Origin of the sequence: Hahella sp. CR1, from assembly GCF_029813005.1 — a bacterium.
GTDB lineage: Bacteria > Pseudomonadota > Gammaproteobacteria > Pseudomonadales > Oleiphilaceae > Hahella.
The window spans coordinates 1-57,671 of record NZ_JAPELK010000016.1; the positions used below are offsets into that span (position 1 = coordinate 1).

At 53.8% G+C, this 57,671-nt stretch carries 45 protein-coding genes (1 of these 45 running past the window's edge); 23 read left to right on the forward strand and 22 right to left on the reverse strand.

Translation table 11 applies throughout. The features are described from left to right. Positions 1-88 precede the first annotated feature (88 nt). The 3 genes from eno to ONV78_RS27385 all read right to left on the reverse strand — a co-directional run bounded on the left by eno (position 89) and on the right by ONV78_RS27385 (position 4,133). Positions 89-1,384, reverse strand: coding sequence for a phosphopyruvate hydratase (eno, locus tag ONV78_RS27375; protein ID WP_279507737.1), 1,296 nt, complete (start codon positions 1,382-1,384; stop codon positions 89-91). 132 nt (positions 1,385-1,516) lie between these two features. Next, positions 1,517-2,362: a 3-deoxy-8-phosphooctulonate synthase gene (gene kdsA, locus ONV78_RS27380; protein ID WP_279507738.1), complete on the reverse strand. Its 846-nt coding sequence runs from the start codon at positions 2,360-2,362 to the stop codon at positions 1,517-1,519. 142 nt (positions 2,363-2,504) lie between these two features. Next, positions 2,505-4,133: a CTP synthase gene (locus ONV78_RS27385; protein ID WP_279507739.1), complete on the reverse strand. Its 1,629-nt coding sequence runs from the start codon at positions 4,131-4,133 to the stop codon at positions 2,505-2,507. A 169-nt stretch (positions 4,134-4,302) separates the two neighbouring features. Here ONV78_RS27385 and ONV78_RS27390 point away from each other — a divergent pair, with 169 nt between their 5' ends. After that, on the forward strand, positions 4,303-5,301 hold the full coding sequence (locus ONV78_RS27390) for a hypothetical protein (RefSeq protein WP_279507740.1): 999 nt from the start codon (positions 4,303-4,305) through the stop codon (positions 5,299-5,301). 9 nt (positions 5,302-5,310) lie between these two features. Here ONV78_RS27390 and tilS read toward each other — a convergent pair whose 3' ends face one another. The 4 genes from tilS to ONV78_RS27410 form a co-directional block, all read right to left on the reverse strand. Beyond that, positions 5,311-6,648 carry a tRNA lysidine(34) synthetase TilS gene (tilS, locus tag ONV78_RS27395; protein WP_279507741.1) on the reverse strand — a complete coding sequence of 446 codons (1,338 nt, stop codon included), beginning with the start codon at positions 6,646-6,648 and terminating at the stop codon, positions 5,311-5,313. Further along, positions 6,632-7,585 carry an acetyl-CoA carboxylase carboxyl transferase subunit alpha gene (gene accA, locus ONV78_RS27400; protein ID WP_216738516.1) on the reverse strand — a complete coding sequence of 318 codons (954 nt, stop codon included), beginning with the start codon at positions 7,583-7,585 and terminating at the stop codon, positions 6,632-6,634. The genes tilS and accA overlap by 17 nt, the downstream gene beginning before the upstream one ends. A gap of 102 nt (positions 7,586-7,687) precedes the next feature. After that, complete coding sequence (gene dnaE / locus ONV78_RS27405; protein ID WP_279507799.1) at positions 7,688-11,164, reverse strand: DNA polymerase III subunit alpha; 3,477 nt, start codon at positions 11,162-11,164, stop codon at positions 7,688-7,690. A gap of 109 nt (positions 11,165-11,273) precedes the next feature. Next, positions 11,274-11,801, reverse strand: a complete 528-nt coding sequence (locus ONV78_RS27410) for a TlpA disulfide reductase family protein (RefSeq protein WP_279507742.1) — start codon at positions 11,799-11,801, stop codon at positions 11,274-11,276. Between the two features lie 149 nt (positions 11,802-11,950). On the opposite strand from ONV78_RS27410, the gene arsC reads away from it, so the two are divergent. The 4 genes from arsC (at position 11,951) to ONV78_RS27430 (ending at position 15,232) form a co-directional block, all read left to right on the forward strand. Beyond that, positions 11,951-12,307, forward strand: coding sequence for an arsenate reductase (glutaredoxin) (gene arsC / locus ONV78_RS27415; RefSeq protein WP_279507743.1), 357 nt, complete (start codon positions 11,951-11,953; stop codon positions 12,305-12,307). A gap of 33 nt (positions 12,308-12,340) precedes the next feature. Next, positions 12,341-12,961, forward strand: coding sequence for an NAD(P)H:quinone oxidoreductase (gene wrbA, locus ONV78_RS27420; RefSeq protein ID WP_279507744.1), 621 nt, complete (start codon positions 12,341-12,343; stop codon positions 12,959-12,961). A gap of 28 nt (positions 12,962-12,989) precedes the next feature. Further along, positions 12,990-13,358 carry a DUF2069 domain-containing protein gene (locus tag ONV78_RS27425; RefSeq protein ID WP_164887343.1) on the forward strand — a complete coding sequence of 123 codons (369 nt, stop codon included), beginning with the start codon at positions 12,990-12,992 and terminating at the stop codon, positions 13,356-13,358. Positions 13,359-13,447: 89 nt separating this feature from the next. Continuing rightward, complete coding sequence (locus ONV78_RS27430) at positions 13,448-15,232, forward strand: GspE/PulE family protein (protein ID WP_279507745.1); 1,785 nt, start codon at positions 13,448-13,450, stop codon at positions 15,230-15,232. A gap of 9 nt (positions 15,233-15,241) precedes the next feature. On the opposite strand, the gene ONV78_RS27435 is transcribed toward ONV78_RS27430, so the two are convergent. Together ONV78_RS27435 and ONV78_RS27440 are read right to left on the reverse strand one after the other, a co-directional pair. After that, positions 15,242-16,318, reverse strand: a complete 1,077-nt coding sequence (locus ONV78_RS27435) for a DUF3080 domain-containing protein (RefSeq protein WP_279507746.1) — start codon at positions 16,316-16,318, stop codon at positions 15,242-15,244. Between the two features lie 130 nt (positions 16,319-16,448). Beyond that, positions 16,449-17,969, reverse strand: coding sequence for an aldehyde dehydrogenase (locus tag ONV78_RS27440; protein ID WP_279507747.1), 1,521 nt, complete (start codon positions 17,967-17,969; stop codon positions 16,449-16,451). 204 nt (positions 17,970-18,173) lie between these two features. Between ONV78_RS27440 and ONV78_RS27445 the strand changes: the two genes are divergently transcribed. The 4 genes from ONV78_RS27445 (at position 18,174) to ONV78_RS27460 (ending at position 23,564) form a co-directional block, all read left to right on the forward strand. After that, a complete protein-coding gene (locus ONV78_RS27445; protein ID WP_216738444.1) occupies positions 18,174-19,082 on the forward strand; it encodes a helix-turn-helix domain-containing protein in 909 nt (302 codons plus the stop codon). Between the two features lie 153 nt (positions 19,083-19,235). Next, positions 19,236-21,251 carry an endo alpha-1,4 polygalactosaminidase gene (locus tag ONV78_RS27450; RefSeq protein WP_279507748.1) on the forward strand — a complete coding sequence of 672 codons (2,016 nt, stop codon included), beginning with the start codon at positions 19,236-19,238 and terminating at the stop codon, positions 21,249-21,251. Between the two features lie 171 nt (positions 21,252-21,422). Beyond that, positions 21,423-22,094, forward strand: a complete 672-nt coding sequence (locus ONV78_RS27455; RefSeq protein WP_279507749.1) for a response regulator transcription factor — start codon at positions 21,423-21,425, stop codon at positions 22,092-22,094. Positions 22,095-22,127: 33 nt separating this feature from the next. Continuing rightward, positions 22,128-23,564, forward strand: coding sequence for an ATP-binding protein (locus tag ONV78_RS27460; RefSeq protein ID WP_279507750.1), 1,437 nt, complete (start codon positions 22,128-22,130; stop codon positions 23,562-23,564). Positions 23,565-23,722: 158 nt separating this feature from the next. On the opposite strand, the gene mtnC is transcribed toward ONV78_RS27460, so the two are convergent. Genes mtnC through ONV78_RS27475 form a run of 3 tightly spaced genes read right to left on the reverse strand, consistent with a single transcriptional unit; the run spans position 23,723 to position 25,604 of the window. Then, a complete protein-coding gene (gene mtnC, locus ONV78_RS27465; RefSeq protein ID WP_279507751.1) occupies positions 23,723-24,424 on the reverse strand; it encodes an acireductone synthase in 702 nt (233 codons plus the stop codon). Continuing rightward, positions 24,424-24,981, reverse strand: coding sequence for a cupin (locus tag ONV78_RS27470; protein ID WP_279507752.1), 558 nt, complete (start codon positions 24,979-24,981; stop codon positions 24,424-24,426). Before ONV78_RS27470 ends, mtnC begins: the two co-directional genes overlap by 1 nt. Next, positions 24,978-25,604 carry a methylthioribulose 1-phosphate dehydratase gene (locus tag ONV78_RS27475; protein WP_216738449.1) on the reverse strand — a complete coding sequence of 209 codons (627 nt, stop codon included), beginning with the start codon at positions 25,602-25,604 and terminating at the stop codon, positions 24,978-24,980. The genes ONV78_RS27470 and ONV78_RS27475 overlap by 4 nt, the downstream gene beginning before the upstream one ends. 177 nt (positions 25,605-25,781) lie before the next feature. On the opposite strand from ONV78_RS27475, the gene ONV78_RS27480 reads away from it, so the two are divergent. The 3 genes from ONV78_RS27480 (at position 25,782) to aspA (ending at position 29,727) form a co-directional block, all read left to right on the forward strand. Beyond that, positions 25,782-26,036, forward strand: coding sequence for a hypothetical protein (locus ONV78_RS27480; RefSeq protein WP_216738450.1), 255 nt, complete (start codon positions 25,782-25,784; stop codon positions 26,034-26,036). A gap of 22 nt (positions 26,037-26,058) precedes the next feature. Continuing rightward, positions 26,059-28,236, forward strand: a complete 2,178-nt coding sequence (locus ONV78_RS27485) for a GNAT family N-acetyltransferase (RefSeq protein ID WP_279507755.1) — start codon at positions 26,059-26,061, stop codon at positions 28,234-28,236. Positions 28,237-28,314: 78 nt separating this feature from the next. After that, entirely contained in the window at positions 28,315-29,727 is a 1,413-nt protein-coding gene (gene aspA / locus ONV78_RS27490) for an aspartate ammonia-lyase (protein ID WP_253938507.1), read from the forward strand. Positions 29,728-29,798: 71 nt separating this feature from the next. Here aspA and ONV78_RS27495 read toward each other — a convergent pair whose 3' ends face one another. Then, entirely contained in the window at positions 29,799-30,392 is a 594-nt protein-coding gene (locus tag ONV78_RS27495; RefSeq protein ID WP_216738453.1) for an SIS domain-containing protein, read from the reverse strand. 519 nt (positions 30,393-30,911) lie between these two features. On the opposite strand from ONV78_RS27495, the gene ONV78_RS27500 reads away from it, so the two are divergent. Next, complete coding sequence (locus tag ONV78_RS27500) at positions 30,912-33,317, forward strand: M64 family metallopeptidase (RefSeq protein WP_279507756.1); 2,406 nt, start codon at positions 30,912-30,914, stop codon at positions 33,315-33,317. Between the two features lie 68 nt (positions 33,318-33,385). Here ONV78_RS27500 and ONV78_RS27505 read toward each other — a convergent pair whose 3' ends face one another. Beyond that, a complete protein-coding gene (locus tag ONV78_RS27505) occupies positions 33,386-35,719 on the reverse strand; it encodes a M48 family metallopeptidase (RefSeq protein ID WP_279507757.1) in 2,334 nt (777 codons plus the stop codon). Between the two features lie 592 nt (positions 35,720-36,311). On the opposite strand from ONV78_RS27505, the gene ONV78_RS27510 reads away from it, so the two are divergent. The 6 genes from ONV78_RS27510 (at position 36,312) to ONV78_RS27535 (ending at position 42,963) form a co-directional block, all read left to right on the forward strand. Further along, complete coding sequence (locus tag ONV78_RS27510) at positions 36,312-37,862, forward strand: ABC transporter substrate-binding protein (protein ID WP_216738456.1); 1,551 nt, start codon at positions 36,312-36,314, stop codon at positions 37,860-37,862. A 138-nt stretch (positions 37,863-38,000) separates the two neighbouring features. After that, a complete protein-coding gene (locus tag ONV78_RS27515; RefSeq protein ID WP_216738457.1) occupies positions 38,001-38,978 on the forward strand; it encodes an ABC transporter permease in 978 nt (325 codons plus the stop codon). A gap of 23 nt (positions 38,979-39,001) precedes the next feature. Then, positions 39,002-39,943 (forward strand): ABC transporter permease, encoded by a 942-nt coding sequence (locus ONV78_RS27520; protein WP_216738458.1) that lies wholly within the window; start codon positions 39,002-39,004, stop codon positions 39,941-39,943. A 3-nt stretch (positions 39,944-39,946) separates the two neighbouring features. After that, positions 39,947-40,945 (forward strand): ABC transporter ATP-binding protein, encoded by a 999-nt coding sequence (locus ONV78_RS27525; protein ID WP_216738459.1) that lies wholly within the window; start codon positions 39,947-39,949, stop codon positions 40,943-40,945. Between the two features lie 20 nt (positions 40,946-40,965). Beyond that, positions 40,966-41,973 carry an oligopeptide/dipeptide ABC transporter ATP-binding protein gene (locus ONV78_RS27530; protein WP_216738460.1) on the forward strand — a complete coding sequence of 336 codons (1,008 nt, stop codon included), beginning with the start codon at positions 40,966-40,968 and terminating at the stop codon, positions 41,971-41,973. A 51-nt stretch (positions 41,974-42,024) separates the two neighbouring features. Then, positions 42,025-42,963, forward strand: a complete 939-nt coding sequence (locus tag ONV78_RS27535; protein WP_216738461.1) for a LysR family transcriptional regulator — start codon at positions 42,025-42,027, stop codon at positions 42,961-42,963. A 29-nt stretch (positions 42,964-42,992) separates the two neighbouring features. On the opposite strand, the gene ONV78_RS27540 is transcribed toward ONV78_RS27535, so the two are convergent. Both ONV78_RS27540 and ONV78_RS27545 read right to left on the reverse strand, forming a co-directional pair. Beyond that, the gene (locus tag ONV78_RS27540) at positions 42,993-43,874 is read right to left on the reverse strand and encodes a TraB/GumN family protein (RefSeq protein ID WP_279507759.1); all 882 of its coding nucleotides are present in this window, start codon (positions 43,872-43,874) and stop codon (positions 42,993-42,995) included. A 210-nt stretch (positions 43,875-44,084) separates the two neighbouring features. After that, on the reverse strand, positions 44,085-45,863 hold the full coding sequence (locus ONV78_RS27545; protein ID WP_279507760.1) for an immunoglobulin domain-containing protein: 1,779 nt from the start codon (positions 45,861-45,863) through the stop codon (positions 44,085-44,087). A 311-nt stretch (positions 45,864-46,174) separates the two neighbouring features. On the opposite strand from ONV78_RS27545, the gene ONV78_RS27550 reads away from it, so the two are divergent. The 4 genes from ONV78_RS27550 to ONV78_RS27565 all read left to right on the forward strand — a co-directional run bounded on the left by ONV78_RS27550 (position 46,175) and on the right by ONV78_RS27565 (position 53,446). Next, positions 46,175-46,960, forward strand: a complete 786-nt coding sequence (locus tag ONV78_RS27550) for an AraC family transcriptional regulator (protein WP_127972733.1) — start codon at positions 46,175-46,177, stop codon at positions 46,958-46,960. A gap of 244 nt (positions 46,961-47,204) precedes the next feature. After that, the gene (putA, locus tag ONV78_RS27555; protein ID WP_279507761.1) at positions 47,205-50,378 is read left to right on the forward strand and encodes a bifunctional proline dehydrogenase/L-glutamate gamma-semialdehyde dehydrogenase PutA; all 3,174 of its coding nucleotides are present in this window, start codon (positions 47,205-47,207) and stop codon (positions 50,376-50,378) included. Between the two features lie 86 nt (positions 50,379-50,464). After that, entirely contained in the window at positions 50,465-51,937 is a 1,473-nt protein-coding gene (gene putP, locus ONV78_RS27560) for a sodium/proline symporter PutP (RefSeq protein WP_279507762.1), read from the forward strand. 327 nt (positions 51,938-52,264) lie between these two features. Next, positions 52,265-53,446, forward strand: coding sequence for a C13 family peptidase (locus ONV78_RS27565; protein WP_279507763.1), 1,182 nt, complete (start codon positions 52,265-52,267; stop codon positions 53,444-53,446). Between the two features lie 60 nt (positions 53,447-53,506). Here ONV78_RS27565 and ONV78_RS27570 read toward each other — a convergent pair whose 3' ends face one another. The 6 genes from ONV78_RS27570 to ONV78_RS27595 all read right to left on the reverse strand — a co-directional run. Continuing rightward, positions 53,507-54,082, reverse strand: coding sequence for a YceI family protein (locus ONV78_RS27570; protein WP_127972737.1), 576 nt, complete (start codon positions 54,080-54,082; stop codon positions 53,507-53,509). 66 nt (positions 54,083-54,148) lie between these two features. Continuing rightward, a complete protein-coding gene (locus ONV78_RS27575; protein ID WP_216738466.1) occupies positions 54,149-54,694 on the reverse strand; it encodes a cytochrome b in 546 nt (181 codons plus the stop codon). Positions 54,695-54,792: 98 nt separating this feature from the next. Beyond that, on the reverse strand, positions 54,793-55,692 hold the full coding sequence (locus tag ONV78_RS27580; RefSeq protein WP_279507764.1) for an EamA family transporter: 900 nt from the start codon (positions 55,690-55,692) through the stop codon (positions 54,793-54,795). A 419-nt stretch (positions 55,693-56,111) separates the two neighbouring features. Further along, positions 56,112-56,903, reverse strand: a complete 792-nt coding sequence (locus ONV78_RS27585) for a class I SAM-dependent methyltransferase (RefSeq protein WP_279507765.1) — start codon at positions 56,901-56,903, stop codon at positions 56,112-56,114. Between the two features lie 43 nt (positions 56,904-56,946). Then, positions 56,947-57,294 (reverse strand): hypothetical protein, encoded by a 348-nt coding sequence (locus ONV78_RS27590; protein WP_279507766.1) that lies wholly within the window; start codon positions 57,292-57,294, stop codon positions 56,947-56,949. Between the two features lie 154 nt (positions 57,295-57,448). After that, a protein-coding gene (locus tag ONV78_RS27595; RefSeq protein WP_279507767.1) for an undecaprenyl-diphosphate phosphatase crosses the window boundary here: on the reverse strand, positions 57,449-57,671 show its 3' portion. 578 nt of this gene lie beyond the right edge of the window; only the last 223 of its 801 coding nucleotides appear in the window; the start codon falls outside the window, past its right edge; the stop codon is at positions 57,449-57,451.

Below are 57,671 nucleotides of genomic sequence, written 5' to 3' on the forward strand. Positions count from 1 at the left end.
CTTTTTTAAGAAAAGTTTTTACCATCCCCATCAGCCGATCCCTAACAATAAAAAAGGAGGGCATTCGCCCTCCTTTTTTGAACAGCTTTTATCCCTGCCCCTTGATCTCTTTCAGGCCACGATAAGGCGCGCTGCCAGCCAACTCTTCTTCAATCCGCAGCAAGCGGTTGTACTTCGCTACGCGATCTGAACGACACAATGAGCCAGTTTTGATTTGCCCTGCACTAGTAGCAACAGCCAAGTCTGCAATAGTCGTATCTTCCGTTTCACCTGAACGATGAGAAATTACGGCTGTAAAGCCCGCGTCCTTCGCCATTTTAATAGCATCCAGCGTTTCAGACAGACTGCCGATCTGGTTGAACTTGATCAGGATGGAGTTGGCGATGCCTTTATCAATTCCCTGCTTCAAGATCTTGGTGTTAGTCACAAACAAGTCGTCGCCCACTAACTGCACTTTGTCTCCCAGCTTTCTGGTCAAAGCCGCCCAGCCATCCCAGTCACTCTCATCCATCCCATCTTCGATAGAGACGATGGGATAACGTTGAGACAAGTCACCCAGGTAGTCAGCAAACTCTTCAGACGAGAAAACTTTACCTTCACCGGAGAGGTTATACTGCCCTTCTTTGTAAAACTCAGAGGACGCGCAGTCCAACGCCAAGGTCACATCAGAGCCAAGTTTATAGCCAGCCTTAGTGACAGCCTCTTCAATCGCAGCCAGCGCCGCTTCATTAGATGGCAAATTGGGGGCGAAGCCACCCTCATCTCCGACAGCCGTATTCAGACCTTTGTCGTGCAGGACTTTCTTCAGGTTATGAAAAATTTCGGCGCCAACACGCAGCGCTTCACTGAAGCTGGCCACTCCCACTGGCTGAACCATGAACTCCTGAATATCGACATTATTGTCTGCATGCTCACCGCCATTGAGAATATTCATCATTGGCACAGGCATAGAGTACTGCCCAGACGTACCATTGACGTCGGCAATGTGCGCATAAAGAGGCACGCCTTTTTCTTGCGCAGCCGCTTTCGCCGCAGCCAAAGAGACAGCCAGAATCGCATTTGCGCCCAGATTGGCTTTATTTTCAGTGCCATCCAGCTCAATCATAATACGATCCAGTTCACGCTGCTCCCTCGCATCCTTCCCTATCAAAGCGGAACGAATGGAAGTATTAACTGCATCGACCGCCTTCAACACGCCTTTACCCATGTAACGCGCAGGATCTTTATCGCGCAACTCCAAAGCTTCGCGAGAACCCGTGGAGGCCCCTGACGGCGCGCATGCGGAACCAACAACGCCAGACTTCAGCACCACATCCGCTTCAACGGTGGGATTACCGCGAGAGTCAAGCACCTCTCGGGCGCGCACATCTACTATTTCCGCCATATCTCAATTTCTCCTGTAACAGTTGGTAATGTTTCGGAATCAATAATTATTGTGGTTATTACAGTCATCGGAAGCGCCTTACGACCCGCCACGAGAGGCAATCGTTTCAGCGCCACGACAACTCACCCTTCCTCACGCAGTATCAATATTGGGAAATTGTTTGACCATATCGTCCAGCGCTTTCATTTGCGCCAAAAACGGTTCGAGCTGGGACAAGCGCAACGCACAGGGGCCATCGCATTTGGCCACATCAGGATCAGGATGCGCCTCCAGGAACAACCCCGCCAAGCCAACAGCCATTCCTGAACGAGCTAACTGCACAACTTGCTCTCTACGACCGCCAGCCGAACTAGATAGCCCACCAGGCATTTGCAAAGAGTGCGTCACGTCAAAAAATACCGGGTAGCCAAATTGCTTCATAATGCCAAAGCCAAGCATGTCGACCACTAAATTGTTATATCCAAACGAGGAGCCACGCTCACAAAGAATCAACTGATCATTCCCTGCTTCCTCACACTTGCTCAGAATGTGCTTCATTTCTTGTGGAGCCAAAAACTGAGCCTTCTTGATATTGACTGGGCGCCCTGTCCTCGCCATTGCAGCCACAAGATCAGTCTGACGGGACAAGAAAGCTGGCAACTGAATAATATCAGCCACTTCCGCTACAGGCTGCGCCTGATGCGGCTCATGCACATCCGTAATGACAGGAACATTAAATGTGCGTTTGATTTCTTCGAAGATTTTTAGGCCGTCATCCAGACCCGGACCACGGTAGGAATTGATTGATGAACGGTTGGCTTTGTCGAAAGAGGCTTTGAAAACGTATGGGATGCCCAGCTTCTGGGTAACTTTTACATAGGATTCTGCGACTTGAAGAGCCAGATCACGCGATTCCAGCACATTCATACCGCCGAACAGAACAAAGGGACGATCGTTTGCGATATCAATACCGCCCACTTTCACAGTTCTAGTTGACATGTATTCAACCTTATTGTTGAGCATCCCCATCTAACGCCCGGGGTTGCATTGGGCCATAAAATGAAAAGGCCGCTATTTTAGCAAAAGCGGCCTCTCAAATAACCCTCAACTTTTGTTCATGGAACAAAATGCATGGAACCGCCTATTTTTCGACAGCATTCTCCAAAGCTGCGCGAACAAAGCCTTCAAACAGTGGATGTCCATCACGGGGCGTCGACTTGAACTCAGGATGGAACTGACAGGCCACGAACCATGGGTGATCTTTTACTTCAACCACTTCCACCAAAGAACCGTCCTGAGACCAACCCGCTACCTGCAGGCCAGCTTCCTCCAACCTTGGAACAAGATTACCGTTCACCTCATAGCGGTGACGATGGCGCTCTTGAATTATGGACTTACCATAACATTCGCGCACTGTGGAGCCTTCAACCAACTTACATTCCTGTGCGCCCAGGCGCATGGTTCCGCCGAGATCGGAAGCTTCATTACGCTGCTCGGTTTTGCCGCTCGCATCCTGCCATTCAGTGATCAAGCCTACAACCGGGTGAGCGGATTTGGGATTAAACTCAGTACTGTGGGCGTCTTCCATACCCGCCATATGGCGAGCATATTCAATTACCGCAACCTGTAATCCCAAGCAGATACCTAAATATGGGATTTTATTCTCACGAGCATAACGGACTGTTTGGATCTTGCCTTCCACGCCCCGCTCACCAAAACCGCCTGGCACCAAAATCGCGTCTACGCCTTTGAGCAAATCAACGCCTTGCTGGTAAACCTGTTCGGAGTCGATGTAACGAATATTCACCTTCGTCTTATTACGAATACCCGCATGCTTCAACGCCTCAATCAAGGATTTATAGGCGTCCAGCAGCTCCATGTACTTGCCAACCATGGCGATGGTGACTTCATGTTCAGGGTTGGCTTCATTGTCGACGACATTCTGCCACTCACTAAGGTCAGCCGCGCCGCATTCCAGCCCGAAACGCTCCACAATAATCTCATCCAGTCCCTGGGCATGTAGCATCATGGGAATAGAGTAGATGGATTTGGCGTCTTCCAGAGCGATAACCGCACGCTCTTCAACGTTAGTGAACAGCGCGATCTTGCGACGGGAAGACTGATCAATACTGTGCTCAGAACGGCATACCAGAATATCCGGCTGCAAACCAATCGAGCGCATCTCTTTAACAGAGTGCTGGGTCGGCTTGGTTTTCACCTCGCCGGCGGTGGCGATATAGGGCACCAGTGTCAAATGCATAAATAGCGCACGCTTGGAGCCTACTTCCACTTTCAGCTGACGAGTGGCCTCAAGGAACGGCAACGATTCGATGTCTCCCACTGTGCCGCCGATTTCAACCAGCGCCACATCCGCATCGCCAGCGCCTTCAACGATCCGGCGCTTAATTTCGTCAGTAATATGCGGAATGACCTGTACGGTGCCGCCCAAATAATCGCCGCGACGCTCTTTGCGCAACACGGTTTCATATACGCGACCAGTGGTGAAGTTATTACGCTTGGTCATGGTCGTGCGGATAAACCGCTCGTAGTGGCCAAGGTCGAGATCCGTTTCCGCGCCGTCTTCGGTGACGAAGACTTCTCCGTGCTGGAAGGGGCTCATGGTGCCCGGGTCCACGTTGATGTAAGGATCCAGTTTCAGGATGGTGACTTTTAGTCCGCGTGCTTCAAGGATAGCGGCCAATGATGCGGATGCGATGCCCTTCCCCAAGGAAGAAACAACCCCACCTGTGACGAATATATAGCGCGTCATGCAAAACCCGTTGGTGTAACAGATGTTAATCGGAAAGGAGGGAGATATTCATCTCAAAGATGGGACGCCAGAATAACAGAAACAGGGGGGTATCTCAACGAATGATGCGATGAATTCCCCGGATTGACAACGACGCATCCTGCCGCCGCGACCAGCTAAAAAGCGCGTTATGGGCAAACGCCCCGGCTGTTTCCAGTCCAATGGCTATACTTCAACTATGGCTGGCTCGAACTCAAAAAATCAATCCGCGACAAAATGCGTCACTGCGACGTCACGACCTTTTCGTTTCACATTGCAAGCGACTGGGGCGATTCTCTTGCTGTCACTTTCACTTTTTGCAGAGGCGTTAGAAGTAACTAAAGTAAGATATCCAGTTCCTGAATCCGAAATGGACCTTCGATATGAGTATCCGAGGCAGCTGCTAAAGCTGGCCCTGGAGGAGACGCTCAGCTCTCACGGAACCTATACAATAGAAGACGCAAAAATCAGGGCATCCCAGACTCGCAACGAGATATTCCTGCGCCAGGGATTCAACATCGATATCATTTGGAGACCTGAGAACGGCTCATTAGATGACAACTTCCTCCCCGTTCGCATTCCCATACTAAAAGGCGCTCTGGGATATCGTGTATTTTTGATTCGCCAATCCGATCAAGGTCGCTTTCACGCCATCAAGTCCCTAAATGAGTTAAAAACCCTGACCGCCGGCTTTGGCCATGACTGGCCCGATGTTCATGTACTCAAGGCGAACAGCATCCCACTTGAACTCTCCTCAGATTACGAGACGCTGTTCAAGATGCTCATTACCGAAAGGTTCGATTATTTTCCTCGGGGTATAAATGAAGCATGGGATGAATACGAGCAACGCCATCCGTTTCTTCCAGAATTAAAAGTGGAAGACTCCATTCTCATGTATTACCCCCTGCCCGTTTATTTTGTTGTGAACAAGTCAAACAAGGATCTCGCGCAGCGCGTGGAAACCGGTCTACAGAAGGCGATTGCAGACGGCAGCTTTGATCAGCTTTTCTTTTCTCATCATCAGAGCATGCTGGAGAGAGCCAATCTTAGCGGCAGAAAACTATTCGTTTTGGACAACCCTTATCTGCCGGATTCCACGCCGAAAGGGAGCCAATATTGGCTTAAAGTGGGCTTCAATCAGACACAGTAGAATTACGAGCTAGAGGATTGGATGGAGCGCCGGCAGCCATGCATTTTCCGAAGCGACGAATTGCTCCGCTATGCCGTAACTCCCCACCGCAGCCAGCTCATCATTGAAATAAATCAACGGAATGCTGTCCCGTCGCCACGGAGGAATGCCCTGCTCCTGCAACCATTTTTTTAAAGGACAGGAACCACCGCGCCCCTTGGGTCGAAAACGCTCCCCTCCACGACGAAATCGAACAATTACCGTTTCATCGGTTGTAGGTTGACGCAGCCCCTCGGTAGCGGGCTCAGCCATCAGCCTCCCAACAGGGGTCAACAATGCCTCAGCCAGAGGCCAGACCACTTCGTACTCCGATGGAGGCGCATCAATCCTTTCCGTGATATATAGCTTCCCATCGTGCCGACGCAAAACGCTTTCGCCTAATGGATAGCATGGCTGACGGGAGCCTTCTGCATGAAGCATCTGCGCCAGAATTTCGACCAGATCGCCTTCAGATGGCGTAAAGCCGGCGGTTTGCAGCCAGTATCGCAGCGCATTTTTTCTGCGATGAGGCGACAAACCTGATAACACAGCAAGCTCCAACTCGTCCGCACTTATTGATTCGCCCTGTAAATCCATCTCCGCCAACTCATCCAACAGATTCGCGGCTTCCGACATACGCCGGCCGGTCTCGGCGATCATCGCCACAGCATTTCGCCATCGCGCGCTCATTGGCCGAAGTATGTCATTACGAAGAAAATTTCTATCAAACACGGCGGCGACGTTACTTTCATCCTCCACCCAACTCAATCCCCAGCGTTGCGCCAGCGCTTCCAGCTCCGAGCGAGTGAAGCCAAGCAAAGGCCGTCTCAGCATGCCTTTGCCCAAAGAGCGCTGACCAGGGATGCCAGCCAGCCCTTTCACACCATGTCCTTTTAGCAGCCGAAACAGGATAGTTTCAGCCTGATCATTCTGATGATGGCCCTGCAACAACACCGCTCCCGCACACTCATTCAGATAATGCTCGAATACGATATAACGGGCCTCTCTCGCAGCCGCCTCAAGACCATCGCCATTCATCGCCACGCTCACGGGATGCGCATGGCATCTTATGTCCACACTCCGACATTCCTTCTGACAATGCTCCATCCAGGCGTCGGCATTCGGGCTGAGTCCATGATGCACATGAATCGCTTCAATATGCGCCTCTGCAGGCCAAACGCGCCGCGCAGCATGCAGCAGCACGCTGGAATCCAGGCCGCCGCTATAGGCGATATACAAACGGGAAAAGTCAGGCAGGCCGCGCAGGGCCGAGAGAAGACGCCGCTCGATTTCAGCGGCGTCATGGGGAGTCTTAGAGGAAGCGCTCATAGGAGGTCAGGCGTTTATACCGCTCTGCGACCAGCTCCTCGGTATCCATTTCCAGCAACTGGCTTAGAGAATCTTTCAGAGCCGCTTTGATATGACCAGCCATCAGTTCAGGGTTGCGATGCGCACCGCCCAGAGGCTCATCCAGCACCTTGTCCGCAAAGCCCAGCTCTGCAAGACGCTTGGCCGTAATGCCCATCGCTTCCGCTGCGTTGGCGGCGTACTCAGCATTTTTCCACAGAATGGAGGCGCAGCCTTCTGGAGAGATAACGGAATAAGTGGAATATTGCAGCATGATCAAGCGGTCGCAAACGCCAACCGCCAGAGCGCCGCCGGAACCGCCCTCACCGATGACCGTTGAGATGATCGGCGTCTTCAAGCGGGACATGACCGCCAAGTTAAATGCAATCGCCTCGCTTTGACCACGCTCTTCCGCCCCGATGCCCGGATAGGCGCCCGGGGTATCAATGAAAGTCAGAATCGGCATTTTGAAGCGCTCGGCCATTTCCATCATGCGTAACGCCTTGCGATAACCTTCTGGGCGCGGCATGCCGAAGTTACGCTTCACTTTCTCTTTGATTTCGCGACCTTTCTGATGTCCGATGATCATAACGGGCTCATCATCCAGTCTGGCGATACCACCAACGATAGCCTGATCGTCAGCGTATTTACGGTCGCCATGCAATTCGTCGAAATCTTCGAAAATCATCCGCACGTAGTCCAGCGTATAAGGACGCTTGGGGTGACGGGACAGGCGGGAAATATCCCAAGAGGACAGATCCGCAAAAATATTTTCCGTGAGCGACACGCTCTTGGACTTCAGACGGTTGATCTCGTCAGTGATATTCAACTCACTGTCGTTACCAACCAGACGCAACTCCTCTATCTTTTCCTCCAGCTCAGCGATCGGCTGTTCGAAGTCGAGATAGTAAGGGTTCATCTGCTTTTCATGCTTACTCATAGTTTTTCTTGCTCGGCTATGTCTCTTGAGCTTGAGCTGGCGCGCATGTCATTCCATGCCTTGCCGGATACAAGCGAGGGATCAACTGTAGCGCAGTTGCACCCGCTCCTTGCCCAACAAATATCGCAGCCCCTGAATCAATTCATCGCTTGGATTAACCCGCCAATCTTCCGCCAGACGCAGTCTGGTGCGGGCGGTTTCCGTTTCATAATTGATCAAAACCGGGCAGCCCTCGGCGCGATGTTCTCCCAAAACGCCGCCCAGTTCGTCAATAAAGCCGTTATTAAAGTCTTTTTCGTGTACAAAGAGAATAAGCTCTTTGGCGAACTTCAATCGTGCTTGACCAATGTCCGAAGTCAATTTCGCCCGGACAGAAAGCCCACCAGAGTAGTCATCTTCGCCAACAACGCCCTCCACAACCAGAATGCGGTCGTTGTGCAGCATTTCTTTGGCTTGCTCGTAGGCGTCGGAGAAAAAAGTCACTTCAATACGGCCGCTACGATCATCCAACGTAGCAAAACCGATATATCCGCCGCGTTTGCTCTTCATCGTGCGCACCGCCACCACCAGACCCGCCACATTTTGCGGGCTCTTGCCGGGACGCAACTCCGAAATGGGCGTACGCACGAATCGGCGCACTTCCTGCTCATATTCATCAAACGGGTGGCCAGTCAGATACAGGCCCAGAGTCTCCTTCTCTAATTTCAGACGCTCCTTATCGCTCCACTCCTGCATGCCTTCCGTCGCGCTGTAGGGATTCGGATCGGTTTCCGGCACCACCTCGCCGAACAAGTCCAGCATACCGGCGTCTTCATTACGGGAATGTTGATCCGCGCGACGGACTGCTTCATTGATGGAGGCCATCATACGGGCGCGGTTTGGCCCCAGCTTGTCCATCGCGCCTGAGCGGACCAGCGCTTCCAAAGCGCGCTTGTTGACCCGGCGTAAATCCACTCGCTGACAGAAATCGAACAGGTCGCGGAAGGGGCCACCTTCTTTGCGGGCGTCCAGAATGCTCTGCACAGGGCCTTCACCCAGCCCTTTTACGGCGCCCAAGCCATAGACAATGCGATGCTTATCGTCGACGGTGAAGGTATAACTACTGTTGTTAACGTCCGGCAACACCAAATCCAGTTTCATACGCCGGCACTCTTCCACCAGCGTCACCACTTTATCGGTGTTCTGCATATCCGCAGTGAGCACCGCCGCCATGAACGGCGCTGGAAAGTGACACTTCAGCCAGGCGGTCTGGTAGGACACCAAAGCGTAGGCGGCGGAGTGGGATTTGTTAAAGCCGTAACCCGCAAACTTTTCCACCAGGTCGAAGATCTTTTCCGCCAGATCCTGCCCAATCCCCTGATTAATGCTCCCCTCTACGAAAATCGCCTTTTGCTTGGCCATCTCCTCGGGTTTCTTTTTACCCATGGCTCGACGCAGCAAGTCCGCGCCGCCAAGCGTATATCCCGCCATCACCTGAGCGATCTGCATGACCTGCTCCTGATACAGGATGATGCCGTAGGTGGGCTGCAGGACGGGTTTCAATGATTCCAGCTGATAATCCGGATGCGGATAGGCCAGTTCGGCGCGTCCGTGTTTACGGTTGATAAAGTCGTCAACCATGCCTGACTGCAGCGGCCCCGGGCGGAACAGGGCCACAAGAGCGATGATGTCTTCAAAACAGTCCGGCATCAGACGCCGGATAAGTTCTTTCATACCGCGGGATTCAAGCTGGAACACCGCAGTGGTTTCACCATGCTTGAGCAGATTGAAGGTCGGCGCGTCATCCAGCGGGATAAAGTTGATATCCAGCGGCGGCTCGCCTTTTTCCGCCTGCTGGCGGTTAATGATATCCACCGCCCAATCAACGATGGTCAAGGTACGCAGCCCCAGGAAGTCGAACTTGACCAGACCTGCCGACTCTACGTCGTCCTTATCGAACTGAGTCACCAGACCCGAGCCGGTTTCATCACAGTACAAAGGCGCAAAGTCCGTCAACTTGGTGGGCGCAATCACCACCCCACCGGCGTGCTTACCGACGTTACGGGTGACCCCTTCCAGCTTGCGCGCCATTTCCCAGATTTCCGCCGCTTCTTCATCCGTGGACAGATATTCCCGCAGCGGCTCTTCCTGCTCATAGGCCTTGGCCAGAGTCATGCCTACTTCGAAGGGGATCAGCTTGGACAGGCGATCGCCCATGGAGTACGGCCGCCCCTGCACCCGCGCCACGTCCCTCACTACCGCCTTCGCCGCCATGGTTCCGAAGGTGATGATCTGGGACACCGCATTACGCCCATAGGCTTCGGCCACATAGGCGATAACCCGGTCGCGGCCTTCCATGCAGAAGTCGACGTCAAAGTCCGGCATCGACACCCGCTCTGGGTTCAGGAATCGCTCGAACAGCAAGTCGTAGGCGAGAGGATCCAAATCGGTGATTTTTAGCGCATAGGCCACCAGAGAGCCGGCGCCGGACCCCCGTCCCGGTCCTACCGGCACGCCGTTGTTCTTGGCCCACTTGATGAAGTCCATAACGATGAGGAAGTAGCCGGGGAACCCCATCTGGGTGATGATATCCAGCTCAAACTTCAGCCGATCATAATAGCTTTGACGTTTACTCTCGTACTGAGGGTCGTCTTGTTTGAAAAGCGTAGCCAGTCGCTCCTCGAGTCCATCTTCCGAGACCTTGATGAAAAACTCATCAATGGTCATGCCTTCTGGAATGGGATAGTTCGGCAGGAAGTATTTACCCAAGCGCAAGCTGACGTTACAGCGCTTGGCGATTTCCACCGTATTCTCAATCGCCTCGGGAATATCCGAGAACAGCTCGCACATTTCCTCCGCCGACTTCAGGTATTGCTCTTCACTGAAGCGGCGCTCACGACGCGGGTCGTCCAAAGTGCGGCTTTCGTGGATACAGACCCGCGCCTCATGGGCTTCAAAGTCGTCGCGCTCAAGGAAATGCACATCGTTAGTGGCGACAACCGGGCAGCCGGTTTCCATCGCCAATTCGACAGAGGCATGCACGCACTCTTCGTCATTAATCCGACCCGTGCGTTGCAGTTCCAGATAAAACGCATCCGGGAACATTTCCATCCAAAAGGCCAGCCGCTCGCGCGCCAGCTCCGGTTTGCCCGCCAACAACGCCTGACCGACTTCGCCGTATTTGGCGCCGGACATCGCCAACATGCCTTCCGCCTGGGCGGCGATCCAGTCTTTCTTCAGAATGGCGCGACCATGGGACTGGCCTTCAGTGAAGCCGCGGGATATGAGCTCCGTCAGGTTGCGGTAGCCGGTTTCATTGCGGGCGAATAACGTGAGTCGAGATGGAGCCAAGGGGTCGTCCAGGTTTTCAACCCAGACATCAGCGCCGACAACCGGCTTCACGCCTGCGCCCGACGCCGCTTTGTAGTACTTGACCAGACAGCACATGTTGGACTGATCGGTCACCGCCACCGCTGGCATCCCCATTTCGGCCAGCTTTTTAACTAAAGGTTTGACCTTTACCAGTCCGTCAACCAGAGAAAATTCTGTGTGAATGCGTAAATGAATAAAATCGCCCATCGGGCCTTTATCTCCAGTTTCTTCGTGCAACACGGCTTTCAGATCCGCGCTAGCCAACAATTCTCAGTAAAGTCACAAATTCTTAAATATAGACGCCAATTGGCGGCGATTATTGTGGAATAGCCGACAAAATCGCATTTTTCGTCTGTGCGCCGATCATCTCGCGCTGCACCTTGCCGTCATGAATCAACAGCGTGGTCGGCAACACCTTGGGGATTTCCACTTTCCAATGACGAGTCGGTTCGCCTTGCAAAACCGGGAAGTTAATGCCCATTTTGTCGATGGTTTTGGTCAGCGCCTCCCCGTTGTGGCCATCATAATCCACCCCCAGAACAATGACGCCGGGATGTCTATTTAGCTCATTCAACTCAGGAATTTCAACCTTACAGGGGCCACACCACTCCGCCCAAAAATTCAGAATGATCCACTGCCCGCCCAGATGATCCAGATTGATTTCTCCACCATCCGCCAGCTTCACCACAGTCGTCAGCGGCGCATCGCCTTTGTCTTCCGAACAGCCCGCCAGTAACGCCAGCAGGGCTCCTGCGATCAGCGCTTTGAATATGACCTGACGTATGGTCGAGACGCCACTTGCGATGACTTGAAACAGTCCGAGGGTAATTTGACGGGCGATCAAAATGGTTCTCCAAGTAATACGCTGACCGGCATTCTACACGAAAAAAGCGGGGGAAATGGGAGTCTGGCCTTTCCGTCATTGAAAGTGTTAGAAATGCGTTCCACAGATGCTTAAACTTGCCCCCTTACTGCAACAACAGGAAACCGACGATGAGTAAAAGCGCCCTCACTATCTGGCATAACCCACGCTGCTCAAAATCCCGGCAGACACTGCAAATTATTGAAGACAGCGGCGTGGAGCCCACCGTAGTGAAGTACCTGGAAACGCCCCCCAATGCTGCAGAGCTGAAAGCGGCCTTGGCCAAGCTCGGCATTTCCGCCAGAGACCTGTTGCGTAAAGGTGAAGAAGAATACAAAACTCTTAACTTGGCTAACGCCGACTTGAGCGAAGACGCCTTGATCGATGCAATGGCGGCCCATCCCAAACTGATCGAACGCCCGATCGTCATCAAAGGCGATCGCGCAGTCCTGGGCCGCCCGCCGGAAAACGTCAACGAACTGCTGTAATTAGTCCATCTATCTATATAGAAGAAGGAAACCATGAAGTCAGCGACCGACTCCCCTTATCTACTGGTGCTCTATTACAGTCGTAACGGCGCCACCCGCGTGCTGGCGCAACATATCGCCCGCGGCGCGGCGCAAGTATCAGGCATGGACGTGCGCGTACGCACGGTGCCTCCTGTGTCCGCGGTCAGTGAAGCGACAGCCCCTGCAATTCCCGAAGAAGGCGATGTTTACTGCACCCTGGAAGACCTGGAAGGTTGTAGCGGCCTGGTCATCGGATCGCCGACCCGCTTCGGCAACATGGCGGCCCCTTTGAAACACTTTCTCGACCAGACTGGCTCTCTATGGCAAGCGGGAGCTCTCATCGATAAACCCGCCGCTGCTTTCACCTCCACCAGCAGCCTTCATGGCGGCCAGGAAACGACCCTGCAGACCATGCTGACGCCTCTGCTACACCACGGCATGCTATTAGTTGGCCTGCCTTATACCGAGTCCGGCCTCAGCGAAACACGAGGGGGCGGCTCACCCTATGGCGCAGGCCACTGGTCTGGCTCCGATGGCGCCCGTCGTCCGGACGAGACGGAACTGCAATTGTGTCGGGCTTTGGGCCGCCGGGTGGCGGAACTGGCGCACAGACTGGCTATCACCAAGGCTTGAAACCTACCGCGAAAACTGGAGATTAACGTTGTCCCTATCGCAAAAAGTTAAAATCGCCCGTTCCACAGTGACGGCGAGCTATCTGATCCTGACCCTTTTGGTGCTGTTCAGCACCTGGCAGAGCATTTCTCAAAATACCGAAACCTCATGGCTGTTGATTGTCAGCGTCAAGTGTCTGCCGCTGCTGGCGTTTTTTCCTGCGGTGTATCTGGGCCATGTGCGCGGCCTGATCTGGTTATGCTTTGTGCTCTGCCTATACTTTATAAGGGCCGTCGGCGATTACGCAGCGGGACAGAATTTAATGATCAGTGGCGCTCTCGCCGTAATGAGCGTTATCCTGTTCAGCACCATACTGTGTTTTATTAAATGGAACGCACAAGCGCGCCGCGCCGCCTGAATCGGGCGTCCAGGCCGCATTGACAGCGATGTCGGCGGCTTGGGGCGGGCAACTCACTTTTTCGGAATAGACAACAGTAAAATAAGCCAATGAGCATCGCCGCCTCCGCACAACCCCAATGGCTGACCACCGTCGACATCATTAAGCGTCTGGTGCGTCTGAAACGGATCACTCAGGAAGAAGGAGAAAAGTTCCTGAGTTCTCCCCGCAGTAAAAGCGAACTGGCCCTTCACCCTATCGAGCAGGTCGTCAACTCCGGCCTGATTGATCACAATTCCGGCAAAGCCTTTGACCTGGAGGAGTTATCTTCCTGGCTGGCGAAGGAAGCGGGGCAACCCTATTTCCACATCGACCCTCTGAAAATAGACGCCCGCGGCGTGGCCTCCCTGATGTCCTTCGCCTATGCGCAACGTCATCGCATCCTGGGCGTGGAAATTCACAAAGATCACGTGGTGATCGCCAGCGCCGAGCCCTTTGTCACAGGCTGGGAAGACAACCTGCGCCATGTCGTCCGTAAAGACATCAAACGGGTCGTCGCCAACCCTGCGGATATCCGCCGTTTCACGGTTGAATTCTATCGGCTCGCCACGTCAGTGGACAAAGCCGTAGGAGGACGCGGTGAGACCTCCGCCGCTATCGGCAATTTCGAGCAGCTGCTAGAGCTGGGCAATGTCGCCAATCCTGACGCCAACGACCAGCACATCGTCAATATCGTGGATTGGCTGTTGCAGTACGCCTTCGATCAGCGCGCCAGTGATATTCATATTGAGCCCCGACGCGAGATTGGTCAGGTGAGGTTCCGTATCGACGGCGTGCTGCACAACGTTTATGAGCTACCCATGCAGGTGTCCATGGCTGTGGTGAGCCGGCTGAAAATACTGGGACGCCTGAATGTAGCGGAAAAACGCAAACCCCAGGACGGCCGCATCAAGACCAAGAATCCGGATGGCCTGGAAATCGAATTGCGTCTTTCCACGCTACCCACCGCCTTCGGCGAAAAGCTGGTCATGCGGGTATTTGACCCGGACGTATTACTACGCTCCTTCACCGACCTGGGTTTCGGCCAGGACGACAGCCGTCGCTGGAACTCCATGACCTGCCAGCCCAATGGCATCATTCTGGTGACGGGGCCTACCGGCTCGGGCAAAACCACCACCCTTTATTCCACGCTGAAGAGTCTGGCCACATCGGAGGTCAACGTCTGTACGATTGAAGACCCCATCGAAATGGTGGAGCCCGCCTTCAACCAGATGCAGGTGCAAAGCGGCATTGGCGTGACTTTCGCCAGCGGCGTCAGAGCGTTGCTGCGACAAGACCCCGACATCATCATGGTGGGCGAGATTCGCGACCTGGAAACGGCGGAAATGGCGATCCAGGCGGCGTTGACCGGTCACTTGGTGCTCTCCACGCTGCACACCAACGACGCCCCCAGCGCCATCACCCGTCTGCTTGAGCTGGGCGTACCCGGCTACTTGGTGAAAGCCACGGTATTGGGAGTCATGGCGCAGCGTTTGGTGCGAGTGCTGTGTCCTAACTGCAAAGAGCCCACCACGATTGACGATAAGGACTGGCAGAATCTGATCCAGCCCTGGAAAGCCTCTAAACCAGATCACGCCTGCGCTCCGGTAGGATGTCTGGAGTGCCGCAACACCGGCTATCGCGGACGGGCGGGCGTTTACGAAGTCATGCTGCTCAGCGAAAGCGTGAAAGAGTCTATCAATGAGCAATGTGACCTGGAGCGCATCCGTAAAGTGGCGGTGAAGGAAGGCATGCGCACGCTGCGCCTGAGCGGCGCGCAAAAAGTGGCCAATGGCATGACCACGATTGATGAAGTGTTACGGGTCACGCCGTCATCCAGTCTGGCGATACTCTGACGCCATTATTTACCGGCTTCCGGGCGCCAACCCGCATTGCGCCAACATCTCCGTCCATATCGCCGCATGCGCCGCGGCGTTGTGGCGGAATTCCCACCACAGACTGAACTCCCCTTCCTGCAAGTAGCGCCGTGCGAAATCCCGCAACGCCGCTGACCGATCTCCTTGCAATTGTTTATAAGAGCGCTGCAAGGGCGGCAGCCAGTCACGACGCGCCTTTTCCAGCTGCGCCAGATACGGCTGCACCCGGGCGCTGTAGATATTGACCAGCACATTTTGCAGGATGCGGCTACGTTCTGTAGGAGCCCCGTTCACACAGAGCGGCCGCTCCGCCAGTCGGCGGCGCAACCCTTGGACTATCGCGCCCATTTCCGCAGAAGCTTCTTCCGCAGAGAAAAGCAGCCGTCCCACCATCGGATACGTCAGCAAGCGACGATTCAGCGCCTCCAGACTATCGGCGTCCAAACCGGGCGACTCCGGCCGCGCCGACCACTCGGCCAATGCGGATAACGCCAGACTCAGTTCCGCCCAGTCGCCAGCCTGAAAGTCCAGGTCGAAGCCACCTTCTTTCTGCGACATTAGGGCTTGCCATTCCGGCCCGGCCCAGGTTGCGTTCCAAGCCACATCGCCAATCTCATCGCGTTTACTCGCCAGCGCGCCACGCAGCTCTAGGGCGAGATCCGCCTCTTCGTCTTGCGCCTCAAGCGTCGTCAGACAGGCATCGCCCAAGCTCAAAAACTGCTGCTCATATAGCCACTTCTGACTGGCGGGCATCATCTTGCCTAGCGAACTATTACGAAAGCCCACCAGCCGGTTCAACTCACAGCCGGTAAGTCCCAGGAAATCCAGTAAATTGATCTTCAGCTCGGCGACGTCCCTCAGCAGCACTTTGCTGCGAGGATAAACCGCAACGGGAAGCGTACGATCAGCGGTAGGAAAGTCAGTGTCTAACACCCGCTCCAAGCGATCACGGTAATCCTGAAATAATTCAGCGCTGGTGTCAGGGGGACCTAGGCAGGCGGTCAGCGATAGCATTGCAAGCAGCGTCAGCGTAGCCGCCCATAATCGATGAGAAAAAACGAACATGAAAAAAAGCGGCCACTCCGATTGCCCTGTCAGTATCGAAATTGTCGGCCGCAAGCAGTCTGAAAGTCCAGCCCTCAGGTCAAGGGCTTAGGGGAGTTCGCGCATCCTGCCGCAAATCCCCTGTCTGTATTTAGAAAAAGCCTAAGGGGTTGATGTCATAACTCACCAGCAGATTCTTGGTTTGCTGGTAGTGCTCCAACGCCACCTTGTGCGTTTCCCGGCCAACGCCGGATTTCTTGTAGCCGCCAAAGGCCGCATGCGCCGGATAGTGGTGATAACAATTAGTCCACACCCTGCCCGCCTTGATTTGCCGCCCCATCCTGAACGCCAGATTGATATCCCGCGTCCACACGCCCGCGCCCAGCCCATACTCAGTGTCATTGCCGATGGTCAGAGCTTCCTCCTCTGTTTTGAAAGTCGTGACGCCGACCACCGGGCCAAAGATCTCCTCCTGAAACACTCTCATGTCATTGCCGCCTTTCAACAGGGTCGGCTGGATGTATAAACCGTCCTGCAAGTCGCCGCTCAGTTTTTCAACCCCGCCGCCCAACAGCACTTGCGCACCTTCTTTGCGGCCAATTTCGATGTAACTCAGAATTTTATCGAACTGCTCCTGAGAGGCCTGCGCCCCCACCTGGGTGTCGGTATCCAGAGGGTTGCCGCGCTTAATGGTTTTGGTGCGGTCAATGACTCTGCCGATAAAGTCGTCATAGATTGACTCATGAATCAGCGCCCGAGAGGGACAGGTGCACACTTCTCCCTGATTGAAAAACGCCAGCACCATGCCTTCCACGCATTTGCTGATAAAAGCCTCTTCCTGACGCATGATGTCCGCAAAATAGATGTTAGGAGACTTTCCACCCAGCTCCACGGTGGAAGGAATAATGTTTTCCGCCGCGCACTTCAGGATATGCGAACCAACCGGGGTTGAGCCGGTGAAGGCGATCTTGGCGATACGCTTGCTGGTGGCCAGTGCCTGACCCGCTTCCGCTCCCCAGCCATTGACGATATTCACCACGCCCGGCGGCAACAGATCACCGATCAACTCCATCAACACCAGAATTGAAGCAGGCGTCTGCTCCGCAGGTTTCAGCACCACGCAGTTGCCCGCCGCCAGGGCTGGCGCCAGCTTCCAGGCCGCCATCAGGATGGGAAAGTTCCAGGGAATAATCTGCCCCACTACGCCCAGCGGTTCATGGATGTGATAGGACAACGTATTGGCGTCGATTTCCGCCAGCCCGCCCTCCTGAGCGCGAATACAGCCGGCGAAGTAGCGGAAGTGATCCACCGAGAGGGGGATATCCGCCGCCAGAGTTTCCCGCACCGGCTTACCGTTATCCCAGGTTTCCGCCACCGCCAGGATCTCCAGATTTTGTTCCATGCGGTCAGCAATTTTAAGCAGTAGATTGGAGCGCTCCGCCGCCGACGTCCGCCCCCAGGCGTCTTTGGCCTTATGCGCCGCATCCAGAGCCAGATCAATATCCTCCGCACTGGAACGGGGAATTTCGCAGAACTTCTTACCATTAACCGGAGAGATGTTGTCGAAGTAGCGACCTTGTACAGGCGCCGTCCACTCGCCGCCAATAAAGTTCTGGTAGCGGGCTTTAAAGTTAACCAAGGCTTTATCGTGACCGGGCTGTTCGTAAATCATGCCGTTATCCTCTCTGTTTTTGTTATGGCTACTTGTCGTTATGGACAGCGCCTGCCAGGCGCGGCGGTACTACCGCCATGGAACCACTTTAAACCTCTGGACAGCGGCTCTGCTTATCTGTTAGTACATATCTGTTGCCTGTGAGTCCACGGGCGATGAAGTCTGCTGGTTACTCCAAAAATAAAAACATGACGGGTGACAGAGGTGACAAGAGCAATAGCCATTGCAGCCCGCGAGCCACGCGAGCTGATAGAAAACAGGGTATCTTTCGCCGGCCCCAACTCGGAGTTGAGCGTCTACGACACCTACCTGCCCGCGCAAAGCGTCGGCCTGTCGGCGGACGAACTGCTTTATTGCGGCATGATCAGCGGCCGTAAAATTCTGCACGGTCGCGACGACTACACGGCGGAGTTTCTGCCGCAGGAATCCTTCGTGATGGCCCCCGGCGAAACCATCAGCATAGATTTTCCCGACGCTGAGCTGGACCGCCCGACGTCCTGCCTGACGGTAGAGATCTCGCGCACACGGGTGGACAGCATCTGTTCGCATATGAACAAAGTGGCGCCGCTGCATAAAGACTTTGAAGAATGGCGCTACCGCACAGAGACGTTAATCCATACTCCCCATACTCAGGCCACCCAGGCGCTGCTTGAGAGAATGATCGCCACGTTCAGCGAAAACGGACCAGACCGGGATATCCTGATCGACTTGGGCGTCAGCGAATTAGTGGTGAGGATGCTGCGCCAGCAGACCCGCGCCTTCTTACTGGGCGCCTGCGAACGTCAGCCCGACATTAATGGGTTGGCCGCCGCCCTCAGCCATATCCAGAAACACATCACGCAGCCCCTGGATATTGATCAGCTCTGCAAAATCGCCTGCATGAGCCGCAGCCGTTTCTTCGCTGAATTCAAAAGCCATTTTGGCTGCGCTCCCTCGGAGTTTCAGCAGCAATTAAGACTGCAACGCGCCGGCGAGCGCCTGCGCCAGGGAGAATCCGTCACCCGGGTCTGTTTCGATCTGGGATATCGCAACCTGAGCCATTTCAGCCGACGATTTCAGCGACAGTATGGGCGCAGCCCCAGCCAGTATCAGAAGCAGCTAACCTCCACCTAAAAACACGACAAAAAGTTCAGTTTTTGTTCAGAGCAAAAATCAGGCAATCATAATGTTCCGGTAAGTTTCTCCTGATTAGGATGAAATTGGCTCACTCATAAAGTGAGCCAGTCTTCCTACTTAACTAATAATTAGAACCTCAGGAGATCAGCAATGACCCAGAAGTTATTCGGTCCTTACATTTCCGCCAATCCGCCCTTCGCCCGCAGGCGCCTGCAACCCGCACTGGCTGCGGCGACGCTAGCCTGCGCATTGGGTCTCACCGCCTGCAACTCCGACGCAGGGACTCGGGATAATGAGACAAAAGCAACCAACAGCAGCTCTGCCTCCAATGCAGGATCGCAAAACACCGCCAATATCTGGCGTCCCAAACCGGGAACAACCTGGATGTGGCAGCTGCAAAACTACGGCTCCATGAATATGAACCTGGATGTCACCGCCTACGACATTGACCTGTTCGAAGGCAGCGGCAGTGGCTCCAACAGCCTGATTCGTCAATTGAAGAACAAAGGCAAGCGCGTAATTTGTTACTTCAGCGCCGGCACCCGCGAAGACTGGCGTCCCGATGCAGATCAATTTGCTCCTGGCTCGGTGATCGCAGATGGCGGCATGCAGGACTGGCCCGGCGAAACCTGGTTGAACATCGGCAATAAATCCGCTCTGGAGCAGACCATCAAACCCATTATGGAAGCGCGGCTGGATTTGGCCCGAGACGCGGGTTGCGACGCCGTCGAGCCGGATAATGTGGACGGTTACACAAACCGGGATGAAACCCATGGCGCCATCAGCGCCGCGGATCAGTTGGCCTACAACAAGTGGCTGGCGGAAGCCGCACACGCCCGTGGCCTCAGCATTGGACTAAAAAATGATGTCGACCAGTTACAGGCGCTGGCTCCGTATTTTGACTTCGCCGTCAATGAACAATGCTACGCCTGGGGCAATGAGTGCGTTGCATACGAAAATACCTTCCTCAGCGCCGGCAAAGCCGTATTCAACCAGGAGTACTATAAAAAAGGCGAGGAAGGGATCATCACTAAAGAGCAATTCCTCGGCAACGCCTGCTCCTACTTCGTCAGCGCAGGCATTTCCGCACTTTGGCGGCAAAGTTTCGAGCTGAACGGCGGAACCAGCCTGTCCTGCCCCGGCGCAGTAGATCCTGGCGATGATGGGGATGACGACGGAGGCGATAACGGCGGAGATACTGGTGGCGACGACGGCGACAATGGAGACAATGGCGGCGATACCGGTGGCGACGATGGCGACAACGGGGACAACGGGGACAACGGCGGCGATACCGGTGGTGACGACGGCGACGACGGGGACAATGGCGGTGATACCGGTGGCGACGATGGAGACGACGGCGACACCGTTGGCGATATCTGGAATCCAACGCCAGGAACAACCTGGATGTGGCAACTGCAGCGTTATGGCTCCATCAACATGGACCTTGACGTGGACGCCTACGACATAGACCTGTTTGAAGGCAGTGAAAACGGCTCCAACAGCCTCATTCATCAGTTGAAAAACAAAGGTAAGAAAGTCATTTGCTACTTCAGCGCAGGCACCCGCGAAGATTGGCGTCCTGACGCCAACCAGTTCACCGAGGATTCTGTAATCGCTGACGGCGATATGGACGACTGGCCCGGCGAAACCTGGTTGAACATCGGTAACCAAACGGCTTTGGAGCAGACCATCAAACCCATCATGGAAGCGCGACTGGATCTGGCCCGTGACGCAGGCTGCGACGCCGTCGAGCCGGATAATATGGACGGCTACGACAACCGCAGCGAAACTCACGGTGAAATCAGCGCCGCGGACCAGCTGGCTTATAATATCTGGATCGCACAGGCGGCTCACGCCCGTGGTCTCAGCGTGGGTCTGAAGAACGACGTCGGTCAGGCGGAAGAGCTGGTGGCTTACTTCGATTTCGCCGTCAATGAGCAATGCTTTGCGTATGAAGAGTGTGAGGCATATGAAGATACCTTCCTCAACGCCAATAAGGCTGTGTTCAATCAGGAGTACTACACGGACGGCGACGACGGGGAAATATCCAAGCGTCGTTTCCTGCGCAAGGCTTGTCCTTATTTCGAAAGCGTGGGCATTTCCGGCCTGTGGGCGAAGGGTTACAGTCTGAACGGGCGTAACGTCGTCGCCTGTGAAAGCAATTAATCAGACAGCTAATATAGAAGGATACTATTAGCTTGAAACAACCGAGCCTGCGCCGGGCTATTAACATGTCAATGTAGTCGCCATGTTGATAAAAATTGAGGCGGAAGGGCGCAGGGACGCGCCCGACTCATCCGGGCGAACGCCCCTCACAACAGGAAGCTAGTCCCTTTTATGCGTTTACTGGTCATTGAAGACGCCGACATTTTACGCCAAAGCCTGGTCATCGGATTGGGCGACGCCGGTTATGTGGTCGACGCCGCCGCAGACGGCGAGGAAGGCTTATGGCTCGCCAGCGAGCAATCCTACGATTTGATTATTCTCGATATCATGCTCCCACGCATGAACGGCTTTGAATTGCTGGACCGTCTGCGCACTCTCGGCGCTGACAGTCTGGTGCTGATGCTGACCGCCAGGGACAATGTTGAAGATCGCGTACTGGGCCTGCGCAGCGGGGCCGACGACTATTTAGTGAAGCCTTTTGATTTCGCTGAATTGTTGGCGCGCATAGAGGCTTTGTTACGCCGTCGTGCCGGTTGCGCCAGTAATCTGGTGGAAATCGGTGAGCTGACCATTAATTTACACAGCAAACAAGTCAACGTCAGTGGCGTTCCAATCACCCTCCCGCCTCGCGAGTATACGCTGCTCGAATGTCTGGCTTTGAATCGTCACCGTGTGGTGTCCCGACAGGAAATCGAACACAAGATCTATGACGACAAAATCGAACCAATGAGCAACGTCGTGGATTCCGCCATTTCCAGCCTGCGAAAAATGATTGATCACAAAGACCGTCCTTCGTTTATCCTTACCCGCCGGGGACATGGCTATCAGATACGCCAGTCATAACCATCGACGCTCAATTTCCAAACGTTCAATACGATGAAATCCATCCGTTTCACCACCACCTGGATGACCTTCGTAGGCGTCAGCCTGCTGGGGCTGGCCCTGTGCTCCGCCGCCTATCTGGTTGCGCGCAAGATTCTCATCGACAACTTTGATCGCGACCTGCTGCTGGAATTTCAAAATGTCGCCAGCGTCGCCCGAGTCTGGCCGGACGGCGACTTCTACATCGATATCGACTTTGACGTGGCGACCCAGTACAACGCTGGCGGCTCACGCATATTTCAAGTGTGGAGCGCAGACGGCAAAGAGATCGTTGACCAATCTCCTATGCTGGAGGAGGAAAATCGCCGCCTGTCCTATCCTCCCCGCCCTGCGGATAAAAAACCCTACTTTTTCGATCTGCAGGACAAGCATTCTGCGCGAGCCATTTTTCAAAAAGTCGACGCGCAATGGGGATGGATCGAAGAACAACCGGATCTAAAAGTGCCGGAGCACGTACAAGGCATGCAAGTGCAGCTCCTGGTTGTCCGGGAACGCACGTCCCTCGACCAGTCTCTCTCTCTGCTGCGCAACTGGATGCTGGCCATTGCGGCTATCCTGCCAGCGCTGACGTTTCTGATTGTTTATCTCACCATCGGCCGCGGACTAAAGCCGTTACGAGAGCTCGCCACCAAAGTCAGCGCTATTCGCTCCAGCGGGGAAAAACTGGAAGCCGATCTACATTGGCCGCAAGAAATCACGCCGGTTGCAGAGACCCTAAACGCCTTACTGAAACGACTGGATTTCACCCTGCAACGGGAGCGCCGTTTCACTTCCGACGCTGCTCACGAACTGAGAACCCCGCTGGCGGAATTACGCATCGCCACGGACATCGCCCTGCGCGCCCAGCAAAATCAAGAACGCCTGCTGACAGCGGTGCGTCACGCCAACCACCTATCCCACTCCATGGCCAACCTGGTCAACTCCATGCTACTCCTGGCCCGCTTCCAATCGGGATCGAGTAAACCAGAAAGCGCGCCCATCGACGTCGCCGCCTTGTTCGACGAACAACGCCAACGTATATATGGGCTGGCCAAGAAGCGAGGGCTGGCGGTGCAAGCGCAAGCGCCAGAGACGCTTGTCATAACCAGCGACAAAGGCCTGCTCACCACTATCATGGCCAATTTATTCACGAATGCGGTGGAATACGCGCCGCTGGAATCCACTGTCACCCTGACCCTGTCCGCCGCCCCCAGCGGATTCGCCCTGGAGACACGCAACGCCGCGCCGGACCTGACACAAGAAGACCTTGAGCGCTTATTCCATCCCTTCTGGCGCAAAGGCGAATCCCGCAGTCAGCGCGACCACTACGGACTCGGTCTGGCCATCGTACAGGAAGCCGCCGCCTGTCTTGCTTTGAAGTTGGATGTAACCCTGGAGAAAGAAAACGTACTGCGTATTCGCGTCAGCTCACGCATAACGGAAACAATTTAGCGACGAAGAAAAGAGTGTCACCAAAGCCAACTTCTCGTTAAAGAGAGAGCCTTAGATTAGAAGTCATCAATAAGGTGAATTAGGGACTGATAAGATACGAATGGTAGCGAGGAAGCGGGAAGAAGCGAGAGTGCGACGCCTCTCGCTTCTTATTATACTCAGGCAGGTTTAATCACCAGATCAGCAAAGCTGGCGACCGCCGGATAAGCTTCCTGACGCTCGATGCCTTCGCCTCTCACCAACTGGCACACCTGCAACTCGGCTTCCGCGGCTGCACTGAGTTCAGCCGGCACATCGGAGAGAAACAACACGCTGGATGCAGGCTCCGACACCTCACGCACAATCGCCCGATACGAGTCAGCTTCTCGTTTGCCGCCGACGCGCGTATCAAAATAGCCGCTAAACAACGGCGTCAAATCGCCCGCCTCGGAAAAACCGAAAATCTGCTTCTGCGCCGCAACTGAGCCAGACGAGTACACGAACAAGCGTATACCCAGCTCACGCCAATGACGTAAACGCTCGGCCACTTCCGGGTAGACATGTCCTTTGTAGGCGCCTTCGTCATAGCCTGCGCGCCAGATCATGCCTTGCAACGCCTTCAGCGGAGTAATTTTCTTGTCTTCCGCAATCCAGTCCAGCAGCTGTTTGATCAGCGCATCAGGACTTTTGCGATCAACGCCGCTCAGGCGAGCGACCTCATCCAACTGCTCCGCAACGGCAGGCGCGGAGAAATTTTCCCGGATAAATGCGTCCATATGCTTGGCGGCATAGGGGAACAACACCTCATGCACAAAACTGATGCTACTTGTTGTGCCTTCAATATCCGTGACGATAGCTCTGATACCGTTAAACTCAGCCATTACGCCGCCTCGATAAGTTGCTCAAAACGAGGCGCTTTCAAAGCGATTTCGTCGCCCGTAAACTGCGCCACCCAGCCCTCAGGGTTGGTGAACAAACGCACGCAGGTGAACTCCGGCGCCGGGCCCATATCAAACCAATGCCTGATTCCGTTAGGAACACTGATCAGGTCATTCTTGCGGCACAGCACGACATAGACCTTGTCATCCAGGTGCAAATAAAACAGGCCTTGACCGCGCACGAAAAAGCGCACTTCGTCTTCACTGTGACGGTGCTCGTCGAGAAATTTCTTACGGAAATCATCTTTTTGCGGATGAGTTGGGGTCAGGCTGACCACGTCCGCCGTGGTGAAACCATTTTCCGCCTTCAACTTCTCCACTTCCGCCTGGTACGCCGCCAGAATTGAATCCGGCGTAGCGCCCTCTTCCAGCTCACGGGTGGACCAACGCTCAAAGCGAATGCCCACTTCGTTCAACTGGCGGGAGATCTCCGCGCCATCTTCGGTAAAGACCAGGGGTTGCGAAAAATCGTTATCGTTGTATATACGCAGGCTACTCATGACTTGATCCTCATCATTTCCAATTCACAGGCTAGCAGGAATTCCATGGCTTCCACATGACGCAAACATTCCGCCATGGTCTCTCCCCAGGTATACATACCGTGGCCGCGAATCAGGTAACCGGGACAATCTGAATGCTCTTTCAGATACTCCACCGACAACGCGGACAACGCTTCAATATCCTGAGTGTTATCAAATATGGGAACGACACAGCGCCCTTCGTGGGTGTATACGCCACGGAAGGCTTTTTGGAGTTCGTAATCTTCAAATACGATCTCCGTATTGGGACGCAACGCGCGGGAAAGCACCGTGGCGTTCACTGAGTGAGTATGCAGCACCGCGCCGACATTGGGTTTCAAGTCATAAATAACGGTGTGCAGCAGCGTTTCCGCTGAGGATTTCATCTGACTGGCCACCGCCCGACCCTGCAGGTCCACGACCATAATATCCTGGGCCTGCAGACGCCCTTTGTGCTTACCGGATACCGTGATGGCGATGTTGGCGTCGTCGATGCGCGCGGAGTAATTGCTGCTGGTGGCGGGAGACCAGCCGGCGCCGTACAAAAACTTGCCGGCCTCAATGATTTCCTGCGCGCGAAGGGAAAATTTATGCAAATCAAACACAGTGGGTCCCCCTGAAATAATTGGCCGGTATTATAAGCGCCTCCGCCCTGCATTTCTAAGGTTTCATCGGCTTTCCGCTCATCTATATGAAGCGACGCGGCGCTGCTAACATAGACAACACACAGTCGGCGTGTTTGCATAGTCGGCTCCACGGCTAATCACAGTGAGGAACTCAGGATGAACATTTCAGCGGAATTGAGCTTTTACCCCTTCACAGACGATTTTAAACCGCCCGTTCTCGACGTTATCAAGCACTTAGAACAGCAACCCGGCGTGGACGTCCACCCTAACCGCATGAGCACTCAGGTCTTTGGTTCTTTCGACGATGTCACCGCCGCCATTAACGCCACCATGCGCTGGTCGTTCGAGCGCTATAACAGCTGCGTCTTCGTCACCAAAATCATGAACAGCGACCGTAGCCCCAAAGACTGACCCTGCGAGACCAGCACCCACCATGCAGTATTCCGCAATGTCTCAAGAGGAGAACTGGCGCGACGCCCTGGCGTCCGCTTTAGCCCGCGCGCGCGCCGCCAATTTCAGAGCGCCGGTTTTGATTCAAGGTGCAGCGCCTGAAGTGGAGGCGGTGATCTGGCCAATACTTGAGCATTTCGCGCCAGACCAACGGGTTGTCTGGGTGGGCGCGCCCTCCTCGCCGCCATCCAGTTTGCAGACGAAATTGGAAGTGCTGGAAGCCGCCCGCTTTCAAACCAGGCTCGGACAGGAAATCGATTGCCTGATATTCGACGCCCGCTGCGGATTTCATGCGGACGCCTTCGCAGCCCTAACCGGAACCGTGCGTGGCGGAGGCTTATTGCTTTTGTTGACTCCACCTGCGCGGCAATGGCCATCATTCGATGACCCGGATTATCAACGGATATTGGCGCACCCGCTCACCCACCAAGATGTGGACGGACATTATCTGCGACACTTGCAGGAGCGTCTGGACAGCGCCAGCGGGTGGCTGCGGATCACGTTCGCCAAAAGTCCGACGCCCATTATCCGTTACACGGACTTGAGTCCCCCATCCAATACAAGCGCGCATACTGGAGCGGTTTCGCAGTCCGCCGTGATTACAGCATTGCGTACGCTGGCTGCGGGACAGCAGGACGCCTTGGCCATAACCGCCGACCGCGGCCGGGGAAAATCCGCCGCACTTGGCATCGCAGCCGCACACAGAATCACAGAGCAGGCGGAAACTATTCTGGTGACGGCGCCCTCCTTCGCCGCCGTGGCCACACTATTCAAGCATGCGGAAATCACTGCGACCGAACTGGGTCTCGATCAGGAACGACTCAAACAGCACCTGACATTCATCGCTCCCGATGACTTATTACAACGACGCCCCGAGGCCGACCTGATATTAGTCGACGAGGCCGCCGCCATACCCACCCCCATTCTGGCGTCGTTACTGGAGCATTACCCCAGCGTTGTTTTCGCCACCACCCTTCACGGTTATGAAGGCACAGGACAAGGCTTTTCACTGCGGGTCTTTCCCTGGTTGGACAAACGCCGTCCTGGCTGGCGACATGTGACCATGTCGCAACCCATGCGCTGGTCGCAAGGCGACCCACTGGAAACTTTTATCAACGACGCCTTATTGCTTAACCAGTATCAACCTGCGCCTTTACCAACCGCTTGGGATGAGAGTGAGCTGAATTTCGAAAGACTTGATGGCGAATCCTTGCTGCGTGCGCCGCAGCGGCTATCGGAAATATTCCAGCTACTGACTCTGGCCCACTATCGCACTACTCCAGACGATCTAAGAACCCTGCTGGATAGCCCGGGACTGGACGTATTTGTATCAACCGTGCGGGGCCGCGTTCTCGGCGCAGTCTTGCTTTCCCATGAGCGCCCTTTCACCGAGCCACCACTCATCGACGCCATCTGGCGCGGAACCCGTCGTCCACGGGGCCACTTGCTGCAACAACTGTTCGCCCAGCAGATGGGCGTCAGAGAGGCATTACAACGTCCGATGGCTCGCGTCATTCGCATCGCCGTACATCCTGAACGTCAGGGGCGCGGCGTCGGCTTGTGGATGCTGCAGGCATTAAAGAAAATCCTGGAGCAAACCGATTGTTGTTTGATCGGAGCCAGCTTTGGCGCCTCCGACTCCCTGCTGCAATTCTGGGAGCATGCAGGATATCGACTGTTGCGCCTGGGCGGCAAACGCGATCATGTCGCCGGCGCCTACGCCGCTTGCGTCGCAATGTCTCTCGATTCCGAGGGGGAAACATTGATATCTCAGGCGCACGATCGTTTTGTGCGACGCAGCGCCTTCGACAGCCACCATGCCTTCGCCCAAGAGCCATGGATATTATCCCGACTTCACTCCCAGACGCCGAACGCTTTGCAAGCCGGAGAAATCGAACTTTTGCAGCTATTTGTAGAAGGAAGCCGGCCGTATGAGAATGTTGAGGATCTCCTGCTGATTTTAGACGCCTACACAGAGTTAACTTATCTGGAAGAGAAAGCCGCCACGCTTTGGCGAGCCAAAGTGCAGCAGCAACAAGACTGGAGCGAAATCGCCCGCCTGACGGGTCTAAGCGGCAGAAAGCAAATCACCACTCAATTGAGAGAGTGCGTCCGCATGCTGTTAGCGTCGCTCGAAACCGCTGGAGCCCCCGCAGGATAAGTGATTCTACGAGATTGCAGCGGCTGGGCCGCCATGTTTCCATTGCTTGCATATTTGTTGGCCATGCGAGATGTATCTATGACCGAGGTTCGAATCGAACACGACTTACTGGGTGATGAGCCCGTTCCCCGGGACGCGTATTACGGAATTCAAACCCAACGCGCCAAACAGAATTTCAATATCACTGGCGTTCCCATCAGCCACTTCCCCGAACTGATCAACTCCCTGGCCATGGTCAAAATGGCGGCGGCCCGCGCCAACCAGCAAACCGGTCAGCTCAGCGACGCCAAAGCGGAAGTCATTGAAGCCGCCTGCCGCGACATTATCAACGGCGGCTATCACGACCAGTTTATTGTCGACCTGATTCAAGGCGGCGCAGGCACCTCCACCAACATGAACGCCAATGAAGTGATCGCCAACCGCGCGCTGGAGATCATGGGACACGTCAAGGGCGAGTATGAATTCCTGCACCCCAACAACGACGTTAATATGTCGCAGTCCACTAACGACGCCTATCCTACCGCTGCGCGACTGGCGATTATTTTCGCTTCGGAGCCATTGAGCGCTGCGTTGTCGGATTTGATCAAAGCGCTGGAAGAGAAATCTCGGGAGTTCGCCGACGTCATCAAAATGGGTCGCACCCAGCTTCAGGACGCAGTTCCCATGACGCTTGGCCAGGAGTTCGGCGCTTACGCCGTGACCTTGCGCGAAGACATTGACCGCATCAGCTACGCAGCAGGCTTGCTGCAGGAAGTGAACCTCGGCGGAACCGCCATCGGCACCGGCCTGAATGCTCACCCTGACTACCCGGATCTGGCGATTGACGCGCTCGCCGACATCTCCGGCAAGCCCATGCAATTGGCGCACTGTCTGGTTGAAGCCACCTCGGATATGGGCGCCTTTATTCTGTTTTCCGGCGTACTCAAGCGTCTGGCGGTGAAGCTGTCGAAAGTCAGTAACGACTTGCGCCTGCTTTCCAGCGGCCCTCGCGCCGGTTTCAATGAAATCAACCTGCCGCCCATGCAGCCCGGCTCTTCTATTATGCCCGGCAAAGTGAATCCGGTTATTCCTGAAGCCATGAACCAGACTGCGTTTCAGGTCATCGGCAACGACCTCGCCATCACCATGGCGGCGGAAGCAGGACAGTTGCAGTTGAACGCCATGGAGCCGTTGATCATTTACAACCTGCTCAGCGGTATGCGCATGCTCGGCGAAGCCATCAAAATGCTGGAAACCAAGTGTGTGGCCGGCATCACCGCCAATAAAGAGCATTGTGAAAATACCGTTAAGAACAGTATCGGCATTATCACCGCGCTAAACCCATTCATCGGTTACCAAAACGCCACCCGCATCGCCAAGAAGGCGCTGCATACCGGACGCGGCGTCGTGGAGCTGGTGCTGGAGGAAGGGTTGCTGACAGCAGCGCAACTGGATGAGTTGTTGCAGCCATCCAAGATGCTGTCGACCCGCAGAATCCGGCCACGCGGTTAACCTGTCTGACCGACAAAAAAAACCGGGCCTGATGCCCGGTTTTTTTATTTAGAGACGCCTAACGACAGGAGTTAAGCCTGCTCGTAGTTCTCAGGGAAAAAGCGACGCTCCACCAACTCAATAAGAATATGCAGGACTTTGATGTGCAGTTCCTGCACACGGTCTGCGTACGAGCCGCCGGGAGCGCAGATACATACATCCGCCAGACTCTCCAGGGGCGAACCCGCTTTACCCGTCAGAGCGATCACGCTGACGCCCTGTTCTCTCGCCGCCTTGGCCGCATTGAGAATAGTGGGGCTCTTGCCGCTGGTGCTGATGGCGATAAGGCTATCGCCTTCACGGCCATGGCTTTCGATATATCTTGAGAAAACGTAGTCGTAGCCAAAATCATTGGCGACGCAGCTCATGTGGCTGGGATCGCTGATGGCGATCGCGCCCAATCCTGACCGATTCTTGCGGTAACGCCCGGTCAATTCCTCTGCAAAGTGCATGGCGTCGCACATGGAGCCGCCGTTGCCGCAGGAATATACCCGCCCCTTGCGCTCATAGGTTTTAATCAGCGTCTCGGCCGCCGCCTCCACGCTACGCAAAGCCTCCGCGTTGGCGATAAAGTCATCCAGAGCCCGCTGAGCTTCAAGCAGACTGCCTTTGATATGTTCGATCACAGTGGAGACACCCTTCATAAAAATTTAATAAAAGCTTCTAAGGTCACACGACCTGCATCCGATAATAAGCGTCAGAGATTAATTTTCCTAATTTTTCATACGCTTTATCGTCAGCAAAGTGATCTGCGAACAGAACGCCCCCTATTGAAAAAACGCATCCGTAATTAGCCGCTTCAATTAATTTATTCGAAAAAAGTATTTCTTTATTTCCCCAGGTTATTTAGAGCGGGCGTTATGCCGGAAAGCAGATCGTCCACTCATTTTGAAATAAGCCTAGGCCATTGATTTAACAAGCCATACGCCCTCCTGCATAGCTCCTAGGAACTACATAAAAGGCCTCCGCTCCTGTGTATTATTAAGCGGCTATGCTTATCAATTAACCAGTCCGGCGCAGAGGGAGTTAAGGCTCCGGGCATGTCATTAACCATGAGAAATGGATGATTCCGGATGATGCCGCCGATGCACAAACTCCGGCGCATATCCCGTCCATGGACCTCTTGCCTGAAAGGAGAGCTAGAAATGAAGGCGCTTGCGAAGTTATTCATACCTGTCTTTTTGCTGTGCTCATCCGCCTTCGCCACAGCAGAATCAGTGACCGAGCTGCACATCCAATTGGATCGCACTCAAGTCAATGCAGCCAATCCCAGCGATCTTTCCGCCGGCGTCAACGCCAGTGTGAAAGACAAAATCGCCAAACAGGCCAAATTTTATCAGGACGATGAAATCGTTTCCGACGACCAATTAATGGTGATAGGTAAGGACGCCGAGGGCCGCGAAGTCTATCGACAGGCGGTCGACAATCCTTTGTTGATGCATGCGGAAGCTTTCGACCCTGACAGCGGCCAAGTGGAAATTGCGGAAGAGATCGTCAAAAACACAGGAACGCTACGTCTGGACGTTCCCAACCGTTTGGATATCCGCACCTTGGAGTTGAACGCCATCAAGAAACAGCGTTCCGGTTACCAGTTCAACTTATTGCAGCGCATCAAGCTGGGAAAGAAACAGACGGCGCAGACAGCGGCCTCAGTGAGCCTGGAAGCCCGGGCGGATAATGGCGTATTCAGCGTTTTCAAAACCGGTGATTCAGAAAACCGGGCTGACCTGGTTTTAGTCTCCGAAGGCTACACCAGCAGCGACCTCAGCAAGTTCGAAGAAGATGCACGCAAAATTGTAGAAGGCTACTTCGGCGAAGATATCTATAAAGAGTACAAAAATCATTTCAACGTATGGCGCGTGGAAGTACCGAGCAACCAGAGCGGCGCTGGCAACGGCGGCCCTATCGACACCAAGTTCGGCGCCTATTTTAACTGTTACAACATTGAACGCCTGCTGTGCGTAGACGAGAGCAAAGTACTCAACTACCTGAAATCCGTCATGCCAGCTAACGCCATGGATAAAGTCCTGGTCGTAGTCAACACTGAAAAATACGGCGGCGCAGGCGGCCAGGTGGCCACCATGTCCCTGGCCCCGCAAGCCATCGATCTGGCGTTGCATGAGCTGGGCCACAGCTTCGCCAAACTGGCTGACGAGTATGATTATGGCACCTGTCAGGTGCACGAGCCGGACAACGCCAACGCCACCGCCAATTCCAGCGGCGCCAAATGGCGGCATTGGATGGATGTCGACTCCAACGTCGGCGTATTTGAGGGAGCGATGTACTGTACTCGCGGCATGTACCGCCCCACGCAGAACTCCATGATGAAAGAGCTGGGCCAGCCTTTCTACGCCGTCAACGAAAGTGAAATCGTGCGCCGAATCTATGGTCGGGTGAATGTCATCGACGCCGCCAATCCCGCACAGACCGACATTTCCATGGGACAAGGCGAATCCAGAGACTTTTCCGTTACGCCAGTGGATACCGCATCTCATACCGTGAAGACCTTGTGGTATCTGAACGAACAGCAAGTCGGCGAAGGCGCGTCATTCACCTTCAACAGCGGTAAATATCAGGAGGGCGTGTATAAACTGAAAGCCGTCGCCGCGGACAAGACCTCCCGCGTCATCAAAGATCCCAACAAGCTGCTGATCGCCGAGAACACCTGGACAATCACGCTGGGCGACTCTGATTCCGGTTGCAAAGAAGCGCCCGCTACGCCAACAGGCCTGGCTTCTGCGAATATCGGCGCAACCTCATTCAGCTTCACTTGGAGCGCCGTCTCTGGGGCGGAAAGCTATCACACTGAAATCTGGAACGAATCCGCTTCCAAGTGGGAAGCCCTGGAAGACACAGCTGAGACCACTGTTTCCGTCAACGGACTGGAGCAAGGCAGCACCCAATGGGTCAGAGTCTCCGCCAAAAACGCTTGCGGCGCCTCCACTCCATCCGAGTACCTCGCCGTGGAGCTGACTGACAGCCAGGACTGCACGCAGCCTCCGGGCGTTCCCGGCGCCTTCGCCGCATCGGATGTTAACGATGGACGCTTCACTCTGAGCTGGAGCGCAGCAGACGGCGCAGCATCCTATGCGGTGCAAAAATGGACTGGCCGGGAATGGCGCGATCACAAGGAAACGGATGCGACATCCATGGAAGTCACGGCAAGCCGTCTGGGCACAACCGAGTACTATCGTGTTTACGCCAAGAATCAGTGCGGCTCCGGACAAGCGACCAACTGGATCAAAGTGGTCATCCCCCAGAGTAAAGGCTGTACGAATCCACCCGCTAAGCCGGCCGGTTTGCAGTCCTCCTATGTCTACTCCACCCAGTTCAGACTGACCTGGCCCAAAGTAACTGGCGCTACGCAGTATGAAGTGCAGACCTGGGACGGCTACGCCAGATCCTGGAAGCCATATCAGAGCACACAGGGTAACTACGTGGACTTCTACCAACTGCAAAAAGGCTATGTCTACTATCCAAGAGTGGTGGCGAAGAACGCTTGCGGCGCAAGCACTCCGTCCAACTACCTGACAGTCAGACTGCCACGCTGATCCCAACATAAAGAACCCGGCTCACGCCGGGTTCTTTTTTGTCTTCTCAGAATTTTCTATCAGGGACCTTAGCGCGCTAAAAGCTCCGCAAACTGCCCTGCTCCCAATGCGGCTCCCACAATCGCCACTGCGATAATGAAACGCGCCAATGCAGGCGCAACGCCATCCGCAGTCTGGAAACGGTCCCAAAGTCCAAGGCGCTTTTGCCGCTTACGTTCAGAACCTGGCAACAGCACCGAATATTGCGCAGGCGCCCGGGAAGGCTTCGGAGCTTCTCCTATTTGCTCTCCGTCTTTCAGGCTTTTCGCCACTTTGGCCTCCGTTAGCAACAGCTGCTCCAACGCCGCATGTCTGAGCGCAGAAAAGCAGCCGGCGGCGCTGTCTATCCAGCTATCGATGGCCTGCATCCATTCATTGATATTGTTCTTGCTGGGCGGCGGCAGCTTGAACTCGCCAAACGCATCACTCCAGCGGGACAAGCCAAGCTTTTCACTCAATGTGGCGTCCAACGTCACCTCCACCGCCACAGCAAAGTCCAGGCGCAGAATTTGATAGACCTCTTCCGCCACGACCAACAGACGCTTCAATTCACGGGAACTGACATTGCGGTCCGCAGTGATGACTGCGACCACATTAGCCATCAATCCCTGCGCGTCTCTTAAATTGGCCTCTGAATGATCCGCGTAATGCAACATGGCCGCCAAACCTGTCAGATAGGCGTCCCAGCCCCCTGGCACTCTCTTCGCCGCAGCGCGAAACACACTGCGACAACGGCGGTCGTGGCGACAAATCTGTTCGCGAGCGTCTTGAACCTCTTTTTCCAGCTCAGCGATGACGCCCGGCAACTCCGCCCTCTTGAGCTCTTGTCCACGGTGGCGGATAACGCCTCCAGGAGCAGTGAAAATTTTGTCGTATACCGCTTGCAGCGAAACCCGTTCCTCTTCCAGATTGCGCAAGCGCTCCAGATCCACCGTCAAGGTTTCTGGATACAGCGCCGCCAATTCAGTGCTGATGGCGTTCGTAATAGGTTTCTTGTCATATAAATCATCAACCGTCTCGGCGCTACGCACGACTGAGCGTCCCAGATAAGCGCCCCGGTAGGCAGGATTCAGATACGCCCGATCAAACTGGCTGTCCAGTTTCAACAGAGACTCTTGAATATCCGCCGGCTCCGCTTCTTCTTCCAGACGAATCAGATGAGCGCTCATTTGCGCTTTCATCGCCGCAGGGTCAGAAAATAACTCCCAGGCCGAGCGCCCATCCAACGGCGCCGCCACATAGACGCGCTTGGCGTTGTTCTCCCTTTCCGAATTCTCCGGGTGCGTCGCCCACATGCGAGGCGGTTGCGCCAAAGCAGATTTAAACACTCGATGCGCTTCCGGATTCGCCTCTGGCAGCAAAGGGGCGCAGCCATAGTCAGGTTTATCCAGTATCTTGCCGATGCTTTCGATGACGCGACTTTGCACGGCGAAAATATCCTGTACTCCGCGCTTCTCGCTCAACTCGCCGCCGACAAACCGCAACGCTCTGTCCCAGGCCTCGTCTGCGGCCTGCAATCGATGCAACGCGTGCACCAGGGCGTCGCTGCCGGTCAACGACACCGCCACCAGATCCGCCTGCAATTCCATTTCCCGCGACAACGCGCGCTGCGCCATCACCACCAGACTGAACACCGTGTCCAACAGGGATCGTATGGACCAGACGATCAAAGACAGCAGCCAACCGATCCAGGCTATACGTAAATCGAATCGGGACAGCCCGCGTAGAAAGTTATCGAACATATCCCGTTCAGCGATGATGTAAGCAGCGATTTGATGCGCCACATACACCCATCTCCCCACCGCCATCGACCGCTGGGCGAAGTGCCCGAATTCATGGGCCAGAACAGCTTTCATCTCGCCCAAAGTCAGCACATTCACCAGCCCGAGGCCGATCTCCAGATTTTTCTTGGAGGGAAAGATCAGGTTGAGGATCGACAGGTCGTAAAATACTGCGGCATTGACCCGTGGCGACAAAAAGACGCGGTGCGGTCTCGGCGCCCCCGCCTCGTCCGCCAACCGATATAAAAATTCGAAGAGTTTAGGCTCTTGTTCCGGCTTGATTTCAATATCGCCGGACTCGTGTCCATGTTTGACAAAAAACAACGCCTTCAACAGGAATAAAGCCAGAAACGCGGCGAGAGCGCCGGCGATTGCGTTAAACAACACTTCATCCCCACCCAGATAGGCGGCGTATAAGCGTTTACCTGCTATCCAGCTGAACCAGCCCGCCAGAAAAAAATAGAGTGTGACAAACAAAGCCAGCCCGGCCATGGCGAGCCAGGCCTTCTGCTTATAGCCCGCAGTGGGACGGGTTAGATTCTCAGGAACTGAGGAAGGACCAGCGGGGTACATATTTTCCATTCACTTTGCTCCAACAAAGTTTTTACAACAGGACGGGGACAGGATTTCCCCTGATGACCGAAGGCGGACTTGCGATAGCTTTCTTGCGACTGGCGCTGGCGAACAATCCCTTGCATTAATTTTGGATTTCGAATGGCTGGCGTATACGCAAAATCTATGGCGAAGCCGACCACCTAATATAGTCGATAGGTTCTTTTTTCGCCATTTTTATTACAGATCCCCTTTTTTCAAACACTTAGACGCCCTTACATCAAGATGAGAAAATATCGCATAAACCCCGCTTTAATCTGCACCAATTAATTTCGGCGTTTCACAATACGGGTGCATACTTATACGTTTCATGCATGAGACGTGTCGAAATTTCGATTGTCTGATTCATAGGCGAGCCATTAGTCTGCTTATCTCATGATGCAGTACTCGCTTCTAACGACCATGTATCATTTCTTTAGGGATAACCTGAATCAACGCTAACTTGATTTAACGCCTTCTAATGCTGACCTGTCGGCAGTAGACGCGGCTGGTGGCTCCAGGACGGATATTTCCGGTCGCTCATAATAAACAGTCATTCCCAACAAAGAAGGAAGACGAAACAATGAAAAAGACTCTTGGTATCATTGCCGGGGCAGTTCTGTCACTAGGCCTGGTAAACGCTAACGCCGCGACACTCAAGCTCGCGCTGGACGCAGACCCCGTTTCACTCGACCCTCATGAACAACTTTCCGGCGGCACCTTGCAGCTGTCTCATTGGTTGTTCGATCCTCTGATTCGTTGGACCAAAGATCTCACATTCGAACCGCGCCTGGCGGAAAAATGGGAGAGAGTCGACGACCTGACCATGCGCTTCCACCTGCGCAAAGACGTTAAGTTCCACTCCGGAAACACATTCACCGCCAAAGATGTGAAGTGGACTTTCGATCGTCTGAAACAGTCTCCAGACTTCAAGGGAATCTTCGAGCCATTCGCGGACGTTAAAATCGTTGACGACTACACCATTGATCTGGTGACCAAAGAGCCTTTTCCATTGGTGCTGAACAACGCGACCTATCTGTTCCCGATGGACAGCGCTTTCTACAGCGGCACGGATGACAACGGCCAGCCAAAAGACCTGCTGGTCAAACACGGCAACTCTTTCGCCTCACGCAAAGCCTCCGGCACCGGACCTTTCACTGTGTCCTACCGCGAACAGGGCGTAAAAGTTGAATTCGCGCGCTACCCTGGCTACTGGGACACCAAGTCTCCCGGAAACGTCGACAAGATGATCCTGACGCCTATCAAAGAAGACCCGACTCGCGTCGCGGCGCTGCTTTCCGGCGACGTGGATTATATCGCGCCAGTACCGCCTACCGACCTTAAGCGCATTGAGTCCGACAAGAACTCCAAACTGGTCACCATGAGCGGCACTCGCATCATCACTTTCCAGATGAACCAGAATCGTCGTGCTGAATTCAAGGACCCTCGCGTCCGTCTGGCGATCAACTACGCGATCAACCAGGAAGCTATCAGCGACAAAATCATGAAAGGCTTCTCCACGCCTGCCGCTCAGTTAAGCCCGAAAGGCTACCTGGGTTACAACGCGGACCTGAAGCCTCGCTTTGACCTGAAAAAGGCCAAAGAGCTGATGAAAGAAGCGGGTTACGAAAAAGGTTTCTCCATCACCATGATGGCGCCGAACAACCGCTACGTGAACGATGAGAAAATCGCGCAGGCCGCCGCCGCCATGTTGGCGAAAATCAACATCAAAGTGGACCTGAAAACCCTGCCGAAAGCGCAATACTGGCCTGAGTTCGATGCTCGCTCTGCGGACATCATGATGATCGGCTGGCACTCTGACACCGAGGACTCCAATAACTTCTATGAGTTCCTGGTGATGTGTCCAAATACCGAGACTGGCGCAGGACAGTACAACAGCGGTAACTACTGCAACCCTAAAGTGGATGAAATGGTGAAAGAGGCCAACAAGGTCACTGATACCAAGAAGCGCGCAGAAATCATGCAGAACATCGAGAAGACTCTGTACGACGAAGGCGCTTTCATCCCGCTGCACTGGCAGGACCTGGCCTGGGCCTCCAAAAAGAATGTCGGAGCCGAAGAAGTGTTGAACGTTATGGACTTCCCGTACTTCGGCGACTTGGTGATTAAGTAAGCTAACCAAGCTTGATTAGTCCGCCATTCAGGCAAAGAATCAGAGCCAGATTCTGGAGGGGATCGGACAGCAGTGATGGGACTGCTGTCCGAAGGGAAAGAATCTGGCTCTCCTTTTAACGCCTTAGGTATCTATTAGATGTTGGCATTTTTAATTCGCAGAATCGCTCAGGCTGCGGTGGTGATGTTCGTCATCAGCCTGATCAGTTTCTCCATTCAAGACAATCTTGGCGACCCACTTCGTGAACTGGTGGGACAAGCCGTATCAGAACAAGAACGTAACGCTTTGCGGGAAGAAATGGGACTCAATGACCCCTTCCTCACCCAATACTGGCGTTTCGCAAAAAAAGCCGTTCAGGGAGATCTTGGCGACTCTTACTTTTTTAAAGAGCCCGCCTTGCAGGTTATCCTCAAGAAACTTCCCGCCACCCTGGAACTGGTATTCGGCGCTACGCTGATCATCGTCCTTCTATCGGTGCCGCTCGGCGTGTTTTCAGCCATTCGACCGCGCCACTGGCTTTCCAAACTGGTGATGGGAGTCAGTATTATCGGGATATCCATACCAGTATTCCTCACAGCCATACTGTTAATGTACGTCTTCGCCATAGAACTGGGGCTGATGCCTTCATTCGGGCGCGGCGAACTGGTCCATGTGTTTGGCTATTGGGACTCTGGCTTCTTTACCTGGGATGGCATCAAACACTTGATTCTTCCCTCAATCGCCCTGTCTTCCATCATGCTGCCATTATTTATCCGCCTCATCCGGTCGGAAATGATGGAAGTACTGGAATCGGAATACGTCCGTTACGCCTGGGCGAAAGGCCTGAATCCGAAACGTATTTACTTTCTGCATGCGCTTAAAAACACCATGCTGCCCGTCATTACTGTCGGCGGCGTGCAAATAGGCACCATGGTCGCTTATACGATATTGACCGAAACGGTCTTCCAATGGCCTGGCATGGGCTTCCTGTTCCTGGAAGCAGTGAACCGAGTCGATACGCCCTTGATCGTGGCCTATCTGATTGTCGTCGGCGCCATCTTCGTGATTACCAACACTATCGTGGACCTGATTTACGGATTGGTTAACCCAACCGTAAAACTGGCCGGTAAGCAATAGCATCAGGAAGGAGAGTAACCCTCATGCAATCAAACGTAAAAGCTTCACCGAGCCGATGGGCGCAGTTTAAAGACTCTCACTTTTGGCACAGCTTTAAGAAAGACAAGATCGCCATCGTCAGCTTCACGATATTCGCACTGATTTTGTCCGCGAGCCTGCTGGCGCCGGTATTGGCGCCCTTTGACCCCTACGACCTCACCCAGGTCGACATCATGGATGCGGAAATCCCGCCAAACTGGCAGGAGAACGGAGACGAGCGTTTTGTGTTCGGAACCGACTCTCAAGGGCGCGATATGTGGAGCACGATTCTCTACGGCACCCGCATCTCATTGATGATTGGCGTCTGCGCAGTATTGCTGCAAGCGTTCCTGGGCATCGTCATTGGTCTGATCGCCGGCTATTTCGGCGGCAAGGTCGACAACTTCCTGATGCGTCTGGCGGACATCCAGCTATCGTTCTCCACATTAATGGTGGCGATTATTGTCCTGGCCGTGTTCCAGGCCGCATTTGGCGCAGAGCTGTATCAGGAGCTGGCGCTATTCATGCTGATTATGGTTATCGGCATCGCCGAATGGCCGCAGTACGCCCGTACTGTTCGCGCCACCGTGTTGGCTGAACGTAAGAAAGAGTACGTGGACGCCGCCAGAGTCATCGGCCTGCGTTCTAACCGCATCATGTTCCGCCATATTCTGCCGAACACGTTGTCGCCAGTATTGGTCATCTCCACGGTGCAGATCGCCAACGCTATTATCTCGGAAGCTTCCCTGTCCTTCCTTGGATTGGGCATGCCGCCTTCGAAACCGTCTCTCGGTTCCCTGATATCCAGCGGATTTGAGTTTATTTTCTCGGGCTCCTGGTGGATCACCATCATTCCCGGCATCGTGCTGATCTGTCTTGTCCTGGTGGTGAACCTGCTGGGCGACTGGATGCGCGACGTTCTCAATCCCAAGCTTTACAAGGGCTGATCCATGGCGCTATTAGAAGTTAAAAACCTGGAAGTAAAATTTGGATTGCGCAGCGGCGCCGTTACCGCCCTGCGGGATATCAGCTTCACCGTTGACCGCGGTCAACGCCTGGGCATCGTGGGCGAATCCGGCGCAGGTAAATCCGTCGCTGCATTCTCCATACTCAACTTGCTGAGCCGCCCCGGCTATATCTCCAGCGGAGAGATCAATTTCGACGGCAAAAACCTGTTGAAGATGTCTCCCGACCAACTGCGCAACGTGCGCGGAAACCGTATCAGCATGATCTTTCAGGATCCCATGATGACCCTGAACCCCGTGCTGACAGTTGGCGCTCAGATGGTTGAGTGTCTGCAGGCGCACACGCGGGTATCCAAAGAAGACGCGAGAAAAATCGCCCTGGAAAAGCTCAAGCTTGTACAGATTCCTTCTCCGGAAAAACGACTGGATCAATATCCTCACGAGCTTTCCGGCGGTATGAAGCAACGCATCATTATCGCCATCGCTCTATTGCTGAATCCAGACATCATCATCGCCGATGAACCTACAACCGCTCTGGACGTCACCATCCAGGCGGAGATCATGGATCTGCTGCTGGAACTGTGCACAAGCCAGAACCTGGGACTGATTCTGATCACTCACGATCTGGGCGTTGTATCCCAGGTCACGCAACAGATGATCGTCATGTACGCAGGAAAAATAATCGAGCAAGGCCCGACCAAGGAAATCATCAATGACGCACAGCATCCCTACACGCAAGGCCTGATCAACGCCTTACCGCAGCAGGGCGTGCCTGGAGAGCGTCTATACCAGATTCCCGGAGCGATGCCTCCGCTGCAACGCATTCCCAAAGGATGCGCCTTCCATCCTCGTTGCACCTATGCGCAAGAGCGATGCGAGAAGGAACAGCCGGACTTTACTATATCCGGTGGATGCCGCGTGGCATGCCATATGGTGGAGGACATGATCAAACAGGCTAACGTCCCCGCTTCCGAAGAGAAATAGAATTACAAGAGTCCGGTCTTATGACAGCATTGGTGAATATAAAAAACTTATACAAAAAGTTTCCGATTCATGGCGACTGGTTGGATCAAATCAGTTTCGCCAACGGCCGCTTCCACATGAAGCGCGAGTACGTGCACGCCATTAACGGCGTTTCTCTGGACGTGCAAAAAGGCGAAGCGCTATGCGTAGTCGGCGAGTCTGGCTGTGGAAAGTCCACCGTCGCACGCGTCGTAATGGGACTTCTTTCTCCCAGCGGCGGCGAAATTTGCTACGAAGGCCAGCGTATAGACCACCTTTCGTCTAACGCGATGATGCCCTACCGCCGCAAGATGCAGATGATCTTTCAGAATCCATATGCATCGCTGAATCCACGCATGACCATCAAGCAAACCCTTGAGGAGCCGATTCGCTGGCACCAGCCGAAACTGGCCACCGGTGAGCTGAAGGACAAAGTGGCGGAAGTCATGAAGTCCGTGGGCGTGGACCCTTCCTGGGGCGAGCGTTTTCCTCATGAGTTCTCCGGCGGTCAGCGTCAGCGTATCAGCATCGCGCGCGCACTGATTGTCGATCCCGAGTTTATCGTCGCCGACGAACCTATTTCCGCCTTAGACGTATCAATTCAGGCGCAGGTATTGAACCTGCTGATGGACGCTCAGGAGCAACGCGGCCTCACCTATTTGTTCATCACCCACGACTTGTCCGTCGTTGAGCATTTCGGCACCCGCGTCGCGGTAATGTATTTGGGTTCTCTCTGCGAAGTCACTACGGCTCGCAAGCTGTTCGCAGCGCCCCGGCACCCCTACACCCAGGCCCTGCTCAGCGCCATTCCGCGACTGGAAGACGAGAAGCCTGACTTTATCCGCCTCAAAGGCGAAGTGCCCACCCCGGTAAATCTGCCTTCAGGCTGTGTTTTTCACGGCCGCTGCCCTCACGCCAACGATCGCTGCAAACGTGAAGTCCCCGTATTAAGGGAGGTAGACGGAACACAGGTGGCATGTCATGCTGTTGAAGAAGGCCGGCTAGATTAGCCGGCTTTTTCAACCACCCCCAACAATAAAATCATAGCGGACTGTAGATCTGTGGAAATTCGTTGGCTTGAAGACTTCATAGCTCTCGCTAAAACCCGGCACTTTTCACGCGCCGCGGACGAGCAGAATGTGACGCAGCCGACATTTAGCCGTCGGATAAAACTTCTGGAAGAAGAAATGGGCGTACAGCTGGTGGACAGGAATACCCTGCCGCTTTCGCTAACGCCAGCAGGCGAGCTGTTTCTCGACGCCGCTGACAAAATCACCCGCATCCTCAGGGACACACGGGAAGAATGCCACGCGATTCGCGAAGAACAATCAAGCCGACTGGTTTTTGCAACGACGCAAACGCTTTACCTTTCTTTTTATAAAGCGTGGCTGGAGCCGTTCAGTCGCGCGCTGGACATTGTACTGGACCTGAATCTCCACTCAACCGCCTGGACCGTTCGCGATTTTTCCCATGCGTTGATGGAACAGCAGTGCGATATCATGCTGTGCTATTGGCACCCCAGCATCGAGCTGTTGGCGGATGCATCGCCCAATGTATTTGAGTATGTAAAGATCGCTGGAGAGCGGCTGCTGCCATGCAGCTCCGTGGATGAATCCGGCGCTCCCAAGTTCGTTTTACCCGGACACAAAAGAAGACCCATTCCCTTTATCGACTACCATGACAACGCCTTCCTCAAGCCGGTTGTTCATCATACGATCACTCACGCACAGAACGACCTGCACCTGGTGACCGTCAACAAGAACTTCCACTCTGTCAGCGTCAAAGCCATGATTCGGGAAGGGTTCGGCGTAGGCTGGATTCCATTCAGGCTGGCGCAGGAAAGCATTCGCTACGGCAGAATGAAACCAGCGGGGGATGAGAGATACTACACAGACTTGGAAGTGCGCTTTTACCGCAAGAGAGATAACAAGCACCCCAGCCTGGAGAAGCTGTGGAATAAATTGAAGGAGCATACGGAAGCCAACGTGAGCGTGGTCTAGCTTCCGTCATTAAGCGGAGTTCAGCTTAGTTATTGCTGCGAAACCTGATAGCCCTGTTTTTGCAGCAAATCCACAACACTGCCGGGCCCCACCAGGTGACCTGCGCCAACCACGACAAAGCAGACTTCCCTGTTTTTCATGCAGGTCTCCACTGACTTCGCCATTTTTGGATTACGGCCATCAAACATCAGTTCGTAGACAGGTTTGGCGGCTGGAGTTTCTTTCAAGGGGTCGCCAATCGCCAGCCGATACATCGTATCCGCATCTCCTTTTCTCCACGCAGTCGCCATTTCTCCCCAAATCTTCTCGTACTCGTCCATTTTGGACAGCTCTTCCCGAGTAGCCTCTTCAACCTCGGGTAGCTTCATCACCAACTCCATCTGCTCCTGGAAAGATTCTATCTCACGGATGGGCTTACTGCCTCTCGCCTGGCTCATGAAGTAGAAGTCGATGCCTCTATCCTGCGAATAGCCCAAGCGCATTGCTTCCAGAGCCGCCAGGGTCAATTCGATGAAACCAATACGCTGGCGCTCAATCGCCTGCAATGGAATCTGATGCAGGCTGAGTCGATCTTTTAGCAGCTTTATAGTTTCTGGAGATAAGTGGTCATGAATCGTTTCGCCGTTGGGGTAAAACGCCGTACGTTGAATGATTTCCTGCTGTTTCTCGGGGGGAATCGCCTTATCGTCCATTTCCACAACCAATACATCGCTGCGTTTGAACGCATCCATGATCTGGCGACGCATGGGGTAAAACTCATCAGACCCGAAGTGAATGGCGCCAAGCAGATAAGCCGTCGCGCCACCGGACTCCACCCGCCAGAATAACCCTCTATCATCAGCCGCCTGAGCGCTGACAACCATCCACTGCAAAACGATAAAGCACAGAACGCGCTTCAGCATGACATGCATTTTAGCTCCTTGATGCGATAGTAATCCGAAGGCCAACACAATCGTCGTCCCAACACCGCCTAGCATAACAGTAGAACTTTTGAGGTAAAGGTTAATTGTCTGGCGAAAAAAGAGGAAGTTTTAAGGCAGGAGAATTAAAAAAGGCCGGGCTTTATCCATTGCAGACAGGCTTCCGGCCTTGATCCATTCCAGCGCGCTCCGCGCCAATGGTTATTTAAAGGTTTTGGACAAGGTTTTGGATGAGTCGCTTTCCAGTCCGTTCACATCCACCGCCGTCACAGCAAATGTATTGTAGCCAGCGGGCAGATCCGACAACTCAATGCTGGTTTGCGATGGGTTGCTTATCTGTATCACCTTCTCGTAATTCTCATCTGGAGCGCGATGGTAAATGCGGAACCCTTTCAATTCAGCTTTAGCCAGACCGTCGCCATTTTCACGAGTAGTTGGAATATGCCAGGCGATCTTCACTTTACGCACTGGCTTAGAGGAAACTTTAAGGCTGGCGCGATTACTGGTGACGCTACTCACATCATTGCTGACCACTACATCGTAATTACCACTGCTGCTTAAAGTCAGACCTTTAAGCGCCAACGAGCTTTGAGTGGCGTTAGGCAGATTGACGCCATTCTTGCGCCATTGATAGCGAATGGGGTCTGTCCCTGTCGCTGAGACATTCAAAGTCACGGACTCTGACACATATACGCTGGCCGACGTGGGCTGTATGGAAATCTTAACTGGCGTGGAATCTCCCAACGCCGCCCGCTTGGCGAAATCAGAAGATTGCTGACTGATTTGAGACAACAATGACTGTACTGATTTATTGCCAGTCATCGCCTCCAAGTCAGTAGAAATAGCAGACGCCTCATTGAACAACACGTTCATGGTCACCAGCGCCTGAGTATTGAAATCACTGGGAGGAAGCTCGCCGGAATCAGTATAAGACTTAACTGCGTCCCCCATTACTTTAGCAATGGACATACCTTGACGCTGCGCCAAACCTGCAAAAGCAGCATTAACCACACTGGCGCGCATGTATTCAATCCCCACGTCAGCGCCCGCTGCATCGCTATTGGAAATAGCAACCAGGTCTACTGGGCGCTTATCAATGAGTCCGGCCTGAATCCCTAAGGATTTCGCCAAATCCGTTTTCGCCTTACTCCAGGATACGGAGGTTAATCCTTTACTGCTCTTGTGAGACAAAGCGACCGCCAAGTGAGTCAAAGCGGAAATATTCAAAACCGCTTTATCGGCAGTCGGAAGCGGCAAATAAGAATCGAGGACGAACCCTTCAGATAAAGACATCACATCGCCAAAGGATGTTCCCTGACCGGACGCATTCAGGCCGCAGCCAGCGGTGGCGTCGCAGGTCATACGCGTACTCTCGTTGGAAGTCGCTTCAATCAGATAGCCGCCAGCCACCGGATTTTTAATAACCAGCTCGTAGCTTCCATCGGAATTGGTCAACGTAAGCGCAGCGGGATTTTGATAATCCGCATCATTCGCCGCGCCTTTCGCTACAACTGGGAACGCCGCCACCAAAGCGTTTTTCAGCGTCCCTTTCATCACATAACCACTAACCATTAACGAACGTTCTGGCTCGGCTGGCGCATCATCGTTGGATGAATCGTCATCGCCGGGTTGTGAAGGAGTTGTGGGCTCGGAAGGCGTGGTAGGCTCCGTTGGAGTATCTGGCTGTGAAGGGTTCGTAGAGCCGCCTCCCCCATCTGGAGTTGAAGGAGTTGAAGGCGTAGTAGAACCAGCATCTGAAGATCCTGAGTCGGCGCCAGAATCATTGTTTGTGGCTCCATTGGAGCCAGAGCCGTTTTGCGTTGGGGAGGATGTATCCACAGGGGCGCTGTTGGACTGTCCGCTATTTTGCGCAGACTTGTCCCCATTGGAGTCATGTTCGTTACAGGCTGCCAATCCCAAAGCGACAGCAAAGCATCCTGCCATTAGCAGCACACGGCGGTGAAAGGTATAGGAGATCATTGTGTGTCGTTCTCTATTAGTCGCACGGTAAGGATACTGATCACAGTAAAATCCACCATTGGCCGTTAGGCCTATTTACCAAAACCGCACGCAATCCATTTGGACGATTTTCATCCAAAGACAACACATTGATTGCGTTAAGGAAAACACTTGAGGCCGGAAAAGCGGGGCAGTATAAATTTCAGCAGCGTATAAAGAAAGAGGGTGGTAATATTGCGCCGCCTGACTTGCATGCCGCAATGGATGCATTTACCCTGAGCACATCTGTATATTTTTCAACCAACATCAATTTCACTTATTGTATACATTGCATGCTGCAAGCAAATGTGATCAGCCTGCCGCAAAACGTAAATCGGCACAAACATACGCATTACCAACTAGTGCTGGGTCTAACCGGCACTGCTGAGATCGATATGTGCGGTCTCGCAGCTCGTTTGGACGTCAGTCACGCCTGCATCGTGCCGACCGATACATTCCATGACTTTTATGGACGTCCTCGCAATCATGTTTTGGTCATTGACTTAGACCAGGACTACCCTGCCTTTCTCGACTCCCATCACCCCGACTACGACCTTTTAAACCCTATGTTTGAAAGGCCGCAGCTGGTGACGCTGGATCGCGGACTGCAGCAACTGACGCAGGTCTCCATTCAGGAGATCCAGTGGGCGCAGGACGATCGCGCCCTGCGTCACCATTTGGCGTGCAGCATTATCCGCTGCCTCAGCCGAAGAATTTCGCCCAGCGTAAAACGGCAAAAATCTCCGGTGCTCGACATGCACCGGATTGACCAGTTCATCTATAAGCATCTGCATGAGCGCATCTGTATTTCAGATCTCGCTGGCAGTATCTGCGTGAGTGAACGTCACTTCCACGAACTCTTCAAACAGGCGACAAATCAGACGCCCCATCAATATGTCATCCGGGCGCGCCTGGATTACGCCAAGCGCTTGATGCTGGAAACCAATTTGTCTATAGCGGAAATCAGCCAGAAGTGCGGATTTTCCAGCCAGAGCGCACTGACCAACTGCATGCGTAAGCATGACGGACTCACCCCCAAACAGGTGCAAAAACGCAGTCAGCAATCCGACAGGATGTAAATGCGACAGGTCAATTTTTGATTATTGCAGTTCTGTAAAGCACAGTTTTTTGCAAAATCCATGCAGTTTTTTGTAAGACCTGAACGATAGCAAAACATTACATTCTGTCCATTCGCCCCGTATCAGGCCGTTGCCGTTCTTTTGAACAAATTAAACGACAGCGGATCAGGCCGGGCCGGCTCCTTTCAAAAGCCGGATCTTTACAGACAATAACGCCAATTATCGCGGTTCTGGAGTACTCCGTATGTTTAAAGCTTCATCCGTACTTTCGCCCGACATCCAAGCTGTTAGCCTGGACTCGCTGTGGACGGCGATAACCCAAAACTACGCCGTTGACGAAGCGGCTTATCTTGAAGAACTCATGGCTCTGGCCACGCCCGGAACTGATGAGTTAAGAGCCATCACCCAAGGCGCCACCAAGCTGATTGAAGATGTCCGCGCCCAGGACGATTCTGTACACATGGTCGACGCCTTGTTGCAGGAATACAGCCTGGATACGCAGGAAGGCGTGTTGCTGATGTGTCTGGCGGAAGCCTTGATGCGTATTCCCGACAAAGCCACCGCAGACGCACTGATTCGCGACAAAATGTCCGCGGCCCAGTGGGAAAAGCACATGGGCAAGAGCGAATCGACGCTCGTCAACGCGTCCACCTGGGGTCTGCTGCTGACCGGGAAAGTCGTCAAGCTTGACCGCAATATCGACGGCACGCCCGCCAATGTCCTCAAACGCCTGATCAACAAGTGCGGCGAACCAGTCATCCGCAGCGCAATGAACCAGGCCATGAAAATCATGGGCAAGCAGTTCGTTTTAGGCCGCGACATTAGCGAAGCATTGCAAAATGGCCGCAAATACCGCGACAAAGGCTACAGCTACTCTTTCGACATGTTGGGCGAAGCCGCTCTTACCGCGGAAGACGCAGAGCGCTACTTCCAGTCGTACATAAAAGCGATTGAGACGGTCGGCGCAGACCAATACGACAATCGTCCAGGCGCATCCAGCATATCCATCAAGTTGTCCGCACTGCATCCCCGTTACGAACAAGCCCACCAAGACCGCGTACTCACAGAAATGTACGAAAAGGTCCTGTTACTGGTGCGCGCCGCTCGTGAACGCAATGTCAGCCTGACCATCGATGCGGAAGAGATGGATCGCCTGGAGCTGTCCCTGCGTCTTTTTGAGAAGCTATACCGCTCACCTGACAGCCGCGGCTGGGGAGAGTTCGGCCTGGTTGTGCAAGCTTATTCCAAACGCGCCCTTCCAGTTCTTTGCTGGCTCACAGCGCTGGCGGCGGAGCAAGGCGACCGTATCCCCGTGCGCTTGGTGAAAGGCGCATACTGGGACAGCGAAATCAAGCTTTGTCAGCAACGCGGCTTGCCCAGCTACCCTGTTTATACTCGTAAAGAAAGCACCGACGTTTCTTATCTGGCTTGCGCCCGCTTCCTGTTCAGCGAATATGCGCGCAACCATATCTACCCGCAGTTCGCCACTCACAACGCGCACACTGTCGCGTCCGTACAGGCCCTTGCGGAGAAAACCGATCGTCCTTTCGAATTCCAGCGCCTTCACGGCATGGGCGACGCACTGTACAACGCACTATTGGCCAAGCAGAAGCGCACTGTCCGCATTTATGCGCCAGTCGGCGCTCATAAAGACTTGCTGCCCTATTTAGTTCGTCGACTGCTGGAGAATGGAGCCAACTCCTCTTTCGTACACCGTCTGGTGGATGCAGAAACGCCCATCGACAGCCTGGTGCAGCACCCGTTGCATGAGTTGACCCGGTATTCATCGCTGGCCAACCACCGCATCCCGCTGCCTGCACAGATATTCGGCAACCGTATTAACTCTATGGGAGTGAACCTGTTCGTGGAAAATCAATATTCGCCGTTAGAAAAACAATTGAGAGCCTGGGATCAGCACCAGTGGAAAGCCTGTCCCGTTATTAACGGTGAACACCGCACTCTGGCTGCGCCCGATCAGGTGCTGAGCCCTTACGATCAGACCCAATCCGCTGGCACGGTTTACTGGAGCCAGTCCAACGATGTCGACGACGCACTCTCAGCCGCTTACGTCGGTTTCGAGAAGTGGAATAACACTCCCGTTGATAAACGCGCACAAAGTCTGGAAAAGCTGGCTGACCTGATGGAAGCCGGCATGCCTGAACTGATGGCGCTGTGCTGCCGCGAAGCAGGCAAGACGCTGCAAGACAGCATCGACGAAGTTCGCGAAGCCGTTGATTTCTGCCGCTACTACGCAGAGCAGGCGCGCAAACACTTCAGCAAGCCTAATGTGCTGCCTGGACCCACTGGCGAATCCAACGAACTATACCTGGAAGGCAAAGGCGTATTCGTCTGTATAAGCCCCTGGAACTTCCCGTTGGCGATTTTCATTGGTCAGGTCACCGCAGCACTGGCGGCGGGCAACGCCGTCATCGCCAAGCCAGCGGAGCAAACCAACCTGATCGCGGCGCGCGCCATTGAGATGATGCTTGAAGCCGGCGTTGCTAAAGAAGCGATCCAGTTCCTGCCAGGCGACGGCGCTCAATTAGGCCCGCAACTGCTGAGCGACAATCGCGTATGTGGCGTTGCATTCACTGGATCAACTCAAACAGCGCACATCATCAACCGTACTTTGGCCGCCCGCGACGGCGCCATCGCTACTTTGATCGCAGAAACTGGCGGCCAGAACGCCATGATCGTGGATAGCACCGCATTACCTGAACAGGTAGTCAAAGATGTAGTACAATCCGCCTTCGCCAGTGCGGGGCAGCGTTGTTCCGCACTACGCGTACTGTTCGTGCAGAAAGACATCGCAGACGGAATTCTGGAACTGCTGTCCGGCGCGCTGAAGGAACTCAAAGTGGATCACCCGAAACACTTGAGCACCGACGTGGGCCCTGTCATCGATGCAGAAGCGCAGGCTGGCCTGTTGAAGCACATCGAAGAAATGAAAGCCAACTCCCGTTGGAAGGCTGAAGCGATTCTGCCTGGCGATCACAATAAAGGCTTCTTTGTCACCCCAAGCGCGTTTGAAATCGGCTCTATCAGTGAGCTGAGCAAAGAGCACTTCGGACCGATTCTGCATATTGTTCGCTTTGCTGCGGAAGACCTGGACAAGGTCATCGACAGCATCAACAACACTGGTTTCGGACTGACGCTGGGCATTCACAGCCGGAATGAAACCACCGCCGCTCATATCGAGAAGCGAGTGAAGGTAGGCAACACCTACATCAACCGCAATCAGATAGGCGCAGTGGTCGGCGTTCAGCCTTTCGGCGGTCACGGTCTTTCCGGCACTGGCCCGAAAGCGGGCGGCCCTCACTATTTGCTGCGTTTCGCCAATGAGCGGACGCGCACCATTAACACGACAGCCGTCGGCGGTAACGCAACTCTGCTGTCGCTGGGCGTAGAGCACATTTAATCCCGCTCAGCGCCGCACTCATAGCGGGCGTCCTGCGTACGCCCGCGTTCATAGAACAATTAAAAAACAAGCAGGAGTAACCTAGCATGATTGAAAATCAATTTGCTGTGGGAATGACTTTCTTAGTATATCTGTTAGGGATGCTGGGTATTGGAGTTTGGTCATACTTACGCACTAAGAACCTCTCCGATTATATTTTAGGCGGACGTAGTCTCGGCCCATTCCCCTCCGCGTTAAGCGCCGGCGCTTCCGATATGAGCGGCTGGTTGCTGTTAGGCTTGCCTGGCTACGCTTACGTCGCTGGTTATGAAGCCGCCTGGATCGCCATTGGCCTGCTGGCTGGCACCTGGCTGAACTGGCTTATCGTTGCGCGTCGTCTACGCGTTTACAGTAAAGCAGCCAACGACTCTCTGACTCTGCCCGAGTTTTTTGAAAACCGTTTTGAAGACAGCAGCCGCCTTCTGCGGGTGATCTCCGCTTTCTTCATCCTCTTGTTCTTCCTGTTCTACACCAGCTCCGGTCTGGTAGCGGGCGGCAAACTGTTCGCAACCGTATTTGGTCTGGACTATAACTGGGCGGTATTCGCTGGCGTATTGGCCGTTGTGTCCTACACCCTTTTCGGCGGCTTCCTTGCAGTTTCCTGGACAGACGTGGTGCAGGGACTGTTGATGGCGGCGGCGCTGATTATCGTACCGGTTATCGCTATTAACGCAGACGGTGGCTGGAGCGCAGCCAACGCAGCTATGGCGGCCAAGAACCCTGAAATGCTGAACGTATGGACCAGCGTAAAAGGCGAACCTCTGGGTCTGATCGCTATTCTGTCACTACTGGGCTGGGGCCTGGGCTACTTTGGACAGCCGCATATCCTGGCTCGTTTTAAAGCCATCCGCTCAGAAAACGATATCCCCATGGCGCGTCGCATCGCCGTGTCCTGGACCGCTCTGACGCTGATTGGCGCCCTCGCCTGTGGTTTCGCTGCGATTTCTTACTTCGAGAATCCGCTGGAAGACTCTGAAAAAGCCTTCATGCTGCTGATCAACGCCCTGTTCAACCCAGTCGTAGCCGGCATCCTGTTAGCCGCCATCCTGGCTGCGGTAATGAGCACCGCGGATTCCCAGCTGCTGGTTTCTTCTTCCGCTCTGGCTGAAGATTTCTATAAGGCGCTGTTCCGTAAAGACGCCAGCCAGCAGGAGCTGGTTAACGTAGGTCGTCTGGCGGTCGTAGTAATCGCCGTTATCGCCGCGTTGATCGCTCTGAACCCTGAAAGCAAGGTACTGGGTATGGTGAGCTACGCTTGGGCAGGCTTTGGCGCCGCGTTCGGACCTGCGCTGATTCTGGCCCTGTTCTGGAAGCGTATGAACCGCAACGGCGCTCTCGCCGGCATCCTGATCGGCGGCATCACGGTTGTCGTATGGAAGCAGCTGAGCGGCGGTCTGTTCGATCTGTATGAAATTATCCCAGGCTTCATTCTGGCGACCATCTCAATCATTGTCGTATCTCTGGCGACGGAAGAGCCTTCCGCTTCTATCCAGAAACAGTTTGACGATGCTGTAGGCTGATAATTCAACGGCGCAATCTGCGCCGTGAATAACTAGCCGGGCGCAAGGATGCGCCCTATCCCTTCGATTCAGCTTATTCTCCTCTTAAGGTTATACTGACCGCCGACAGTCCCATTCATCGAACGGCGTTGCAGAATGTTTCATAACCTTGTCCAAGGCTTACGTTTGGCCTTCTTCCTTCCCGCGTCATCTATTCGTTTCCGTTTAAGCCCAGGCGCCTTCTGGTTCATTGCTGTGTTAGGAGCCTTGATAAGCTTACTAGTCGGCCTGTACGCAACGGAGCCTCCTCGCATATTCCAAGCGGAAGGGCTCTTCAGTGAAACCTTCTTGTTAGCATCAATTCTGGCGGGCAGCTTTATCGCCAGCAAAATCGTTGGAGATCCCTACTCTCAGTACCGCATCCCTACTCTGTTTCTGAACTCGATTATCGCGCCTTACGTTATTTATTCCGTATTCGAGCAAGAAATCACTCTTATCTATTACTCAGATTACCCAGAGCTGTTCTGGTGGTCATACTACGCTCTGATCGCCTGGACGCTCGCTATCGCCTATCGCGCAGTAAGACTGTCATCATCAGGCGCTACGCCGCGACACCTTTCCGCAGCGCTGGTTCTAACTGTTCTGACCTTCCTGCCAGCGCACTATTTATACTTCTATGACTTCTGGATCACCGACTACACCCAAACCATGGCGAAAGAACCAGAAGCACCTACTCTGGATGCTGAGCGCATCCTTAGCCGCCAAGGCCCCTTGCTACAAAAACAGCTGGACCAGATGCGAGCGTCCAAGCCCGGCGAGCAGGATATGTTTTTTATCGGCTATGCCGGATGGGGCGACCAACAAGTGTTCGCCAATGAAGTCGCTTTCGCCAAGCGCCTGTTCAATCAGCAGTACACTCAGTCAGGTCAAGAATTGATTTTGGTGAATGACGTTAATAACCCGGAAGGAGCGCCCCTCGCCACCGCCACCAATCTGGAGACAGCGTTGAATCACATGGAAACGCTTATTCAGCCTGAGGAAGATATTCTATTCCTCTTTATGACCAGCCACGGCGGCAACGACCACAGCATCGCAACACAGCTCAGCAACCTGCCGCTCAATGATATTCCCGCAGAAAAACTGGGGAAAATTCTCGACGCCAGCCCATTCAAATGGAAGGTAGTGGTGGTCTCCGCCTGTTATTCCGGCGGCGTCATCCCATACCTGGAAAACGAAAACACATTGGTCATTACCGCCGCCAAGCCGGACCGCACTTCATTCGGATGCAGCGATGACGCGGAGTTCACTTATTTCGGTCGCGCCTTCTTGGTAGAGTCGTTGACGCAAAACGCATCTTTTGTAGCGGCGTTTGATCAAGCAAGAGACTTGGTGAGTCGATGGGAAAAGAGAGATGGATTCACACCATCGGAACCACAGATCCGGGTAGGAGAAAAAATCCTGCAGCAGCTGGTGAAGTGGAGCGAAGGAAGAGAAAGCTCCGAAAAGAAATGTCAGACCAAGTGTGAATAGTAAGCCGCCCTACGATGGAGCCTCGCTTGGAGCCATCGTAGGGAGTAGTAACACAAGTTATTACTTGCGAATACCTTCTACCGTCATATACAGCTGAATTTCTTCTGCGGCGGGGCCCAAGCTCTTGGGAATGCCAAAGTCCTTCAACTTAAAAGTAGTCGTGCCTTCAAAGCCCTCACGGTATCCACCCCAGGGATCATTACCACCCGCAATATGTTTAGCGTCCAGCACCACTTCTTTAGTCACGCCGCGCAGGGTCAGGTCGCCAATAATTTTCGCTTTGCCGTCGCCTTCAGGCACCACCTTTTTGCTGACAAACTTGGCGTCAGGAAATTTGTCCACGTACAGGAAGTCTTCGCTGCGAACGTGTTTGTCGCGTTCAGCGTGATTGGTATCTACGCTGGATGGGTCAATATTCACGGACACTTTTGCCGCGGCGGGGTTAGCCTCATCGTAGGAAAACTCGCCGTCAAACTTGTTGAAGCGCCCCAATACCCAGCTGAAACCGAGGTGGGACATTTTGAATTGAATAAAAGAGTGCGCGTTCTTGGTGTCCATGACGAAGTCCGCCGCATGAACCGACGCTGCGCCAGTCAACATAACGCCCAATACGGCGCCAACGATGCTCTTCTTCATTGCTGTTTATCTCCTTGGATTTAAGTTAAAAAAACACCCGTACAAAACCGCCGACAGCAAGAGCGGTTATTTGGGGGAAAACATTCTCATCAGAGTTTTATCTTTATCTATCACATGGTGCTTGATCGCCGCCAAAGCATGCAGTACGGCCAGCCCCACCAATGTCCACGCCAACACTTCATGAATCTCCCCGGCAATATCCTCCATGCCTTTAACGGGAGGCAACAACGCGGGAATTTCAAACCAGCCAAACACATCAATACCGCGCCCGTCTGCAGTGGAAATCAGATACCCGGCGATCATGGTGGCTATCAACAACAAATACAGCAGACGATGCGCCCATTCACTCGCGACTTTCTCGATACGGCTCAAGGAAGCCTCTGGTTCAGGACGCACATTGATAAACCGCCAAACCAACCGGAATACAATGACGAACAGCAGCAGCATCCCAATGCTTTTATGAATGAACGGAGCTTTTTGATACCAGGCGTCGTAATATGACAGGTCAGTCATATACAACCCCAATCCGAATAAACCGAAAACAACAAGCGCGACCAGCCAATGCAGCAAAATCGCTATAAGTCCGTAATTTTGTTGTGTATTTTTCCACATGTTAAGCTGCTCCCATCATCAATTGCCGTAGTCTAACCTCAACTATTTCGTATAAATATCGATAAATTTGAGATAGAGAATTCTATTTTTTAGAAAGCTTAGACCGAAGCCTTCCTTTTTCCAGCGAACAAATACATCACCCGCCGTAACTGCTCCCTGGGTATATTTATGATCACCACACCCAGCAAGGTCAAAGCGCCTCCGAGAGACAACTTCCAAGTCAACACATCTCCAAACCAGAATATGCCGAACACCATCGCGAATATCGGGGCCAACAACATCATCGGCGTAACCAGAGAAACGCTATAGCGCCCAAGTAAGCGATACACAATGCCATGACCAATAATAGACGCCGCCACCGCGGAATAAAGCGGCGCCCAGTAATCCGACCACTCGCTTTGAGTCAGACGCGACCACTGACCTTCTTCAAAAATATACGACAACAGCAACAATGACGGCGTCGCCACAAGCGCAATCCACGCCTGCAATCGCATAACCCCCAAGGTGGGACATTGCTTCATTAAAATCGTAGCGACAGCCATACTTGCCGCCGCGCCCACCACCCAGGCAAGCGCATCCAGATGATTAAATACAACTGGATCAAATCCGATAATGAATACTCCAGACAAAGCAAGTACGATTGCTCCGCCCTTAACCCACCCAATACTTTCTTTTAATATCGCCGCCGCCAAGATGGCTGAAAAGGGAACATATAGCTGCGTCGCAATAGCAACGGAGGCTATATTTCCTCCCGCATTAAGCCCCAGGAACATCATACTGAAGTGTAATACACCCAATACAAATGCAACTGACAGCAATGGCTTCATATATCCCTTCGCCGGCTTCAACCAAGGGGCCGTCAACGCCAGCAAAATGGCGAAACGCAATGCGGTAAATAAAAGAGGCTGAAAGTGTTGGGCGCCTTCCTTGCCCGCAATGAAATTAAATCCCCATGCGAGGTTCGCCAGCAGGCCCAACAACAAGTCCAATAGGCTCATAAATAATCTTCGCCTGCAGCGACGGTTTGATACGAATTGCAGCGCAAAAAGCATATACAAAATAACTTGGAATAGATCGTTAACATGCTGTAATCAGTGGGTCTAAACAGAGGTTGATAATTAGTACATTAGTATAGATAGGTAACTCTACCTAACTTGTTTTGTGGATAATTGGACTATATTTAACCAGTCCTTAAAAGGAGGGGAATCATGGAAAATCAATTTGACGAAGACGTAATTATCCCAAGCAACAACTAAAAAGTAGTTGAAGTATCACGAAGCCAGTTTATCGAACCGGCAATCGTAAAAATCCGCTGACGCAACGGCGGAACCGCGCCTCAAAAAGGCGCCAAATAGAATTCGGATCAGTTATTTTATCCAGACGCAGTGCGCCGTTGCGCGGCTACAACCGGTTGGTGCTATCCACCGGTCAGTTTGCGTAGCGCGTAAACATCAAACCGGCCGCTTTTACCTGTCACAGCAAAGCTCGGTTCACGCCCTAGCAGACATGGCGCACCTTTCGGTCGCTTAACCACTATTCGCTTAACGTCCTGACGCAACGCCGACGCCAGCAACTCGTCCGCATCGGGGTCAGCGCCGACAATATCCTTAAACGCCTGCATTTCCTTCTTTACTGCGCTGCTCTTGCGACGTTCAGGAAACATGGGGTCGAGATAAACCACATCTATCCCATCAGGAAATTCAGTAAAGGCCTCTCCCAGATGTAGTGTCATACGCGCAGCCACTGACGCTGCGTCAGAACAGTCTTGCGCACGACGCAAGCCATCCGCCAATAGACAATGCACCAGCGGGTTACGCTCGTACATCACCACATGACAACCCAACGCCGCCAATACATAAGCGTCCCGTCCCAAGCCCGCTGTAGCGTCCAGCACGTTCAAGCACTTTACATCGCCTTTCAGCCCGACCGCCTTAGCCACCATTTCACCACGACCACCGCCATGTTCGCGCCGATAAGCTAACGCGCCTTCGACAAAATCCACAAACACCGGTCCCGGCGCCTGCATGCGCCAATTGACTAACTCCACTCGCGCATCAGAGAAGTTCAGCAAGTACACTGATTTATCGCTCTTGGCCGGTAATGCCTCCAAGGCGACAAGTGGCAGTCCGAACCGGGATGAAAACGCTTCAGCCTCGTCCCGGCGTTGTTCGTAATAGCTCACCAACACCTGATTGTCATAAGAAATCATGGCGATATATCCATAGAAAAAAGAAAGGTATTAAAGCAGGAGTTTAAACAAACAGATCTATGCTGACCAAGCTGTCAACGCCATCGCGCGGCGCATTGTTGGCGGTAGACTGATAGGTTTCTATGGCCTGTTGCGCGGCTAGAGATACATCATCAGGCTCAGGCTTCCGTTGCAGCTGTGTTTGCTCTGGAGAATTGTTGGCGTTAACGCGACGAAACGGGATGCTCTCCTGCGTCCTGGTCTGCAACGCTTCCTCAGCGGGAAACGCTTGCTCAACACTGCGGCGCTGAGACTCATCACGACGCGACGCATCCGCATCGCTGATCGTTGAGCCGTCATTGCGCTTAATAGTGGGCAGTAACGGCAGCGATGAGCCAACTCCGCCAATCATGCAGCTATCCTTCCGGCGACTAACGCCCGGTCCATGTCAATGATTGAGACTTTCAATTAGCAGGGCTCCGAGCAAGTTGCCGGGGCGATTCTTAGAGTATAGACCGCCCCGTTACAGCCGTTATTGGCGACCCGCACAAATACGGGCGCCCGACTTAGGCTAGATACAACCAGATCAAAAGACCTGCGCCTAATAGCATGCGATAGATTACGAACGGCATGAAACCTATCTTCTGTAAAAATTTTAAAAATAAATGAATACAGGCATAGGCGCTGACAGCGGAAATAAGCACCGCCCCGGCAATCTCAGACCATTGCGAACTAGTGCCGGTGTCCGACAGCTCAAGCCCTTTGAACAAACCAGCAGCGGCGATCAAA

What these genes read in the sequence shown, in the direction of transcription:
- eno (WP_279507737.1), bottom strand. Translation starts at nt 1,384, where the DNA reads ATGGCGGAAATAGTAGATGTGCGCGCCCGAGAGGTGCTTGACTCTCGC.
- kdsA (WP_279507738.1), bottom strand. Translation starts at nt 2,362, where the DNA reads ATGTCAACTAGAACTGTGAAAGTGGGCGGTATTGATATCGCAAACGAT.
- ONV78_RS27385 (WP_279507739.1), bottom strand. Translation starts at nt 4,133, where the DNA reads ATGACGCGCTATATATTCGTCACAGGTGGGGTTGTTTCTTCCTTGGGG.
- ONV78_RS27390 (WP_279507740.1), top strand. Translation starts at nt 4,303, where the DNA reads ATGGGCAAACGCCCCGGCTGTTTCCAGTCCAATGGCTATACTTCAACT.
- tilS (WP_279507741.1), bottom strand. Translation starts at nt 6,648, where the DNA reads ATGAGCGCTTCCTCTAAGACTCCCCATGACGCCGCTGAAATCGAGCGG.
- accA (WP_216738516.1), bottom strand. Translation starts at nt 7,585, where the DNA reads ATGAACCCTTACTATCTCGACTTCGAACAGCCGATCGCTGAGCTGGAG.
- dnaE (WP_279507799.1), bottom strand. Translation starts at nt 11,164, where the DNA reads ATGGGCGATTTTATTCATTTACGCATTCACACAGAATTTTCTCTGGTT.
- arsC (WP_279507743.1), top strand. Translation starts at nt 11,951, where the DNA reads ATGAGTAAAAGCGCCCTCACTATCTGGCATAACCCACGCTGCTCAAAA.
- wrbA (WP_279507744.1), top strand. Translation starts at nt 12,341, where the DNA reads ATGAAGTCAGCGACCGACTCCCCTTATCTACTGGTGCTCTATTACAGT.
- ONV78_RS27430 (WP_279507745.1), top strand. Translation starts at nt 13,448, where the DNA reads ATGAGCATCGCCGCCTCCGCACAACCCCAATGGCTGACCACCGTCGAC.
- ONV78_RS27435 (WP_279507746.1), bottom strand. Translation starts at nt 16,318, where the DNA reads ATGTTCGTTTTTTCTCATCGATTATGGGCGGCTACGCTGACGCTGCTT.
- ONV78_RS27440 (WP_279507747.1), bottom strand. Translation starts at nt 17,969, where the DNA reads ATGATTTACGAACAGCCCGGTCACGATAAAGCCTTGGTTAACTTTAAA.
- ONV78_RS27450 (WP_279507748.1), top strand. Translation starts at nt 19,236, where the DNA reads ATGACCCAGAAGTTATTCGGTCCTTACATTTCCGCCAATCCGCCCTTC.
- ONV78_RS27455 (WP_279507749.1), top strand. Translation starts at nt 21,423, where the DNA reads ATGCGTTTACTGGTCATTGAAGACGCCGACATTTTACGCCAAAGCCTG.
- ONV78_RS27460 (WP_279507750.1), top strand. Translation starts at nt 22,128, where the DNA reads ATGAAATCCATCCGTTTCACCACCACCTGGATGACCTTCGTAGGCGTC.
- mtnC (WP_279507751.1), bottom strand. Translation starts at nt 24,424, where the DNA reads ATGGCTGAGTTTAACGGTATCAGAGCTATCGTCACGGATATTGAAGGC.
- ONV78_RS27470 (WP_279507752.1), bottom strand. Translation starts at nt 24,981, where the DNA reads ATGAGTAGCCTGCGTATATACAACGATAACGATTTTTCGCAACCCCTG.
- ONV78_RS27480 (WP_216738450.1), top strand. Translation starts at nt 25,782, where the DNA reads ATGAACATTTCAGCGGAATTGAGCTTTTACCCCTTCACAGACGATTTT.
- ONV78_RS27485 (WP_279507755.1), top strand. Translation starts at nt 26,059, where the DNA reads ATGCAGTATTCCGCAATGTCTCAAGAGGAGAACTGGCGCGACGCCCTG.
- aspA (WP_253938507.1), top strand. Translation starts at nt 28,315, where the DNA reads ATGACCGAGGTTCGAATCGAACACGACTTACTGGGTGATGAGCCCGTT.
- ONV78_RS27500 (WP_279507756.1), top strand. Translation starts at nt 30,912, where the DNA reads ATGAAGGCGCTTGCGAAGTTATTCATACCTGTCTTTTTGCTGTGCTCA.
- ONV78_RS27505 (WP_279507757.1), bottom strand. Translation starts at nt 35,719, where the DNA reads ATGGAAAATATGTACCCCGCTGGTCCTTCCTCAGTTCCTGAGAATCTA.
- ONV78_RS27510 (WP_216738456.1), top strand. Translation starts at nt 36,312, where the DNA reads ATGAAAAAGACTCTTGGTATCATTGCCGGGGCAGTTCTGTCACTAGGC.
- ONV78_RS27515 (WP_216738457.1), top strand. Translation starts at nt 38,001, where the DNA reads ATGTTGGCATTTTTAATTCGCAGAATCGCTCAGGCTGCGGTGGTGATG.
- ONV78_RS27520 (WP_216738458.1), top strand. Translation starts at nt 39,002, where the DNA reads ATGCAATCAAACGTAAAAGCTTCACCGAGCCGATGGGCGCAGTTTAAA.
- ONV78_RS27525 (WP_216738459.1), top strand. Translation starts at nt 39,947, where the DNA reads ATGGCGCTATTAGAAGTTAAAAACCTGGAAGTAAAATTTGGATTGCGC.
- ONV78_RS27530 (WP_216738460.1), top strand. Translation starts at nt 40,966, where the DNA reads ATGACAGCATTGGTGAATATAAAAAACTTATACAAAAAGTTTCCGATT.
- ONV78_RS27540 (WP_279507759.1), bottom strand. Translation starts at nt 43,874, where the DNA reads ATGCATGTCATGCTGAAGCGCGTTCTGTGCTTTATCGTTTTGCAGTGG.
- ONV78_RS27545 (WP_279507760.1), bottom strand. Translation starts at nt 45,863, where the DNA reads ATGATCTCCTATACCTTTCACCGCCGTGTGCTGCTAATGGCAGGATGC.
- ONV78_RS27550 (WP_127972733.1), top strand. Translation starts at nt 46,175, where the DNA reads ATGCTGCAAGCAAATGTGATCAGCCTGCCGCAAAACGTAAATCGGCAC.
- putA (WP_279507761.1), top strand. Translation starts at nt 47,205, where the DNA reads ATGTTTAAAGCTTCATCCGTACTTTCGCCCGACATCCAAGCTGTTAGC.
- putP (WP_279507762.1), top strand. Translation starts at nt 50,465, where the DNA reads ATGATTGAAAATCAATTTGCTGTGGGAATGACTTTCTTAGTATATCTG.
- ONV78_RS27570 (WP_127972737.1), bottom strand. Translation starts at nt 54,082, where the DNA reads ATGAAGAAGAGCATCGTTGGCGCCGTATTGGGCGTTATGTTGACTGGC.
- ONV78_RS27575 (WP_216738466.1), bottom strand. Translation starts at nt 54,694, where the DNA reads ATGTGGAAAAATACACAACAAAATTACGGACTTATAGCGATTTTGCTG.
- ONV78_RS27580 (WP_279507764.1), bottom strand. Translation starts at nt 55,692, where the DNA reads ATGAGCCTATTGGACTTGTTGTTGGGCCTGCTGGCGAACCTCGCATGG.
- ONV78_RS27585 (WP_279507765.1), bottom strand. Translation starts at nt 56,903, where the DNA reads ATGATTTCTTATGACAATCAGGTGTTGGTGAGCTATTACGAACAACGC.
- ONV78_RS27590 (WP_279507766.1), bottom strand. Translation starts at nt 57,294, where the DNA reads ATGATTGGCGGAGTTGGCTCATCGCTGCCGTTACTGCCCACTATTAAG.